At 29.1% G+C, this 57,671-nt stretch carries 46 protein-coding genes, 1 tRNA gene, 1 other RNA gene and 1 pseudogene; 7 read left to right on the forward strand and 42 right to left on the reverse strand.

Annotated elements, in window-relative coordinates:
- Nucleotides 1-270: 270 nt before the first annotated feature.
- From DIC82_03275 to DIC82_03285, 3 genes and pseudogenes are all read right to left on the reverse strand, one after another.
- Nucleotides 271-1,032: a tRNA threonylcarbamoyladenosine dehydratase gene (locus DIC82_03275; protein ID AWK50154.1), complete on the reverse strand. Its 762-nt coding sequence runs from the start codon at nucleotides 1,030-1,032 to the stop codon at nucleotides 271-273.
- Between the two features lie 334 nt (nucleotides 1,033-1,366).
- Nucleotides 1,367-1,879: pseudogene (bioB, locus tag DIC82_03280) on the reverse strand (biotin synthase BioB).
- The gene (locus DIC82_03285) at nucleotides 1,861-2,418 is read right to left on the reverse strand and encodes a biotin transporter BioY (GenBank protein ID AWK50155.1); all 558 of its coding nucleotides are present in this window, start codon (nucleotides 2,416-2,418) and stop codon (nucleotides 1,861-1,863) included. The pseudogene bioB and the gene DIC82_03285 overlap by 19 nt, the downstream one beginning before the upstream one ends.
- A gap of 282 nt (nucleotides 2,419-2,700) precedes the next feature.
- Between DIC82_03285 and DIC82_03290 the strand changes: the two genes are divergently transcribed.
- Entirely contained in the window at nucleotides 2,701-3,393 is a 693-nt protein-coding gene (locus tag DIC82_03290; protein AWK50156.1) for a 5'-methylthioadenosine/adenosylhomocysteine nucleosidase, read from the forward strand.
- A gap of 427 nt (nucleotides 3,394-3,820) precedes the next feature.
- On the opposite strand, the gene DIC82_03295 is transcribed toward DIC82_03290, so the two are convergent.
- The 17 genes from DIC82_03295 to DIC82_03375 form a co-directional block, all read right to left on the reverse strand.
- On the reverse strand, nucleotides 3,821-5,827 hold the full coding sequence (locus DIC82_03295; protein AWK50157.1) for a methyl-accepting chemotaxis protein: 2,007 nt from the start codon (nucleotides 5,825-5,827) through the stop codon (nucleotides 3,821-3,823).
- Nucleotides 5,828-6,237: 410 nt separating this feature from the next.
- Nucleotides 6,238-7,059 (reverse strand): nitroreductase, encoded by an 822-nt coding sequence (locus DIC82_03300; protein AWK50158.1) that lies wholly within the window; start codon nucleotides 7,057-7,059, stop codon nucleotides 6,238-6,240.
- A gap of 50 nt (nucleotides 7,060-7,109) precedes the next feature.
- On the reverse strand, nucleotides 7,110-7,646 hold the full coding sequence (locus DIC82_03305) for a TetR family transcriptional regulator (protein ID AWK53024.1): 537 nt from the start codon (nucleotides 7,644-7,646) through the stop codon (nucleotides 7,110-7,112).
- 464 nt (nucleotides 7,647-8,110) lie between these two features.
- Complete coding sequence (locus tag DIC82_03310; GenBank protein AWK50159.1) at nucleotides 8,111-9,367, reverse strand: DUF1015 domain-containing protein; 1,257 nt, start codon at nucleotides 9,365-9,367, stop codon at nucleotides 8,111-8,113.
- A 20-nt stretch (nucleotides 9,368-9,387) separates the two neighbouring features.
- Nucleotides 9,388-10,296, reverse strand: a complete 909-nt coding sequence (locus DIC82_03315; GenBank protein AWK50160.1) for a 3-phosphoglycerate dehydrogenase — start codon at nucleotides 10,294-10,296, stop codon at nucleotides 9,388-9,390.
- A gap of 655 nt (nucleotides 10,297-10,951) precedes the next feature.
- On the reverse strand, nucleotides 10,952-12,610 hold the full coding sequence (locus DIC82_03320; protein ID AWK50161.1) for a peptide ABC transporter substrate-binding protein: 1,659 nt from the start codon (nucleotides 12,608-12,610) through the stop codon (nucleotides 10,952-10,954).
- A 164-nt stretch (nucleotides 12,611-12,774) separates the two neighbouring features.
- Complete coding sequence (locus tag DIC82_03325; GenBank protein AWK50162.1) at nucleotides 12,775-13,755, reverse strand: peptide ABC transporter ATP-binding protein; 981 nt, start codon at nucleotides 13,753-13,755, stop codon at nucleotides 12,775-12,777.
- The gene (locus DIC82_03330) at nucleotides 13,755-14,762 is read right to left on the reverse strand and encodes a peptide ABC transporter ATP-binding protein (protein AWK50163.1); all 1,008 of its coding nucleotides are present in this window, start codon (nucleotides 14,760-14,762) and stop codon (nucleotides 13,755-13,757) included. Before DIC82_03330 ends, DIC82_03325 begins: the two co-directional genes overlap by 1 nt.
- Nucleotides 14,763-14,776: 14 nt before the next feature.
- Complete coding sequence (locus DIC82_03335; protein ID AWK50164.1) at nucleotides 14,777-15,721, reverse strand: diguanylate cyclase; 945 nt, start codon at nucleotides 15,719-15,721, stop codon at nucleotides 14,777-14,779.
- A gap of 12 nt (nucleotides 15,722-15,733) precedes the next feature.
- Nucleotides 15,734-16,660 (reverse strand): peptide ABC transporter permease, encoded by a 927-nt coding sequence (locus DIC82_03340; protein AWK50165.1) that lies wholly within the window; start codon nucleotides 16,658-16,660, stop codon nucleotides 15,734-15,736.
- Nucleotides 16,661-17,449: 789 nt separating this feature from the next.
- Nucleotides 17,450-19,492 (reverse strand): M13 family peptidase, encoded by a 2,043-nt coding sequence (locus tag DIC82_03345; GenBank protein ID AWK50166.1) that lies wholly within the window; start codon nucleotides 19,490-19,492, stop codon nucleotides 17,450-17,452.
- Nucleotides 19,493-19,698: 206 nt separating this feature from the next.
- Nucleotides 19,699-20,982 carry a ligand-binding protein SH3 gene (locus DIC82_03350; GenBank protein AWK50167.1) on the reverse strand — a complete coding sequence of 428 codons (1,284 nt, stop codon included), beginning with the start codon at nucleotides 20,980-20,982 and terminating at the stop codon, nucleotides 19,699-19,701.
- Between the two features lie 553 nt (nucleotides 20,983-21,535).
- Nucleotides 21,536-21,805, reverse strand: coding sequence for a pro-sigmaK processing inhibitor BofA (locus DIC82_03355; GenBank protein AWK50168.1), 270 nt, complete (start codon nucleotides 21,803-21,805; stop codon nucleotides 21,536-21,538).
- A gap of 21 nt (nucleotides 21,806-21,826) precedes the next feature.
- Nucleotides 21,827-22,105 (reverse strand): DUF2508 domain-containing protein, encoded by a 279-nt coding sequence (locus DIC82_03360; GenBank protein AWK50169.1) that lies wholly within the window; start codon nucleotides 22,103-22,105, stop codon nucleotides 21,827-21,829.
- Nucleotides 22,106-22,195: 90 nt separating this feature from the next.
- Complete coding sequence (locus DIC82_03365) at nucleotides 22,196-22,792, reverse strand: recombination protein RecR (protein AWK53025.1); 597 nt, start codon at nucleotides 22,790-22,792, stop codon at nucleotides 22,196-22,198.
- A gap of 169 nt (nucleotides 22,793-22,961) precedes the next feature.
- The gene (locus DIC82_03370) at nucleotides 22,962-23,303 is read right to left on the reverse strand and encodes a YbaB/EbfC family nucleoid-associated protein (protein AWK50170.1); all 342 of its coding nucleotides are present in this window, start codon (nucleotides 23,301-23,303) and stop codon (nucleotides 22,962-22,964) included.
- 220 nt (nucleotides 23,304-23,523) lie between these two features.
- Nucleotides 23,524-25,176: a DNA polymerase III subunit gamma/tau gene (locus DIC82_03375; GenBank protein ID AWK50171.1), complete on the reverse strand. Its 1,653-nt coding sequence runs from the start codon at nucleotides 25,174-25,176 to the stop codon at nucleotides 23,524-23,526.
- A 339-nt stretch (nucleotides 25,177-25,515) separates the two neighbouring features.
- On the opposite strand from DIC82_03375, the gene DIC82_03380 reads away from it, so the two are divergent.
- The 3 genes from DIC82_03380 to DIC82_03390 are packed head-to-tail and all read left to right on the forward strand — an operon-like array spanning nucleotide 25,516 to nucleotide 27,724.
- Nucleotides 25,516-26,307 (forward strand): thymidylate synthase, encoded by a 792-nt coding sequence (locus DIC82_03380; protein AWK50172.1) that lies wholly within the window; start codon nucleotides 25,516-25,518, stop codon nucleotides 26,305-26,307.
- A 24-nt stretch (nucleotides 26,308-26,331) separates the two neighbouring features.
- Nucleotides 26,332-26,823, forward strand: coding sequence for a dihydrofolate reductase (locus DIC82_03385; protein AWK50173.1), 492 nt, complete (start codon nucleotides 26,332-26,334; stop codon nucleotides 26,821-26,823).
- Nucleotides 26,824-26,839: 16 nt separating this feature from the next.
- Nucleotides 26,840-27,724 carry a fumarylacetoacetase gene (locus DIC82_03390; protein ID AWK50174.1) on the forward strand — a complete coding sequence of 295 codons (885 nt, stop codon included), beginning with the start codon at nucleotides 26,840-26,842 and terminating at the stop codon, nucleotides 27,722-27,724.
- Nucleotides 27,725-27,851: 127 nt separating this feature from the next.
- On the opposite strand, the gene ffs is transcribed toward DIC82_03390, so the two are convergent.
- Both ffs and DIC82_03400 read right to left on the reverse strand, forming a co-directional pair.
- An RNA gene (gene ffs, locus DIC82_03395) (signal recognition particle sRNA large type) lies at nucleotides 27,852-28,118 on the reverse strand.
- Nucleotides 28,119-28,307: 189 nt separating this feature from the next.
- Nucleotides 28,308-28,859: a metal-iron-binding protein gene (locus DIC82_03400; GenBank protein AWK50175.1), complete on the reverse strand. Its 552-nt coding sequence runs from the start codon at nucleotides 28,857-28,859 to the stop codon at nucleotides 28,308-28,310.
- A gap of 358 nt (nucleotides 28,860-29,217) precedes the next feature.
- Between DIC82_03400 and DIC82_03405 the strand changes: the two genes are divergently transcribed.
- Nucleotides 29,218-30,519, forward strand: coding sequence for a voltage-gated chloride channel protein (locus DIC82_03405; protein AWK50176.1), 1,302 nt, complete (start codon nucleotides 29,218-29,220; stop codon nucleotides 30,517-30,519).
- A gap of 95 nt (nucleotides 30,520-30,614) precedes the next feature.
- Here DIC82_03405 and DIC82_03410 read toward each other — a convergent pair whose 3' ends face one another.
- From DIC82_03410 to DIC82_03490, 17 genes are all read right to left on the reverse strand, one after another.
- On the reverse strand, nucleotides 30,615-31,253 hold the full coding sequence (locus tag DIC82_03410) for a TIGR01906 family membrane protein (protein ID AWK50177.1): 639 nt from the start codon (nucleotides 31,251-31,253) through the stop codon (nucleotides 30,615-30,617).
- Nucleotides 31,254-31,346: 93 nt separating this feature from the next.
- Complete coding sequence (locus DIC82_03415) at nucleotides 31,347-31,946, reverse strand: nitroreductase (GenBank protein AWK50178.1); 600 nt, start codon at nucleotides 31,944-31,946, stop codon at nucleotides 31,347-31,349.
- Nucleotides 31,947-32,064: 118 nt separating this feature from the next.
- On the reverse strand, nucleotides 32,065-32,532 hold the full coding sequence (locus DIC82_03420; protein AWK50179.1) for a chemotaxis protein CheX: 468 nt from the start codon (nucleotides 32,530-32,532) through the stop codon (nucleotides 32,065-32,067).
- Entirely contained in the window at nucleotides 32,514-33,389 is an 876-nt protein-coding gene (locus DIC82_03425; GenBank protein AWK50180.1) for a two-component system response regulator, read from the reverse strand. The genes DIC82_03420 and DIC82_03425 overlap by 19 nt, the downstream gene beginning before the upstream one ends.
- 198 nt (nucleotides 33,390-33,587) lie before the next feature.
- On the reverse strand, nucleotides 33,588-34,610 hold the full coding sequence (locus DIC82_03430) for an AI-2E family transporter (protein AWK50181.1): 1,023 nt from the start codon (nucleotides 34,608-34,610) through the stop codon (nucleotides 33,588-33,590).
- Nucleotides 34,611-34,827: 217 nt separating this feature from the next.
- A complete protein-coding gene (locus DIC82_03435) occupies nucleotides 34,828-35,181 on the reverse strand; it encodes a hypothetical protein (protein ID AWK50182.1) in 354 nt (117 codons plus the stop codon).
- Nucleotides 35,182-35,378: 197 nt separating this feature from the next.
- Nucleotides 35,379-38,819, reverse strand: a complete 3,441-nt coding sequence (locus DIC82_03440; GenBank protein ID AWK50183.1) for a pyruvate carboxylase — start codon at nucleotides 38,817-38,819, stop codon at nucleotides 35,379-35,381.
- A 315-nt stretch (nucleotides 38,820-39,134) separates the two neighbouring features.
- Nucleotides 39,135-39,569 carry a large conductance mechanosensitive channel protein MscL gene (locus DIC82_03445; protein ID AWK50184.1) on the reverse strand — a complete coding sequence of 145 codons (435 nt, stop codon included), beginning with the start codon at nucleotides 39,567-39,569 and terminating at the stop codon, nucleotides 39,135-39,137.
- A 596-nt stretch (nucleotides 39,570-40,165) separates the two neighbouring features.
- On the reverse strand, nucleotides 40,166-41,227 hold the full coding sequence (locus tag DIC82_03450) for a galactose ABC transporter substrate-binding protein (GenBank protein ID AWK50185.1): 1,062 nt from the start codon (nucleotides 41,225-41,227) through the stop codon (nucleotides 40,166-40,168).
- A 325-nt stretch (nucleotides 41,228-41,552) separates the two neighbouring features.
- On the reverse strand, nucleotides 41,553-42,356 hold the full coding sequence (locus DIC82_03455; GenBank protein ID AWK50186.1) for a DNA-binding response regulator: 804 nt from the start codon (nucleotides 42,354-42,356) through the stop codon (nucleotides 41,553-41,555).
- A 135-nt stretch (nucleotides 42,357-42,491) separates the two neighbouring features.
- On the reverse strand, nucleotides 42,492-44,246 hold the full coding sequence (locus tag DIC82_03460; GenBank protein ID AWK50187.1) for a sensor histidine kinase: 1,755 nt from the start codon (nucleotides 44,244-44,246) through the stop codon (nucleotides 42,492-42,494).
- A 16-nt stretch (nucleotides 44,247-44,262) separates the two neighbouring features.
- Nucleotides 44,263-45,528, reverse strand: a complete 1,266-nt coding sequence (locus tag DIC82_03465) for an ABC transporter substrate-binding protein (GenBank protein AWK50188.1) — start codon at nucleotides 45,526-45,528, stop codon at nucleotides 44,263-44,265.
- Between the two features lie 102 nt (nucleotides 45,529-45,630).
- Complete coding sequence (locus DIC82_03470) at nucleotides 45,631-47,379, reverse strand: methyl-accepting chemotaxis protein (GenBank protein ID AWK50189.1); 1,749 nt, start codon at nucleotides 47,377-47,379, stop codon at nucleotides 45,631-45,633.
- Between the two features lie 414 nt (nucleotides 47,380-47,793).
- The gene (locus DIC82_03475) at nucleotides 47,794-48,819 is read right to left on the reverse strand and encodes a sugar ABC transporter substrate-binding protein (GenBank protein AWK50190.1); all 1,026 of its coding nucleotides are present in this window, start codon (nucleotides 48,817-48,819) and stop codon (nucleotides 47,794-47,796) included.
- Between the two features lie 130 nt (nucleotides 48,820-48,949).
- Nucleotides 48,950-49,966 carry an ABC transporter permease gene (locus DIC82_03480; protein ID AWK50191.1) on the reverse strand — a complete coding sequence of 339 codons (1,017 nt, stop codon included), beginning with the start codon at nucleotides 49,964-49,966 and terminating at the stop codon, nucleotides 48,950-48,952.
- A complete protein-coding gene (locus DIC82_03485) occupies nucleotides 49,950-51,461 on the reverse strand; it encodes a D-xylose ABC transporter ATP-binding protein (protein AWK50192.1) in 1,512 nt (503 codons plus the stop codon). The genes DIC82_03480 and DIC82_03485 overlap by 17 nt, the downstream gene beginning before the upstream one ends.
- A gap of 558 nt (nucleotides 51,462-52,019) precedes the next feature.
- A complete protein-coding gene (locus DIC82_03490) occupies nucleotides 52,020-53,000 on the reverse strand; it encodes an alpha-N-arabinofuranosidase (GenBank protein AWK50193.1) in 981 nt (326 codons plus the stop codon).
- A 148-nt stretch (nucleotides 53,001-53,148) separates the two neighbouring features.
- Here DIC82_03490 and DIC82_03495 point away from each other — a divergent pair, with 148 nt between their 5' ends.
- Nucleotides 53,149-53,919 (forward strand): AraC family transcriptional regulator, encoded by a 771-nt coding sequence (locus DIC82_03495; protein ID AWK50194.1) that lies wholly within the window; start codon nucleotides 53,149-53,151, stop codon nucleotides 53,917-53,919.
- 59 nt (nucleotides 53,920-53,978) lie between these two features.
- Here the strand turns inward: DIC82_03495 and DIC82_03500 are convergent, their stop codons facing one another.
- Complete coding sequence (locus tag DIC82_03500; GenBank protein ID AWK50195.1) at nucleotides 53,979-55,580, reverse strand: glycoside hydrolase 43 family protein; 1,602 nt, start codon at nucleotides 55,578-55,580, stop codon at nucleotides 53,979-53,981.
- Between the two features lie 201 nt (nucleotides 55,581-55,781).
- Here DIC82_03500 and DIC82_03505 point away from each other — a divergent pair, with 201 nt between their 5' ends.
- The gene (locus tag DIC82_03505) at nucleotides 55,782-56,651 is read left to right on the forward strand and encodes a hypothetical protein (GenBank protein ID AWK50196.1); all 870 of its coding nucleotides are present in this window, start codon (nucleotides 55,782-55,784) and stop codon (nucleotides 56,649-56,651) included.
- 164 nt (nucleotides 56,652-56,815) lie between these two features.
- Here the strand turns inward: DIC82_03505 and DIC82_03510 are convergent.
- A tRNA-Ser gene (locus DIC82_03510) sits at nucleotides 56,816-56,907 on the reverse strand.
- Nucleotides 56,908-57,017: 110 nt separating this feature from the next.
- On the reverse strand, nucleotides 57,018-57,461 hold the full coding sequence (locus DIC82_03515; protein ID AWK50197.1) for a tRNA-specific adenosine deaminase: 444 nt from the start codon (nucleotides 57,459-57,461) through the stop codon (nucleotides 57,018-57,020).
- Nucleotides 57,462-57,671: the final 210 nt, after the last annotated feature.

Raw genomic sequence — 57,671 nt, forward strand, 5'->3', positions numbered from 1 at the left:
TTTATAATTAGTATATCATTTATTATTACTAACTTTTCAAGCAACAACTTAATAACAATATCTTTCTACATATATTTCTCTTTAATTATAAAGATTTCATTCGTTAGCACACAATTATACTCTTCCAATAATTATTCTTATCCTCATTTTTTAAGTTATCAACAAAATCCACAATATATTGTTGATAACTTTTTTATCTACTCAACATATTGTGGATTTTTGTTTTTTTATTTAGAATATTAATATAAAATTCTCTATTTTTAATAAATTTTATTTAATTGCCAAAATATCTTTTATTACTTCTCCACCAATTATCATTCCTGCTACTGGAGGAACAAACGATATACTTCCTGGTATTTGCCTCTTAATTGCACATTTTTTAGTACCACCTGTACAAACGCATCCAGTTTTACAAGTAACAACATCATCATAATTAGGTTTTATAGGTATTTCTTCCGAATATACAACTTTTAGTTTTTCTACACCTCTTTTACGAAGTTCGTGTCTCATAACTTTAGCTAAGGGACATACCTTTGTCTTAAATACATCTGTAACCTTAAATTGTGTTGGATCTAATTTATTACCTGTACCCATAGAACTCATTATCTTTATACCCTTTTTATAGCAATATTCCGCTAAACCAAGTTTTGCTGTAACTGTGTCTATTGCATCAACAACATAATCAACATCATCCGAAATTATTTCTGATATATTTTCTTCTGTAACAAAAACTTGATACGTTATAACATTGCAGTCTTTGTTTATAGATGCTATTCTTTCTTTCATTACCTCAACCTTAGACCTACTTATAGTCTTATATGTAGCGTGTACCTGCCTATTTAAATTAGTTAAACAAACTGTATCATCATCAATAATAATTAATTCTCCGACTCCAGCCCTTGCAAGTGCTTCAATGGTGTAGCTTCCTACTCCACCTACTCCAAAAACAACTACTTTGCTATTTCTTAATTTATCTAATCCATCTTTACCTATTAAAAGTTCTGTTCTTGATAAAGAATGTTGTGCTGTCATAATTTTCTCTCCTTATTTATATCTTTCTCAGGAATACTCATTTATCATTTTTTGAATATACCCTTTATTCTTAATAATTAATTATTATTAGTTATTATAACATAAAACAAATCAATATTAGATATATAATTCGTACGTATATAAATTTAATTAAGTTAATCTATAGGTATTGTGCAATTTTATTTATATAATGACTATTATGTTCCCCATTTTTATATAAAGAATAAGTTTAATATTTTATCCACACTATTTGTTAAATCTAAAAAATTATGCACAAAATCCACAATATATTGTTGATAACTTTTGTAGTATTTCAATATATTGTGGATTACTTCTATTTCAAATCTAATCCTAATGTTTTAATCATCTTTTTGTCATCGCATATATTATTTCCGCAGGTTGTTAATAAATTACCTGTTATAATTGAATTTGCACCTACTTTAAATGCTTTTTCTCCATTGTTTTTTATCAATCCCCTGCCTGCCGCCAATCTTATATTAGCAGCAGGATTTATAAATCTAAAAATTGCTATTGTTCTAAGAATCTTATTTTCACTTAAAGCTACTTATTTCTCAAGTGGAGTCCCCTTTATAGGCATTAATATATTTATAGGTATTGAACGTACATTCAAGTTTCTAAGTTCCATTGCCATATCAACTCTATCTTCTCTGTTTTCTCCACAAGTCCTATAATTCCACCAGAACAAATTTCTAATCCAGCTTTTTATCGTCTTTACTCTATCATCATAAGTGTGCGTTGTACAAACTTTACTATAGTAGTTTCTTGAAGTTTTAACATTATGATGATATCTTTTAACACCTACTTCCTTTAAACTGCATATCCTAATTTTCTAAGTAACGGAACAACTCTAACTGCAACTATTGAAATCATTAACGTTGCCAATAAGTCACTTCCTATAAATGCTAAAATTCCAATCTTAACTATGCTCCATGCATTCATTGCCTTGCCTATATAAAAATTAAAAAGAACATACATATGGGCACAGCCAAATATATAAACAATTAGAAGACCTAATAAACATGATGTGAATACATTTTTAACAGTTAATATCTTAATATTTTCTGAGCATTTTCCAATTACATATGCACCAGCTATAAAGCCTATTAAATATCCAAAACTAGGTTCTAATACATATTGCGGTCCACCGCCCTTTGTAAACACAGGTATACCTATCATTCCAACTGCTACATATAGAACTTGTGCTAAAGCTCCCTTCTTTGCTCCTAATAATAAAGCTCCTAGTGCACAAAAAAAGTATTGAAGCGTAATCGGAACTATTGGAAGTGGTATTTTGATAAATGCTCCTATTGCCGTAAGTGCTGCAAACATTGCTATAAGTGTTAAATCTCTTGTTTTTAAATTCAAATTTATCCCCCCAAGTTTCTTTTAATAATCAAATATTATACTCATTTCTCTGTATTGTCAACCAAAGTTTTATTCAAAGTTAACAATATGAGCTAAGAATTAAATTATTTTTGTATTCATTTTAAATTACTAACCTTATGCATTTTATATTAAAAATTAAGCTTCTACTATTAAATTTATAATTTAATGTTTATAATATACATTAAAGCTATGTATATTTAAACAGTATCTTGATATTGTTGTATTTAGTTAAACAAATAAATACTTAGGAGGATTATTCATATGATTATAGGAATAATTGCTGCCATGGCAGAGGAATTAGAAATTTTATTAAAAGACTTAACGCTTGAAGAAAAAAAAGAAAAAGCTAATATGACTTTTCACAAAGGAAAATTATATGGAAAAGATGTTGTAGCTGTAGTTTGTGGAATTGGCAAAGTTAATTCAGCTATATGTACGCAAATATTAGCGTCTGAATATAATGTTGATAAAGTTATAAATGTTGGAGTTGCAGGTGGAATCGGAAAAGAAATTTATCCTGGTGATATAGTTGTCGCTGAAAATTTAGTTCAACATGATATGGATACTACAGCCTTTGGAGATAAGATGGGTCAAGTTCCAAGACTTGATACTTTTGATTTTAAATGTGATGAGAAAATGGTTGCTTTAGCTAAAAAAGCGTGTGAAGAAATTTCTGAATTAAATAGCTTTACAGGTAGAATTGCTTCTGGAGATCAATTTATTGCAAATATTGAAAAAATTCAATGGCTTGATAAAGAGTTTGGAGCAATCTCTTGTGAAATGGAGGGTGCTAGCATAGCTCAAGTTTGTTACTTAAATTCAATTCCATTCGTAGTTATTAGATCAATTTCTGATAATGCTAATAATGGAGCACATATGGATTATCAAAATTTTATTCCAATTGCTGTTAAAAACTCAACTAAAATATTAAAACAAATGCTTGAAATAATGTAATATACTTTTAAGTAAAAAGTAAAGAGCAAATATACATTTCTGTATATTTGCTCTTTCTTAGCAACTGATTTTTACGTTGTCCGCCAACTGGGTACGCCCACATGTCGTACATTGCTTTAGGGATTTTTACGTTGCCCCTCAACAACTGTATATCTTAAAGATATACTCTTCTGCCGGATTGAAGTGTCAGTCCACTTAGATAACTTTATTGTTTATCTTGTTTATATTATACAACAGCTTGTAAATGTTTGCAAGACGTATTTTAATTTTCTCTATAATTATTTTCAGTACAATATATGCACCTAATCATACTATTCATAGCAAGCCTAAAAAGTCACCTAAAAATAATCTTACAATTATTTTTAGGTGACTTTTAAATGTATTTTATATTTTTAAATTTATATAAGCATTTTCTAGTAATTAAATCCTATTCCAAAGTGAATTTTTTTAATTCACTTTGAAGTTTACGCGATATTTCTTGTAAATTATTTGCATGCTCATTAAGCTCATTCATTGTTGCATTTACCTCTTCTGTGGATGCTGTAACTTCCTCTGATATTGATGCAGACTCTTCTGACACTGCTGCTATATTTTCAACTTGTGCTTTTACTTCTTCTTTATTTGAATTCATCTTCTTATTTAAACTATTAATCTCTTCAATTGCACCTGCTAAAGGTATTATTGAATCAACTATTTTATTAAATATATCTTCAGTTTCTTTTATTGCCTGGCCTTGTTCTTGTAACATGTTTGTACTTTCTACCATAGCACCTTGGGCATTATTTGCTTTAGTATTTATTTCTGTAACAATAGCCTTGATTTCATCTGTAGATGTTTTAGATTCCTCAGCTAATTTTCTAATTTCTTCTGCAACTACCGCAAATCCCTTTCCTGCATCTCCAGCTCTTGCAGCTTCAATACTTGCATTTAAAGCTAGCAAATTAGTTTGTTCAGTGATTTCTGCTATTGCATTTGATATATAGTTTATTTTATCTATGCTTTTTGTCATATCATCTACTAGACTTGTAGATTCCATGGAATTCTTCCTAGTTTTTATGGCTTTATTTATTAAATCTTTAAGTATAACTAATCCTTGAGTGCTTAATTTTTCAGTTTCATTTGATAATTTATTAATATTATTTGTATGTCTATCTACTTCATCTATTCTATCTGACAATTCTTCAACACTTGTTGCAACCTCAGTAGCAGATTGTGCTTGATTTGTAGCTCCAGTCGCAACTTCTTGTATTGCATTTGATACTTCCGATACTGACGCTGTAGTTTCTTCTGACATACTTGATATGTTAATTGATGCTTCAAGTAAATCAGCAGATGTACTTTCAACATTCTTCATTAACTTAGATACATTATCAACCATGAAATTAAAGTTATCACCAATTTGTCCAAGTTCATCTTTTGCTGTAACATTTATTCTTTCTGAAAAATCACCTTCTGCAACTTTATTAAGTGATGCTTTTAACTTATTTAATTCTTTCATAATATACGCTGCAGCTATTATTGAAATACCTATTCCAATAATTATACATATTATTGCTGTAATAAATATTGTTCTTTTCATAGTTGCTACATCATCATTAACTTCTCTGCTCTCTATAACTCCAATTAACTTCCACCCTGTCTCTGGGTTGGTTTCTTGGCATGCATAAAAAGATTCACCATTGTTATTCCAAGTATATACCCCTTTATTTTCACCTTTAGCATTTTTCCAAAAATCTAACTCATCAATATTATCTTCTTCAGATTTGTTATTATCATTATTTACTACAATATCACCATCTTTGTCTACGAGTAAAACAAATCCTGTATCTAATAATTGTATTTTTTTAATGTATTCTTTCATTGAATCTAATGACATATCTATTACTATGACACCTATAAATTGTCCCTTATCGTCTTTAACTGCTTGAGCAACTGTCATTACTTGTTTTCCAGTCACACTATCTTTATATGGTTTAATATATATAACTTTTCCGTCGGCTTCTTTAGCTTTCTTATACCATTCTCTATCTTTATAGTTTAAATCACTTGTAGTCATTACAGCACTATCTAATACTAATTCACCATATTCTCCAGCATAGCCTGCATTAATAATGCCATCTATTGAATCTTTAGTATCTTTAAATAAACCTTGAACATATTTAGATATAAGTACATGATCAGCTTGTGGATTAGATAAATCTTTAATATCAAAATTCCTTGATATTATTGCCATTTGTGTACTTAATGTTCCTAAGTACTGTGAAAATCCTTTGTCTACCTCCTTTATTGTTTGTATACTTGTTGTCTTTAAGTTCTCTTCTAACAGAGCCTTTGATTTAAGTCCAATAATCTGCCCTATTACTAATATAGGTAACATAATCATTATAACAATTCCAATTATAATTTTTCTAAATAACTTACTGTTTTTTTTCATTCATTGCTCCTCCTAATATAATTTTTATTTAATGATTTCACATTCTTTATTTAATATGTAAATTCCCTAAACTATATCTACATGTCCCTCTTTTAATGATTTGATTCATTAAAATGTATATTATAGGATTTCTTCCAATAACTATATAAATAATAATTATATATTATAATAGCATTGTATTTTTTTATGTTCAAGCACTCAAAATAGCAACTTGTAAACATTTTATACTCCCTAAATCTCTTTATATCACCATATATCACCCCTAAGTTAATCTTAATTATTGATTTACTTATTTTGTTTCAAATTATTATATTGACACTAACGTAGAAAATAATAGAATATAAATTCAATAGCCACCTACAAATGGTATTTAAATCATTTGCAGATGGCTAAAAATTTAGTGTGTATTTTTATTTCCATGATATATTTGCATCTTTTCTAGGAACAGTTCTAGCATATTTTATATTTGGATACCCAATTACCATGCAAGTTACAATTTCTTTATTTCCTTCGAGATCAAGTAACTCTCTAATCTTTTCATTTCCTTGTGCTGCCATTGCAAAAAATCCACTAAAAAATGTTCCAAGTCCTTGAGCATTAGTCATGAGTTCCATATTTGAAGATGCTAATGCTGCATTTACTGGTGAATCAGATACTACAAGAATTAAAGCAGGTGCATTAAAAAATAGCTTATCATTCATCTTAGGATCTTCTTTATATCCATCATACATTTTTATCCACATTTTAGCATATCTTTTAAAAGGTATAGTTTGTGGATTTAAATTTTTAAGTATTTCTTCACCTTTGTTCTTAAGGTTTTCCAACACCATTTCCTTTAGTTGTTCAACATTGTCTTTCACTATTATATATGAAACATTTTGACTATTACTTCCGGTTTGAGTAAATCTTCCTGCTTCTATAATTTTTAAAAGTTTTTCTGTTTCTACATCTTTATCTTTAAATTGTCTTACAGTTCTTCTAAATTTTATAAAGTTTAGAAGCTTATCTGATTCTATTTTGAATTCAGCCTCATCATAATCTTTTACATCTTCCATATTATATTCATCAGTAGATACTGCACCTTTAGGACAAATAGCAATACAATGTCCACATTTCATACATGTAATATTGTTAATCTTAGCTTTTCCATCAACTATTTGTATATCATTTGGGAAACAATCCTTGGCACAAAGTCCACATCCCACACACTTTTCGTTATTTACTTTCATCATAATATAATTAACTCCTTTTACCTTTATACTTTTAATAGGTTGTACAATAATTAAAATTTTTTACATTTTACCAATTCATCAACTAAGTTTTCAATTGCTTGTTCTCTGTCTTCTTTATTATAAAAGTCAAAGCCCATTTCGTTTTTTATTTTTTCTGCCTTTAAAAATATGTAATTTATATATCCAGCAATTAAATGATTTTTAATCCAGAGCTTATGCATATTGTCTCCATACAGTTCTTTAAGGCATTTATTATATGATTCTTCTGAACTCAACAAGTGTACTGTCTCTTGATTATTTTCCAAGTCATCTAAAATTGCAATTTTGGAAATTTCAGAATTATCAGCAATAAAATTTACTGCTGCTTTTAAAATAATTGTAAGTCTTTCAATTGGAGATTGTTGCTCTTTAGCCTTCATTTTTTCACTCAAAGTTTTGGTTGCACAAGTCATAACCTTTTTTACTGCCAAGCGAATTAAATTATCTTTGCTTTGAAAATGATAATTTACCATACCATTTCCAAGTTCTGCTTTTTCAGTAATATCCTTAACGGTAATTTCACTTGGTTTTTTACCTTGACATATCATCTTAATAGTTACATCTATCAATCTTTCCTTAGCATCATGTTCTCCCACGCTCTCACCTCTATTCTAAATCATCTCTCCATTTTTGAATGGCATACTGTATATCATACAGTTTATCATTCAGTTTTTTATTTGTCAAATTACTAAAATTAAGTTATCCAAATAAAAAGTATACCTTTAAAGGTAAAGTCTTATTTAAATTTTAACTTTATTTGTATATATTTCTTTTAATTTTCTTTTTACTTTAAACTTATTCTAATGATAATTTGAAATTCAAATAAGAATATATTTCAAAATTCTTATTTACAATTGAATAAAAAAAGAGCATAAACATGAATTTCTGACCTATTGAAAGGTTCTTCATTACAATGTTTTATGCTCTCTTTATTTCTTTTTTTATATCTATTTTTATTAAAATCCGTCTATTCAATCTTTTTATTTCTAAATTGAACTTTTTACGTGAAGAATTATTTTAACTTATGAACAAATAATCCACTTCTTAATTTAGGTTCAAACCATGTTGATTTTGGTGGCATTACTTCTCCGATATCTGCAACACTCATTATATCACTAACTTCTGTTGGATACATCGAGAATGCTATCTTCATATCTTTATTTGCTCTTCTTTCAAGCTCTTTAAGGCCTCTAATTCCACCAATGAAATCTATTCTTTCTGATGTTCTTACATCTTCAATTCCTAATATAGGTGTCAAAACGTTGTTCTGAAGTATTGCAACATCAAGACTATCTATTGGATCTTCAGGATTGTAAATACCATCTTTAGCTTCTAATATATACCATTTACTTTCTACATACATTCCAAACGTATGCTTTTTAGCTGGTTTTACTGGTCCTTCAGTAATTGATTCTGTTACATTAAACTTTTCTTCAAGTTTTTCTATTAATTCAGTTTTAGTTAACCCATTTAAATCTTTTACTACTCTGTTGTAATCCATAACCATCAAATCATTATCCGGGAATGCAACTGCTAAGAAATAATTAAATTCTTCTTCACCAGTATAATCTGGATTTTCGGCTCTTCTCTTAAGCCCAACCTTTACGGCAGATGCTGATCTATGATGCCCATCTGCAATATATAAATAATCAATTTCCTTAAATAAATCAATTAATTCGCTTATGATAATATCATTATCAATTATCCAAACAATATGACTTATTCCATCTTCAGACACAAAATTATATATAGGCGTTCTCTTGCTTTCATTTTCAATCCAAGCGTCTATTATTTCCGATGCAATTTGATCTTCCTTATACGTTAAGAAAATGGGACCTGTATTTGCATCACAATAATCAACATGATTAATTCTATCTTCTTCTTTATCTGCTCTGGTGAATTCATGTTTTTTTATTACATTATTTATATAATCATCAATGGAAGCACAGAATACTATTCCTGTTTGAGCTCTTCCATTCATTATTTGTCTATATATGTACAAGCACGGCTCATAATCTTGAATATATTCTCCATCTGTTATCATTCTATCAAGATTTTCTCTAGCCTTTTCATACACCTTTGGATCATGTATGTTTATTGATGGATCCAAATCTATTTCAGGTCTATCAACATGAAGAAATGAGTGTGGATTTCCAGCTACCATTTCTCTTGCTTCATCGCTATTCATTACATCATAAGGTAAAGCTGCTATTTTTGAAGCTAATTCCGCAACTGGTCTTATTCCATTAAAAGCTTTAACTATCGCCATTGAAAATTCCTCCCAAATAATTATATATTAAAGAATTCCTTAATTACTGAAACTACTTCTTCACCAATTCTTGTTTGAGCTTCTTCAGTTGCAGCTCCAATATGTGGTGTAACGCTAACTTTTGCGTGGTTAATTAATGTTTCATTCTTAGTTGGTTCTTGTTCAAATACATCAATACCTGCTCCAGCAATTTCTCCATTATCAAGTGCTTCAATTAATGCTGCTTCATCAACAACTTTACCTCTAGCGCAGTTAATAAGGTATGCTGTATTCTTCATTAATTCTAATTCTTTCTTTCCAATTAATGAACCTGCTACTTTGTCATATGGTACATGAAGTGAAATAAAGTCCGAAGTCTTTAATACTTCTTCTAATGATACAAAGTCATAATCTAAATCATCATGTTTTCCTTCTATTGTATAATATATAACAGTCATACCTAAAGCAGTAGCTTTCTTAGCTAAAGATTGACCTATTCTTCCCATTCCAATGATTCCAAGTGTTTTACCTGCAATTTCAGTTCCTTGGTATTTCTTTTTATTCCATTCACCATTTCTCATAGTGTAGTTAGATATAGCAATAAATCTTGCTAATGCAAACATATGACCAAGTGCAAGCTCTGCGACTGAATCTGAACTAGCTGAAGGTGTATTTCTTACAGTTACCCCAATACTTTCCCCAGCAGGTATATCTATATTATCTATTCCAACCCCAGCTCTAATAGCTAATTTTAATTTTCCACCTTCTTCTGCTTTAAATACATCAGAAGTAAGCGTTGTAGCTGATCTAATAACTATTGCATCGAAATCTTTTAATTTCTCTCCTAATACGTCTTGTTCAAAATGTTCATTAATAACCTCTGCACCTAATGCCTTTAAGGCTTCAATTGATGCACTTTCTAATCCATCGTTTGTTAATACTCTAATCATTGAAAAAATCCCCCCTAATTTAAATACGCTTATTGCTTTAATATTTTCCTATATAACTTTATAAGAGTTAAAGGCACCTTAAAAATAACCAGTAATATGCTAGTCTATTTTTAGATGTCAAAATATTGCGAAATTTCAAAATATACAAGCCAACATTCCCCATCAAAACTATCTGAATTGTAATTACAAAGATACATTCTAGCCCTAAAATCTCTTCTATACACTCAAATAATTCTTTATGTTCTTAAAATATGGAATCTGTAATTAATTAATCATGAATATTTTAGTTTTTAATTTGTTATATTCATCATCTGCTTAAAACTTGTTTGTTATATTCTACTACGTATTTAATTTTAATTCAATACTTTCTTCTATTGAATCATGATTTTAGTTGATAGTTATATATTTTTTTATTAATATATAGCTATCATTATTAAAAATATATTAAAATCCTTATCTAATTGATATTCAGATTAATCTTAATTAAAAATAGTTTAATATCAGATTCAAATTTAATCCCATGGATGCTACCTTTTAATATATTTATCATTTAACATCATCATTTTCCTAAGTAACACAAAAAAGCTGTTCCAAATACATTTTTTTTGTATTTGGAACAGCTTCATATTTTTATTTTATATTTAACTACTGTAAATTATTTTTTGCCTTCTACATAAGCATTTTTAAAGTAAATGCTATTCATTACAGATACTCTTGCATCCTTAACATAATCTTTTATTCCTATTGTTCTTGTATAGTAGTATAAAGGAATAACTGGCATATCTGCCATTAACATGTCTTCTGCTTGATGTAATAAATCCATTCTCTTTGTAGTATCTAGTTCTTTCTTTGCAGCATTAATAACTGTATCAAACTTTGGATTGTTATATCCAGAGTTATTTTGTGCAGAAGTTGATATAAACATATCTAAGAAAGTCATTGGATCTACATAGTCAGCATTCCATCCATCTCTTGCAATTTCATAGTTCTTTGCAACTCTTGTTGATAAGAATACTTTCCATTCTTGACTTTGAAGTTCAACATTTACACCTATCTTTTTCCACATATCTTGAATAGCTTGCATTGTGTCTCCATGACCACTTTCTGGGTTATAAAGTAATACAAGTTGTGGTAATCCTTGACCATCTGGGAAGCCTGCTTCAGCTAATAATTTTTTAGCTTCTTCTACATTTCCCTTTGGATCAAAGTAAGTAGTTTTGTCTGTAAAATCTTTTCCATCAGCTTCTATAATTCCCTTTCCTACCATACCATGAGCAGGAATTTGTCCACCTTTAGTTACATTGTCAACAATTGATTGTCTGTCTATCGCAAGATTTAAAGCCTTTCTTACCTTTGCATCACTTAAAACTTTAGCAGCATTTGGATCTACTGCTTTTGCTTGTTCTGAAACATTTATTGATAAGTAGTAAGTTGCTAAATTAGGATATGACTTAGCACTACCGTCCTTTATTGCTGTTTGTATGTCTGATTTTGGAACTGTATCAACTATATCAAATTGGCCTGATTTATAACTTGCCCATGCTGAAGTTTCTTCTGCAACTAGTTTCATTGTTAATTTATCTAGTTTTACAGAATCTTTATCATAATAATTTTCATTTTTTTCTAATACTACTTGATCTTTCATTTTATAATCTGTAATTTTAAAAGGTCCATTTGAAACTAAAGTTTTTGCATCAGTTGCCCAATCTTTATTGCTTTCAACGACCTTTTGATTTACTGGATAATAGAATGGTTGTGATGTTAATTCTAAGAAATATGGTGTTGGTGCTTCTAAAGTAACTACTAATGTAGTATCATCAGTTGCCTTAACTCCAACAGCATCTGCACTTCCTTTTCCTGTATTATATGCTTCTGCTCCCTTAAGGTACAATAATTGATATGAATATTCAGATGCTGTTTCAGGATTTAGTAATCTCTTCCATTCATATTCATAATCGCTTGCCTTAAGTGGATCTCCATTTGACCATTTAAGATCTTTTCTTAGCTTAAAAGTATATGTTAATCCATCTGCTGATACTTCCCAGCTTTCAGCATCACCCTTAGTTGCTTTTTCATTTTCGTCTAATTCACATAGACCTGTAAAAGCATTTACTAATACAGTAGTTCCTGTAGTATCTGTATTTAATGCTGGATCTAAAGTTCTTGGATCTGCTCCTAAGTTATACGTTATTTCTTGCTTACTTGCACTTCCTGCTTTATCATCACTTTTAGAACCACAACCAGTTAAGATTGACATTCCAAGAGTTGCTGCTAAAGCTATTGCACATATTTTTTTTGCTTTACTTGTCTTCATTATATATTTCCCCCTTAAAGTTAATTATTTATTATAATACCTACTAACGTTATTATTGCAAAAAAACTTTAGCAGTATACTATTACTTATTGATAAATTTTATTTGTATAATCTACTACATTTTTAATAGATTTATATATTAAATTAATTTTCTATAAAATCAATTAATCATATAAGTGACATGCCACAAAATGCCCCGGTTTAACTTCTTTCAATTCAGGATCTACTTCTGAACAAATTGGTTTCGCATATTTACATCTTCCTTTAAATCTGCAACCTGGTGGTGGATCTATTGGAGAAGGAATATCTCCTTCTAAAACTATTCTTTGACTATTTTTAGCAGCATCTGGATCTGGTATTGGCACTGCTGAAAGTAACGCTTGTGTATATGGATGTAATCCTTCTGAATATACTTTATTACTTTCTCCCTTTTCAACCATTCTTCCAAGATACATAACTCCAATATGAGTTGATATATGTTTAACCATTGAAAGATCATGAGCTATAAAAAGATAAGTTAATCCTAATTCTTCTTGAAGTTCTTCAAGCATGTTTATAACTTGCGCTTGAATTGAAACATCAAGAGCTGATATTGGTTCATCGCATATTATTAAAGAAGGCTCTACAGCCAATGCTCTTGCAATACCTATTCTTTGTCTTTGTCCTCCTGAAAACTCATGAGGGTATCTATTTATATGGTCACTTGCAAGACCAACCTTTGATAAAAGGCTTCTTATTCTTTCTGTTCTTGCCTCTCCTGTTAATAGTTTATGAACATCAAGAGCTTCACCAATTATATCGCCAACAGTCATTCTTGGATTTAATGATGCATATGGATCTTGGAAAATCATTTGCATTTCTTTTCTAAGGGGCACCATATCCTTAACTGAATTTTTTGTTATATCTTTTCCATTAAATATTATTTGGCCTGATGTTGGTTCATAAAGCTTTAATATAGTTCTTCCTGTAGTTGTCTTACCACAACCAGATTCACCTACTAGTCCTAAAGTCTCTCCTCTATTAATTGAAAATGAAACTCTATCTACTGCTTTAACATAACTTTTGCCTTTAAATAAGCCCTTCTTTGCAGGGAAGTATTTGCATAAATCTTTTACTTCTAAAATTACATCTTTATTATCTTCCACTACTTTTTCCTCCTTATAGGTGATTCAACTTTTGGTGCATCTTCATGACATAACCAACATGCCACTTCATGTTTTTCTCCTACTTTAAACTGTGGAGGTTGTTTTTGAAGACAAATCTTCATTGCATAATCGCATCTAGCTGCAAATGGACATCCAACTGGTGGATTTAATAAATCTGGTGGTTGTCCTTCAATCGGAACAAGTTTTTCTTTAACATCTTCCTTAGGATTTGGAATACTTCTTAAAAGCCCCCAAGTATAAGGATGTTTTCCTCTGTAAAATATATCTTCTGTAGTTCCAGTTTCTACTATTATTCCACCATACATTACATTGATTTTAGTACATACGTCTGCAACAACTCCTAAATCATGAGTTATTAAAATTATTGACGTATTAAGCTTTTCTTTTATATCTTTCAACAAGTCTAAAATTTGAGCTTGAATTGTAACATCTAATGCTGTTGTTGGTTCATCTGCTATAATAAGCTTTGGTTCACAAATCAAACTCATTGCTATCATAGCTCTTTGTCTCATACCACCTGAAAATTCATGAGGATATTGCTTCATTCTTTTTTCAGGACTTGGTATTCCAACTAATCCAAGCATTTTTATTGCTTGTATTCTCGCTTCTTTTCTACTAATTTTTCTATGTTTTAATAGAGGCTCCATTAATTGATCCCCTATTGTATATACTGGGTTTAATGATGTCATAGGGTCTTGAAATATCATTCCTATATCATTTCCTCTTATAGCTTCCATTTGAGATTCTTTAATATTTGAAATGTCTCTACCATCAAAATGTATTTCTCCACCTGCAAGTCTTCCATTATCAGCAAGTAGTCTCATAATTGACATCATAGTAACACTTTTACCGCAACCTGATTCTCCAACTATACCTAATGCTTCTCCCTTTTCTAAATAAAAAGATACCCCTCTTACTGCATGAACTTCACCAGCACTAGTTTTAAAGGAAGTTTGTAAGTCTTTTATATCTAATAAATTTTCCATTGTTTATCTTCCTCCTATCTCTTGTTCTTAGGATCTAATGCTTGACTTAATCCATCACCAAAAAGGTTAAACGCTAGTATGATTATACAAATCATTGCTGATGGAAACATTAATTGATATGGATATGAATAAATGCCTTGCATTGCTTCATTTGCTAATGTTCCAAGTGATGCTCTTGGTGCTGCAATTCCTAGTCCTAAAAAGCTTAAAAACGCTTCAGTAAATACAGCTTCTGGAATTAATAATGTTAATGTAACCATTATTGATCCCATGCAGTTTGGTATTAAATGTCTTATTAATATTCTAAAATTTGATGCACCTAATGACTTTGCAGCAAGAACAAATTCTTGTTGTTTTAATTGAAGTACATCTCCTCTTACTATTCTAGCCATCCCAATCCAATATGATATTGAAAGAGCTAATACAATTGTTAAAAGACCACTTCCTGCTGCTCCTGGCTTATTTAAAATAGCCATAAAGATTATTACATATATAGTTAATGGGATTGAAGATATAACATCCACGATTCTCATTAATATAGTATCTACGAATCCACCAAAGAAACCTGCTATTCCACCATATATTACTCCAATGACTAAATTTATAAATGCTGCTAAAACTGCAATAGCTAATGAATATCTTGCTCCATAAAAAATTCTAACGAATATATCTCTTCCAAGATTATCTGTTCCAAACCAATGTTCTGCTGAAGGTTTTAAATAAGTTGCCGATAACTCATTTGCAGCATAATCATATTGAGAGAAAACTGGAATAAAAATAGCTGCAAGAACAACTACTATTATTACAATTAACGATCCTAATGCTAATTTATCTTTTTTCAATCTCGTCCAAGCATCTTTCCAGTATCCAACACTAGGTCTAATTGACACCTCTATTTTCTTTTCTTCTTCGCTTAGAGGAGTAAATAAGTCCTTGTTGATTTTTAATTGGTTTTCCATTCTTTCTCCTCCCTAAACTTCTGTATTTTGTAATTTTATCCTTGGATCAATTACTACATATAATATATCTACAATGAAAGTAAAAAATATTAACATTGTGCAATAAAACACAGTTACTCCAAGTAACATAGAATAATCTCTATTTGTAACTGACTGTACGAATTCATTTCCAAGACCTGGAATAGCAAAAATCTTTTCTGTTACAAAACTTCCTGTTAATATACTTGCTACCAATGGTCCAACATATGTAATTATCGGAATTAATGAATTTCTTAATGCATGTTTAAATATAATTGTACCTTTGCTTAACCCTTTAGCTTTTGCAGTTCTCATGTAATCAGCTTTCAATACATCTATTAACTTACTTCTTGTAAGTCTTGTAATAAATGATAAAGATGCTGCTGATAATGCTATACAAGGCATTATATAATTCTTCCAACCGCTAAATCCAGTTGCTGGCAATATTGAAAGCTCAACAGCCAGTACATATATTAAAACAGCTCCTATTACGAAACTTGGTATCGTAGTACATAAGGTTGCAATGACTACTATTAATTTATCTGGCCATTTTCCATTTTTAAGTGCTGCAAGTATTCCTAGGATTATACCTCCTACTATAGCTATAGCTACTGCTACCATTCCTATCTTTGCAGATGCTGGGAATGATTGAGTTATAGTATCCGATACTTGTCTACCTTTAAAAATCATTGATTCACCAAGATCTCCTTGAACTAAGTTTTTCATATACATTCCATATTGTTCAATTAAAGGCTTATCAAGTCCATATTTCATTTCCATATTAGCTTTAACTTGAGGTGTTAGTTTTTCACCATCGAATGGGCCTCCTGGCATAAGTCGCATTAGAAAAAATGTTACTGTTATTACAACCCATATTGTTAGTAGACTTGTAAAAAATCTTTTTCCAATATATTTTAACATGTGTCCCTCTCCTTCTTTTTCTATTTCTGTTTGTCTATATATTAATTTGTTTAACAATTGAAAAAATATATAATTACGTAAAAGCTGCCATTTATATACATACAGTTCTGTTTTTGACACAAGAGCTTCTATATATACTTAGCGCATTTAATATATTAATAGAGTCATTAAACGCATTTTTGTCATTTAACAACTCCTTCGCCATTTTATTTATCAATATTTAATTTTTTACCAATAAAATTTAACTTATCATCAATACAACATTATAATAATAATATTTTTATCTATAGGTGTCAATATTTTATTTGAATTAGATAATGCAAAATCATATAAACTTTGCTCTTTTTCTTTGTCTTCATTCATTGTCTAATTCCCAACATATTCCATTTACTTTTTTGTATGAAAATATATAAAAAAAATTATAAAAGATATTTATCCAATTTTTAAGACAAATACCTCTTATATTTTATTTATATTTCACTATATTCTAAAACAGTACACTTTAATTATGATTAATCCTCATCATCAAAATATAATACTGATTCTGTTTCCCTACAATACTTGACACACATACATTGAGCTAATTTTCTTGGACATCTATAACATAAACAAGTTAAATCCCCGCCGTTACATTTTCCTTGTTTTAGTTCTGTGCAATCTCCACAGTTCACTCCATTTCCTGCTGGCATAATAATCTCACCACTCCTTTAATTTTAATATACTATTTCAATAGTAGGCCACATGAAAGAAAATAACAAGTCAAATATGCCATGTTAATATCAAAGTTCTTCACCAAATTCCTAATCTATCTTCAGGTTTAACATACATGCTATCTTTTTCTGTAATTCCATATATGTCATAGAATTTTTGAAATTGCGGTAAAACTCCATTTACCCTAAATTTATTAGGTGAATGAACATCTAAATTTAGTACATACTCTGTATATTCCTTTGTTGTTATTTGGCGCCAAGTAATAGCATAACTTTCAAAAAATGCTTTATAATTTGGCATGTCCATCTTATCTAATATATCTAATAGACAAGATACACCTCCAATATCAGCAATATTTTCTCCAACTGTAAGATAGCCATTAATTTTTGATCCCGGCAATACCTCTATCTGACTATAAAAATTTGCTATTTTTTCAGCCTTGGCTGTAAATTGTTCGTAATCTTTTTTATTCCACCAATTATTAAGGTTACCATCCGAATCATATTGTGCCCCAATATTATCAAAGGCATGACTAATTTCATGACCAATAATAGCACCAATCCCACCTAAATTTTCTTCTCTAGTTTTATTAGAATCATAAAAATGCCCTTGAATAATTCCACCGGGAATAATAATTGAATTCTCATTTGCACTATAAAATGCATTAACTGTTTGAGGTGTAAATACATCTTTCTTCTTATCTGCTCGTTGATTTATTCTGCTATATATCTCATCATTTGCAGAAATTCTCAATGTCACTATATTTTCAAAAAGTGAGCCACCTTCTTCATAAGCTTTAATACTTATTTTTGAATAATCAATCCAATCTTCCGGATAACCTATTTTTACATTTAATTTATCCAGTTTATCAATAGCATTTTTCTTAGTTGATGCACTCATCCACTCAAGATTTTCAATTTGTTTCTTATATGTTTCTATGATTTCTTTAGTTATGCTTTCTACATCTTCTTTTGTCTCTTTAGGCACATATCTTTCTGCATAAATCTTTCCAACAGCCATTCCCATCATATAACTTACTGTATCTATTGCATCATCTTCTTTTGATACAGATCCTGTTATTCCAAGTAAACTATTTTCATATTCTTTATTAGCATTCTCAAAATTTTCATTTAAATAATATGATGCAAAAGTCAAATTAATTATCTCTATATAATTCTTTATAAGATACAAGTTTTTTTGTATATATAATTTATTAAATGCTTTTAACCATTTAGGATCTTGCAAAATGATTTTATTTGCTTTATCTACCCCCAAAGAGTTCATAATAGCTGGCAAATTTAAATTGGGTGCTAAATCATTAAGTTCATCTAACGTATATACATTATACACAGCATCAATCAAATTTGAAGTTGTAGATTGCTCTTGCGCTCCCATAATAGATGGTGCTATCAGTCCTTCAAATTTAAACATATTATCTACTTTAGTTTTTGCTTCTTCTTTTGTATATCCACTTAATACTAGAATTTTATTATAATAACTTTCTGTTAATTTTTTATTTCTGACAGTATTTTCTGTAGGATTGGTATATTCATCTGGATTTCCTAAGCTTAATCCTGTAGCGCTTATATACAATATGTTATTTGTAACATCTTTTATATCTCTGTTCACAGAAAACTTTACTGTAGAATTTAATATTTCTTTATTATTCCATAACTTTGTAATATCATCTATTGTTTCTGCTGCCCTAATTTCATCTAAAATTTTTTGAACTGGTTTTAATCCCTCATTATTTCTTGCGGCTACATTTAGTGTATTGTTGTATATATTGATAATTTTCTTTTCATCACTGTTTTGCTTATATTTATCTTTATCAATTAATAACTGATTAATTATATCCTTAGTTTGACTTGTTACTTTTTCTTCAACATCATCAAAAGTAGAGGCAGTTGATTTTCCTTCTTTAATTTTTGTAGTATTCAGCCACTCACTATTTATTACGTCATAAAAATCATCTTGTAATCTTACGCCTTGGCTATTGTCGGTAGTTTGAATCTTTGATTCCACTTCAACTGCTTTAACGACAGTATATGACTCAGGACTCATCATTAACATAAAGATTAATATGCTTACTATAGCACCTAGTCTTTTTATTTTATTCATTTTTCAGCCTCTCTTTCCGCATGGTTTTTGATGGTTGTTATTCTATATGTGCTTTAATAAATACTTTTGTTTAGATTAACAACTGAATATAATCCCAAATTTACCAAAACATTAAGTTTATTAAGTTAAAACTTACCTATATACAAAAACTTTATACTTTAAAAGAAACAACGATAATATTATTTACCGTTTACACAGTATTTTAATTAATAATTAGGCTTGTCCAAATAAATATAACCATATAAGTAGCTTGTTTCATATATTTCTCTATATTTAAATGTTACTCCATGCCACATTGATTCAGATATATAAACTTTTCCGTTTTCAATTTTTTCAACAATTGCAACATGTCCGCTTCCTCCAGAATTTGGCAATTCAGATTTCCATACTGCAATAGATCCCACCCTAGGTTTAGATCCATATTCATATTTCCCACTTTTTTTATTAGCTTCCCACCACTCGTAACCATTACCTATAAATCCTGCATCATTCGGTTCACTTCCAGTAATCTCCCATGCACGCCCCCAAGCATACCATGTACAATTTCCTTTTATCAACTTTCCTCCACTAGAAAATGGTGGTGAAAGCCTTACTTTATAAAAAACATTACTATCTGAATAATAGTGTTCATTATCCAAACTTGGTTCCGTATTCCTTATTTCACCTTTATCCAAATCATTTTCTAAATCTATTTCCTCATTCTTAATAGGATTCTTATCTTCATTTGAACCACTATTTAAATTTGTGCTAGATTCTTGAGTTATAGGCTTTTCAAAGCTAATCCAATTTGAACTTACCCAACCCTTTTTTCCATTAGTACTTATATGATAAAACCCATTTTTTTCATCATCAATAATTTTAACTTCAGCTCCTTTTGCCAAGGATCCTATTTTAGCTGAAGAAATTGATGCTTCTAATCTAATATTTAATGAATCACTATTAGTGGAAACATATGCTATCTTTACTTTGCCATCATTTTTATCACTTTTTATATTACCTACAACCTCTGACTCTGTTTGCATCTGTTGAATTATTCCCTTATCATTTAACATTCTTCCACTATCTGAAAAAGTATAGACTTTTCCATCTATTCCAAGGGTTCCTGTTTCCATTTCTCCACTAGAATTTGTAAAGTACCAATTCCCATTATCATTAATCCAACCAATGCTCATTATTCCATCTTCTTTAAAATGATACCATTTTTCATTAATTTCTTTCCATCCTGTATTTAGCATTCCACCACTAGATAGATTGTACCAATTCTCATTATATTTAATCCAACCCGTACTCATTGCTCCATCTTCTTTAAAGTAATACCACTTTTTATCAATCTCTTTCCATCCAGTAGTCTTAACTGTACCTTCTATCCAGTTCCAATCATTTTTTGAATTATTAATCCATTTAGCTGAAGCTGGTATATAATACATGTTTGTTATTATTAAACTCGTCATTCCTGCTATTATTATCTTTTTAAGAAATTCTTTCTTCACTTATTGTTTTCCCCTTTTTTCTAAATTAAATTATTTTTTATAATTCATTTATCACATGTAATTTTATCTGATAGCTAGCATCCGTGACATTCTCACTTATCTGCTTAACTGGGAGATAACGGTTGCACGCTCCTAGACGAGGTGCCCCTTGGGGTTACATTGTGACCCTTGAGGTTACATTGTGACCCTTGAGGTTACATTGTGACCCTTGAGGTTATAAGTTTAACTAAGATTCTGATGGGGATCAAACCCCACCTGAATCAAGTTTCACTTGATTATCAATTAAATCAGGGTATTTTTTTAAGTCTAGACCAGCAAAATTTAGTTTATTGCATATTCATCCAAAATTATTCTTCATACTTTAAATATTAACTCAAAATTAATAAATTAACAAATATAATTATATTAGTTTAAGTGGTTAAAAATAATAAAAGTGCCTGTCCATTAAATATAACAATTCCTCTTTATATTTAATGGACAGGTACTTCTTTACCTACTATTATTAATTTTTGCAATATCTTAAATTCCTTTAAACTTAAATTTCTAAATTTGATTATAAAAACAGTGCTATTATAATTAATACAATAACTCCTGGAACTCCAAAAAATCCTGCTACCAAAGCTGTAATTGGATTAATTGCTAATGAGAAGCTAACATTTATACCTATCAAGCTAAGATTTGCAATTATAAAGTTTACTACATATAATATAATAACTCCTATTATTCCATTTATAACTATTTTTATTGGCCACTTTAATAATTTTATTGCTAGAAATAATATCACTATTCCTAGCAATCCGTATAATAGATATTGTCCACCCATGTTTAACTTCCCCCACTTTATTTATTCAGCAATTTGCACACTTTTTTCGACTATATAATCGTATCCAACAGTTATGCCCACTTCTCTTGCTATCCCTAGTAAATAATCATACCTTTTTCTTGCAACATTTTCTGAGTAAATCGCTACTTCTATCAAATTTTCATCATTAACATTATTAAACATACTACGTGCTACATTTATTTCCATTTTCGCAATTTCCATATCTTCTATTAATTTTACATACATATTTGGATTATTAGTCTTTTCCATCAGGTGCTCTACAATATTCTTTTTATCCATGTAAATCCCTCCAAAAACTTCTTGTTACTATTTTATCCACACGTTGGAAGGAATATACATATTTTTAGCTTTATAATTTTTCAAATATTTCTAAAGTTCTTTTCTTCCCTCTAGAGCTTTAGATAATGTAACTTCATCAGCATAGTCCAAATCACCACCAACGGGTATTCCAGATGCAATCCTAGTTACCTTAATATCAAGAGGTTTAAGTACCTTAGATATATACATTGCAGTTGCTTCTCCCTCTATATTAGGATTAGTTGCCAATATTACTTCCTTTACTTCTTCACTCATTCTTGAAACAAGCTCCCTAATTTTAATATCTTGAGGACCTCTTCCTTGCATTGGAGATATGTTACCATGTAATACATGGTATACACCATTATATTCTTTAACTTTTTCCATTGTCATAATATCCTTTGGTTGCTCTACTACACATATAGTTCCCTTATCCCTATTAGGATTATCACATAATGGACATGGATCTCTATCTGTAAAATTTCCACATACAGAGCAATATTTAATAGTTCCTCTTGCCTGAACTAATGCATTAGCAAATTCTCTTACTTCATCATCTGGAAGATTTAAAATATGTAATGTTAACCTTTGAGCAGTCTTTTGCCCTATACTTGGTAATTTAGCAAATTCCTCTATTAATTTTTCTATGGCTATTGGATAAAAGTCCATCATAATTTCAGCTTCTCCTTTTATTAATTTTTCATTTAATTATCTAAAAACAATAATTGCATATACAATGTATTTTGATTAATTATTTTCTTAATATAACTTATTACAAAAAAGCATACAGACTGAAGGATAAACCAACATCTCTGCATGCTAATTGTTATCATTATTCTTAGAATAATCCGCCTGACATTCCGCCTGTTAACTTACCCATTTTGCTTGCAGATTCTTCTTCTGCTTTTTTTAATACTTCGTTAACTGCACTCATTATTAAGTCTTCAAGCATTTCTACATCATCTGCATCTACAACTTCTGGCTTTATATTAATTGCTATTACCTCTTTTTTACCATTTATCTTTACTACTACAGCACCGCCGCCTACTGATGCTTCAAACTCTTTTGTTTCAAGTTCCTTTTGCATATCTTCCATTTGCTTTTGCATCTTTTGTGCTTGCTTCATAAGATTATTCATATTACCGCCACCAAAGCCTCCTGGAAATCCACCTTTTGCCATAAAAAAATCCTCCTCTTTCTTAAATATCATTTTTTAATTATAAAACAACTTCTTGCAATTGACAATGTATAATTGACAGCTGACAATTATGTCTGAAAGCCCCAGAAGGAAAGTTCGAAGAACCAAATTTAAGATTCGGGCTCTTACTTTTCCTTTAAAATTTCTAAGAAAATACTTTTTCAAAAGTTATAAGAATTTGTTCCTTAATTGTTAATTGTTATTATTCATCGTATATTTCAAATGGTATTCCCTCTATTGTTTCCTTTAATAATTCTTCTTTATTTTTATTTTCTTTATCTTTTTTTACCACATAGTCTACTATTATTTTTTCTTTTAATGCCTCAGAAAATACAGCATTTACAATATCTTTATATTCTGATTTTTGCAATCTATCTTTATTAAATGCGTACATTGCCTCATACTCTAAAGTAACTACTCCAGCCTTAAAACTATAAGGTTTAGCTGTAACAATTGATGCATAAACAATCATTGCTCTTTTTGCTTTAAATTTTTCTAATATTTCAGTCCATGCCCTACCAACATCGTCAAGAGTTAACGCTGAATTACCATTAACTTGGGAATTTCCTTTATTGCTATCATTAGCATTATCTTTAGCTATAGTTTTTTTGATTTGATTTCCCTGAATTGCAGTAGAATTCATTTTAGTATTTACAGAATTTGAATTTTCATGTGCTGCTTCACCTTGAATAATTTGTATTTTTCCACTTTTTAATGATTCCTCAAGCTTATTTATTCTTGATAATATAACTTCATTTGAAGTATCATATTCAATTTTACACATCTTTATAATAGCAAGTTCTAGATATAATCTACTTTGTTTACTTGCTTTTGAATTCATTTCAGCATCTTGAAGTATTCTAATATCCCTCATTATTTCTTCAACTCTAATTTTCTGACCTTGTTCCTTAATCATGGAAATATTCTCAAGGGACATATCTAAAACTTCTTCTGGATTATTTGTAACCTTAACCATGAGCAGGTTTCTAAAATGGGATATTAAATCCTTTATAAATAGTTGCATATCCTTACCTGAATAAACTAACTTATCAATTATAACCATACATTTTTCAATACTTCTATCTACAATTGCATAAGTTATATCAAATAAATATTCATTAGTTACAAGCCCTAATATACTAACTAAATCTTCATAATTAATTTGTTTTTCTCCCATAGCAATTGCTTGATCCAATATACTTACTGCATCCCTCAATGCACCATCACATACTCTTGCAATTAAATCTAAACTTTTTTGTTCATAATTTATATTCTGAGCATCAGTAATCCTTCTAAGTAGAGTAGAAATCACATTTTGATTTATTCTCTTAAAATCAAATCTTTGACATCTAGATAAAATTGTTATAGGCAATTTTTGAGGATCTGTAGTTGCCAATATAAATATTACATTTTTAGGCGGTTCTTCTAAAGTTTTTAGAAATGCATTAACTGCTCCCACGGATAACATATGAACTTCATCTAATATATATATTTTATATTTAGCTTCTTGTGGTGGGTATTTAGTATCATCTATAATATCTCTAATTTTATCAATACCATTATTAGAAGCTGCATCTAGCTCTGTTACATCAATCGCTAATGCTTCATTTATCTTTATGCACATTTTGCACTTATTACATGGCTCTCCATTATGTAAATCAAGGCAATTTACTGCTTTTGCCATTATTTTTGCAGTGGATGTCTTTCCCGTTCCTCTTGTTCCACAAAAAAGATATGCATGTGCAATTCTATCATTTAAAATTTCGTTTTTTAATGTTGTGGTTATGTGTTCTTGCCCAACAACATCTTCAAAAATCCTTGGTCTCCATTCTCTGTATAGTGCTGTATAACCCACAGGCTCTCACCTCGCTATTTTCTTAAGCCCATGAAGAAAATAACACGCCTACAATGAAACCCATATTTCAGGCTGTTATTTCTTGAATGTGCTTAAATATAAACTTATTATACACCACTAAATGAATAATTAGTATAAGGACTCATTAAATATTTGTTCTCTACTACTTTAATCTAATGACTAAGATTTATTAATGTTATAAATTATATCTCATATGTATCACATCTTGAACTTGTTATTTTTTATATCCCTAAGTCATTATTATGTGCTAAAATAATGAAAGAATATATTTGAAAAATTATTCAAAAAGCACAGGATAATTAGGAGGAATACATAAAAATGAGCTTATATGATGATAAATACTTATCTATTGCTAATGATATATTAGAAAATGGATACCTTGATAACAATAGAACTGGAATGCCAACTTATAAATTACCTCATCAAATCATGCAATTCAATTTAGAAAAAGAATTTCCTATACTAACAACTAAATTTGTCGCTTTTAAAACTGCCGTTAAAGAACTTTTATGGATATTTAAAGATCAATCGAATAATGTAAAAGATCTTCAAGCACAAAACGTTAAAATTTGGGATGAATGGATGATGGAAGACGGAACTATTGGAACCTCTTATGGCTTTATAGTTAAAAAGTTTAATCAAATGGATAATTTAATCGAGGCTTTAAAAAATAATCCTCAAGACAGAAGAATGATGCTTAATTTATGGCAAATACCATATTTAGATGGTGGTGCATTGTATCCTTGTTGTTTCCTTACAATGTGGGATGTAACAGATGGAAAACTAAACTGCATGCTTGTACAAAGAAGCGGTGATTGGCCTCTTGGAGTTCCATTTAATACAAGTCAATATGCAGTACTCGTTCATTTACTAGCTCAAGTTACAGGACTTAAGCCTGGATTGTTTACTCATGTTATAAACAATGCTCATATATATAAAAATCAAATTGAAGGTGTGAAAATTCAATTAACAAGAAAAAATGATGCATATAATGCTCCTAAGCTTTGGATTAATCCTGAAATTAAAAACTTCTATGACTTTACACCAGAGGATATAAAGCTTGAGGGTTATGAACATCATGACGCAATCAAAATGGAAGTATCAGTATAATAAAGTTTTAAGGAGGACTAATAAATGATATCAATAAGTGTTGCTGTTGCAAAAAATAATGTTATTGGAAAAGATAATAAATTACTATGGCACATCTCAGAAGATTTAAAGAGATTCAAACAAATTACTTCTAACAAAAAAATGATTATGGGAAGAAAGACTTTTGAATCATTGCCTGGAATTTTACCAAATAGAGAACACATAATTGTAACTAGAGATGAGAACTTTAGCGTTGATTCAGATAAAGTTACAATAGTTCATGATTTAAATTCACTGCTTGAAAAATATTCAAATTGCGAGGATGAAATCTTTGTAATTGGTGGATCAGAAATTTATAAGCAACTCCTTCCTTATACGCAAAAAATATATCTAACCAAAATAGATGAGACTTTTGAAGGTGATACATATTTTCCTGAAATTAATTATGATGAATTTAAAGCAGAGTATGTTTCTGAACAACTTATTGATGAAAAAAATGGTCTTAAGTATACATTTATAGATTTAGTAAGAAACTAAAACTGGAGGATTTTGTATGAAATTTATAACTTTTAAGTATGATTATATAGAGCAAGTTGGAATTTTAACTAAAGATGAACAAGGCGTTTATCCATTAAAAAGCCTTGGTTCAAATTATAATAATATGAATGAGTTAATAGAAAATATAACTGATGAAGAAATGAAAAATTTGAAATCAATACTTGAAAAAGGTTCTATAGAGATTCTTTCTATTAATGATATTTGCAAGATGGCTCCAATTCCTAATCCTAAACAAGATATAATTTGTTTAGGCATTAATTACATGGCTCATGCGGTGGAATCTGCAAGATATAAAAAAGAAGCTTTCGGTGGTGATAGACCATATGCAGTTTATTTTTCAAAAAGAGTAAATATTGCAACTGGAGATCAAGATTATATTCCAAGCTATCCAGAAATTGTCGATAGTTTAGACTATGAAGCCGAACTAGTAGTAATAATTAAAAAAGATGCCAAAAATGTTGCTAAAAAGGATGCTTATGACTATGTGTTTGGATATACTGTTATGAATGATGTTAGTGCAAGAAATCTACAGACAAGACATAAACAATGGTACTTTGGCAAAAGCTTAGATGGTTTTACACCAATGGGACCTTCCATTGTTACTAAAGATGAATTTGTAAATCCACCTGTACTCCAAATATGTTCTAGAGTTAATGGAGAGTTAAGGCAAAATAGTACAACTGATCTTATGATAACTTCAATTGAAGATGTAATTCATGAGTTATCTCAAGGAGTTACTTTAAAAGCTGGAACTATTATTGCAATGGGAACTCCTGCAGGTGTAGGCATGGGTTTTGAACCACCAAGGTTTTTAAAATCTGGAGATATAGTAGAATGTGAAATTGAAGGCATCGGTTGTCTTAAAAATATTATAAAATAGAAAAGAAAATGAGGGTATTTCATAAATGAAATGCCCTCATTTTCTTATCCTATTGTATGTCCTATGTTAATCCTATTGAAGAATAACCTGATTAAAGTTCTTAATTGTAATTAAATATTAAAATAGACCATGCACCTCGCTTTGTTATTAGTTCTCTATACGTTACTTCTGCAGTTAGCTCAGACCAGATTGATCCACGGCACATGAAAGGAACCACTTATCGCTGCTTCCTTCCAGATCTGACGAGGTTCATGGGCTTCCATTGCGTGGGACCCAGTCATCAACACCACTTACAAAAGTCAGACTATAGATTGCTAATATCTAAGCGAGGAATTAAATCCTGCTATAGCGGATTGCAGGTTACAGGGCACCGCTGACTCCCCATCTAGCATGGCAATGGTGGAATGTTGAGGGCTTGAACCTCAAAATTTTCTTTATCAAGAAAAATTTCCGTCCCCAATGTGGACGCCAAACCATATTTACCAAATACTATTTTTAATACTTGTTAATGATAACATATAAGAATAGCAAATTCAAGGATATTCTTTTTGGCTTTATATTAAATTTCTTCCATCCCCCATAATTACTTTTTAACAAGGATAATATGTTCCTTTTCCACTTCTGCTAAAGCCTCAAAAATTTTAAATAAATTATTATCATTAACTTCATTTTTGTACTTTTCATAATAAGCTACAGCATGCTCTTCCTTTTGCTTTGCTAATTTTAAAAGAGAATTATCATTATCATATTTATCATAATTTATTTTATTTAAATTCGGAGTTCTCGTGAATCCACCTAGTCTCTGATGTATCTTAGAATGAAATATTTCTATCTTTGCTAATGCTTTAAATATTTTTTTAACTTCATCATCCTTTGACATCATTGCTGCTGTATTGTAAAAATCACCATTAAAAAGTTCAAGTTTAACAGCATGATCTAGAATCTTTAAAGTATTTTCATTGAGTAAATTACTTTCCACTGTAATGATTTCATTTTCTACATCTAAATATTTCTTGCTTACACCACAAAATGGACAATATATAATATTATTTATAGAATTCTTATCATTAAAAGCTAATTCATTAAAATTATAATTTTTTTCGTTTATTTCCATACCACATATTTTACACTTCAAATAATTCACCACTTTCCAATTTCATATATATTTTAACATATTTTTTGTATAAGTGGCTACTCTGATTTTAATCAGGTAATCATGACCTATTTGAATGTAGATTATTTCTTACAACATATATATTAACATTGCTAATTATCTATAATAATGTTAATATATAAAATATATTTTAGGCGATGGAGTTCGCCTTAATTTCGTAACGCTAAAGGCTCCTACAAAACAACGAATGACGTTATTTTGTAGGAGTTTTTTATTTAGACACATTCAAAAAATAACAAATCAATATGCTAGTCCTTTTGACTCGCATTTTCTTTCACAGGACTCAAACACCTTATGAAAATGACTGAGAGGAGAAAAAATGATTAAAAAAAATCAACAAAATAAATTTACATTTCTTAAAAACTCTACTATCAGTACAATTATTGGAATATCATTTTTAAAATGGGTATTTATAGGATCAATTGTTGGTACTTTAACCGGAATAGCGGCAACTTTATTTTTGAAAAGTTTAGAGATTGCAACAGATTTAAGAAACAGTAATCCATGGTTATTGTTTCTTCTGCCAATAGGCGGTGCTTTTGTTAGTTTTATATATTCCAAGTATGGAAAAAGTTCTTCAAAGGGTAATAATTTAATCATAGATAAAATTAATGAAAATGCAGATAATATCCCTCTGCGCATGGCTCCTTTGGTTTTTTTAGGGACTTTTATAACACACTTATTCGGAGGTTCTGCCGGAAGAGAAGGTACTGGTGTACAAATAGGTGCAAGTATATCAGAAGGCATTGGACGCTTATTTAGATTGGATAAAATCGACACTAAAATTATTCTAATGTGTGGAATTAGCAGTGGATTTGGTTCTGTCTTTGGTACTCCACTTGCTGGAACTATATTCGGGTTAGAAGTTGCAGCACTTGGATCCATGAATTATAGTGGATTAATACCTTGTTTTACAGCTGCTTTTGTAGGAAATTGGGTGACAGAAATTCTTGGTATTCATCATTCACACTATAATATATTAGGAATTCCTGATATTACATATACTGTAGTCTTGAAAGTTATAATTGCCTCAATCTTATTTGGACTTATTAGTAAATTATTTAGTGAATTAACACATAAATTAAAAGCTTTATTTTCTTATAGCTTTGAAAGTGCAACTTTTAAAAGTGTGGTGGGTGGGTTTATCATAATCATTTTAACATATATAGTTGGAACAAGAGATTACCTTGGACTTAGCATTCCATTAATTTCAGATTCATTTACTGAACAGGTTAATCCTTTTGCATTTTTAAATAAACTTATATTTACATCTCTTACTTTAGGCACTGGATTTCAAGGTGGTGAGGTTACACCTCTATTTGTAATAGGTTCAACCTTTGGAAATACTTTATCAAGTATTCTTCATATTTCACCTTCATTTTTAGCGTGCTTAGGTCTTATTGGAGTATTTGCAGGCGCAACTAATGCACCAATTACCTCTTTCATTTTAGGCATTGAAATGTTTGGTTCTCAAGGTAGTGAATATATGTTTATGACTTGTGCAATAAGTTATTTATTTTCAGGTCATTCAGGGATTTATATTTCTCAGAAAATTAGCACAAGCAAAAGTAAATTAGTCGAGGTACCTAAAGACGCTACTCTTTCCCATTATATAAAATAAAGGGGTAAGAATTCATTTCAGTCACTTATGATTTGTTAATACTACTAGCAAATCATAAGTAATTTAATAAAAACTTATCCCTTTATTTCTTTTTATTAATCTTTATTTTTTAAATGAATAACCTTAATAACTAAAGTAAATATTACTAACAAACTTAATACTAAGATTAATTCAATCATAAAAAGTTCTTCAGGCAATGCATTTATTATCGGATCAGTTACCGAATCAAAAATCCAATAGTCATTTCTAAAAAATATTTTATGAAAAAAATAAAATGTCTTAGAAAAATCCATTACTACCATTATAGAAACAGAAATGAATATTACTGTTATTATATTTACACTATTATTAAAGCTTTTTATAAGCATTTTACCCAAATTATTATTTTTATTATTAATTATTTTAAAAATCATTATAACAATGAAAATAATACTAATTGTATATAAAAATATAAATATTTGTTTCACTTCATAAAAATGAATTTTCCCAAAACTACTCATAGGTAACTTATTAAGTACTAATTCATTATTCAATGGATTTTGAACATAGTAAATTATTCTTTTATAATTATCCATTAATATGTCTGTTGATAATCCAGTATAATTATTTAATTCATATTTGTGGATTACATATCTATATACAACTGTCACATTTAGAACACCTAAAACTGCAATAGCGATAATAGAAATTGCATAAAATATATCTCTCAAAAGATTAAAAACTAACTTTTGTATTGTTGCACAACTATTATTATATATAATAAATTCACTTCCTTAATAAGAGTTTTAAATACTTTTTAATACTCTATATTCATAGTGTTTCTGTTATTATTTAAATACTTTTATCCGTTCTTCTAATCCATTATATTTCTTTTCATTAGGTGTTGCAGTGGGTTTTCCAAATGGCATCTGAGCAATTAATTTCCAGTTATTAGGTATCTTCCATTCATTCTTTACATCTTCTTCAATAAGTTCATTATAATGTTGTAATGAAACACCGAAGCCTTCAATTTCTAATGAAGTCCAAATAACATATTGATGCATTCCATTCGTTTGTTGAGACCAAATCGGAAAGTTTCCTTCGTATAATGGAAACTGCTCTTGAAGAGATTTAATTGTACTATTGTCTTCAAAAAATAAAATTGTTGCATATCCATTACTAAATGAATTTATTTTTTCTTCAGTTGAGCTGAATTTATCAACAGGAATAATCTTTCTTAAAGCTTCCTTCGTAATATCCCATAACTTGTCGTGTTGTTTATCTAGCAATAGAATTACTCTTGTACTTTGTGAATTAAATGCTGATGGAGTATGCTTTACTGCATGATTAATTACTTCTTTAATTCTTTCATCTGAAACAACTGTTTCTTTGCTAATCCCATAAAATGAACGTCTCTCTGCTACTGCATCATAAAAATCCTTTTTCATATCAATCATATCTCCCATCTTTGATTTGTTATTTTCTTTTATGTCTCATAATAATTTTATAATAAAGCCATTTATAATTTAAAAATTATAAATGGCTTTATTGGCAACTTTTAATATATTAAAGTGTATTTTTTTCCATTGATATATTAACCTCAATCACCATCTCATTTACTCCCATTTCAATGCAAACCACTTTATCAGAGCTTGCATTTGCAGTAAATTCTCCATGAATAAGAGTTGGTGTGGATATATTTATATTTATATTATCATTTGAAAAGTTGGTTGCCACATTGGCTGTTAACATATTTGTAAGTTCTGAAATTGCACTTTGTGCTAATTCATCAAAGTTATCTACGGGCATTCCCATCATCATTGTAGATGCAATTTTTTTTGCATCATTTAAACTAAGTCCATAAATAACATTTCCTCTAATGTCACCAATAATACCCACAATAATCATAACTCCTGGACTTTCTATAAATCTACCTTTCAATCTCATTCCTTTTTTCTCCACATTAGTTAAACCCAATTGGGGCATAACACTTGCAAAAGAATTCAAAATAGGATTTATATAATTGACATCCATTCACCTTCACCTCTTCCAAAACCTATACTTATTGACAAATCCCCAAATTGAGTTTTTGCATTTGCAGCATAAATAGCCTCTAATTCTGCTTTTGATATACTAATTGATTCTCCATGAAATGTAGTTGGTGGTGCAACCCTTAGTCCTAATACTTTGTTCTTTTTATTTATCATTGAGCATGCATTTCCTGCAATCATATTTGATATTTCAGCCATAACATTAAGAATTTCTTCATTATCTTTAGGCTCTCTTTTAATTAAATTTTTTGCTATATTATGTGCAGATTCAAATGACATATCAACAATCATTCTTCCTGAGTATTTTCCTATAATACCCATAATTATTGAAATACCTGCACTATGTTTTTCTACATTAACATTACTTTCATCTGTGATTTGCGGAATTGTTTTAGTAAGTTTATTAAAAACATTTAATAGAGATTCTTTGAATATTGCAGAATAGAATCCTTCTAGCTCTAAAAATAATTCCTCATCTACCATCACTCTATTTATTAATAAAGTTAGTTCTTCTGCCTCAACTGGTTTTTGTGCATATCCAGATACATGAGTTTTTTTAGCTTTTCTTACAATTTCATCATCCATCATCGAACTAACAATTATTACTTTAATATTAGAATTAATTTTATGTATTTCTCTTGTACATTCAAATCCATCAGTTCCTGGAATAGTCATATCCATTGTTACTAAATCTGGTTTTGTATTCATAACTACTTCAATTGTTTCTGCTAAAGAACTTGCTTCTCCTACAACATTAAACCCATTCTCTGTTAACACATCTCGTAACAAAGCAATTTGGAAAGGAGAATCATCAACTATAACAATATTTACATTTTTCATAATCCCATACACCCCTTTATCCCTAAAAATTATATTTAATTCTTATAACTTAAATATTCAATATGTCTATTTACTGACAATTAACCCTATTATTATTATATTTTAAAATTCAACAATACTCAATAAATTTCAGAATATTATAATATTTCTCTCTTCTTTTAGACTAATAATATATTAAAACTTTTACATTTATCATTATTAGTTGTTCTTATTAATGTACGGTACTTCAATTATATCTAATATAAACATAAACACAGGAATTCCAACAATTAATCCTAATATTCCAGCAATATGTTCTGATACTATAAGTATACTTAACGTATAAAATATAGGTAACTTAGTTTTTGCCGACATTAACTTTGGATTTAATATGTACGCTTCAATTGCATGAAGTAATGCAATCATAATAAGCACATATACAACTTGAACTAATCCTCCATTATTAAAAGCAACTATGCTTAATGGTACTAATGATATTATTACGCCTGCTACAGGAATAAGGCCAAGCAACATTACCATCATTCCAAATCCTAATAGATGAGGGAATCCAATTATCCATAATCCAATAGTAGATAGTACACCATTAATTGTAGCTATAACTATTTGTACTTCTATAACTTTACCAAATGAAGAAATAAATTTTCTCCCTAAAAATTGAAGTTCACTATAAATTCCAGATATTTTACTTTGTCTAAATTTAGATGTAAATTGAATTATCTTGTCTTTTTCTAAAAGGAAAAAAATACTTAAAATTAAAGCAATTACAATATTAATTCCTATTTTACTTATATTAGAAATAGACTGTACAATGTAATTTATGCCTTCTGTTGAAAAGATACTTCCATAAATTTGGTCTAATTTTTCTTGTATCAAATTAATAAATTGATTATTTTGTGGAGAACTATAAATTTCATTTATTTGTCTAACAACCTGTTTAAATTCTTGAATAACTAGTGGTAAAAAATCTATTATTATTATGAATAGCATAGCTGTTACAACTAAAGAAACTGTCAATATCATTACTTTATAGTTTATCCTTATTTTATTATCAAGTTTAATTATTAAAAATTGAGAGACATTATCAATTAAATATGTAAATACAAAAGTTAAAAGCATCAAACTAAGCATGTCTTTCATTGCATATAAAAATATAAATACTATTAATAATGTTATAAACCTTTTAAAAACTTGGCTTTTTATAACTTGCATCATATTTGGCATCAATACTACTCCTTGCATATCTTATGATTTTAAATTTGAATAATTTATATAAATATTGTAACTCTTATATATAAATATCCCTATATTAATACTAGCAGTTTTACTTTTCTATGTAAATGATTTTAAACTATAATATATATAAATACTAAAATACAGGATAAGATGTCAGATTTTCTTATCCTGTATTTTAGTATGCATTTTTTAATTATATTATCTTTTACCCTATAAAATCTTTTAAACACCCTATAAATTGCCCTTCATAATAAGTTCCGAGTTTATGATCCTTTATTTTCACTTTAATATTGGAATCAACTCCACTTTCTACACAATACGTTGCAAAAAAACTGATTTGTTTCTTTCCTGTTGTTCTTGGATCAAGCGCTGGTTCGCCTTCTAGTGTATAAAATTCCTCACCGTCCAGTTTTACAAATCTTAATGCACTATCATAATCAATTTCTTTTTTATCTTGTGAAGACATAATGAAAGTATGATGAAAATTATGTCTTTCTGCTGTTTTATGATCATAACTTTCTATATAACCATTCTTAAGTACAATCCCAATAATCGGCATGAAGTTTTCTATATTAAAGTCCTCCTTTAAAAATAAGAGACTGTTTCAAAATTAGACTTTTGAGACAGCCCTCCTATTTAACTATATTGTTTTATCTTATTCCTAGTGAATGTAGCTATTTGTACATTGCTGAAGTATCTCTTCAGGGCATTAGTTAAACTAATTTGAACTGAAGTACAAAACTTACTTTGAAAATTTTACTTTATTTTTATTAATAATTCACCGGTTTTAACTTGTTGACCTTCTTCTTTAAGAACAGATTCAATTATTCCTGCACTAGAAGCTACTATATTTGTTTCCATCTTCATTGCTTCTATTACAAGTAAGCTTTCACCTTCTTTAACTTCATCGCCTTCTTTAACAAGCACCTTAATTATAGTTCCAGGAATACTTGCTCCAATTTCTAATTTATCTTCAGGGTCAGCCATTTTGGTACTACTATTTTCGTTTGAATTACCTAGGATTCTTTCAGTTTTATCTTTTATTTTTATTTCTCTTCTGTTTCCATTGATTTCAAAGTCTAAAGTTCTATTTCCTTCTGCATCTAATTTTCCAATTTCGATTAATTGGATAATCATTGTCTTACCTTCTGCTACTTCGATTTCACTAGTTTCACCTTCTGCAAGTCCATGGAAGAATACATCACTACCCATGCGGCTTACATCTCCATATTCTAATACTGATTTTATAAATGCCTCAAATACATCTGGATACAGTGCATAACTTAGCACATCTTTTTTACACGGATTGAACTTATATTCTTCTTTTAAATATGCTTCAATCTTGTCAAAATCCTCTGGTGGTAATAATTCTCCTGGTCTAACAGTTATAGCTTCCTCACCCTTTAAAACAATCTTTTGCAATTCCTTAGGGAATCCACCTTCTGGTTGACCCATCATTCCTTTAAAATATGAAACTATGGAATCTGGGAATGCCATATTCTTTGCTTTTTCATTTATGTTCTCAGGAGTTAAATCATTTTGAACCATAAAGATAGCCATATCTCCAACCATTTTTGATGAAGGAGTAACTTTTATTATATCTCCAAGCATATCATTTACTTTTTTATACATATGTTTTACATCATTAAATCTATGTCCAAGACCAAAACTTTCAACTTGTGGTTTTAAATTTGAATATTGACCACCAGGTATCTCAAATTTATAAATTTCAGCACTTCCTGATTTTAAGTCTGATTCAAATTGACTGTAAACAGGTCTTACAGTATCCCAGTAATCAGATATCTTTTGAATTCCAGTTAAATCAATACCTGTATCTCTATCTGTATTTTCAAGAGCTGCTACAATTGAATTTAATGCAGGTTGACTTGTAAGTCCTGACATACTATTAAAAGTTGTATCAATAATATCAACCCCTGCATCCGCTGCCATTAATACTGTAGCAACTCCATTACCAGTAGTATCATGAGTATGAAGTTGAATAGGAATTGAAATTTCATCTTTTAATGCAGTTATAAGTTTTTTAGCTGCATAAGGTTTAAGTAAAGCTGACATATCCTTTATAGCAAGTATATGAGCACCCATTTTTTCTATTTCTTTAGCTTTATCTACATAATACTTAAGGCTATATTTATCTCTATTTTCATCTAAAATATCACCAGTATAGCATAGAGCAACTTCTGCAACTTTTCCACATTTTAATACTTCATCTAATGATGTTTCTATACCTTTTAACCAATTAAGTGAATCAAATATTCTAAATATATCTATTCCACTTGTTGCAGATTCTTTTATAAATTCCCTTATAACATTATCAGGATAATTTTTATAGCCTACACCATTTGCTCCTCTAAGAAGCATTTGGAACATAACATTTGGAATTCTTTTTCTTAAAGATTCAAGTCTCTTCCATGGAGATTCCTTTAAGAATCTGTATGCAGTATCAAATGTAGCTCCACCCCACATTTCAAGAGAGAATAAGTCATTTCCATAAACAGCTGTTGCTTTTGCAATATTTTTCATATCTTGAGTTCTAACACGAGTAGCCATTAATGATTGTTGCGCATCTCTCATTGTTGTATCTGTAAGAAGTAGTTTCTTTTGATTCTTTATCCATTTAACTACACCTTCTGGTCCTTCTGCATCTAATATTTGTTTTGTACCACTCAAACCATCTAAAGTAAGTATATTAGGAATATCAGGTACATCATATTCCTTTTTTATTCCCTTAGTTTCATTTACTATTTTTTGACCAATGAAATTTAAAATTCTATGTTCTTCATCAGTTCTTGGTTTTATATCAAATAATTGTGGATTGTCTGATATAAAGTTAGTATCACATTCACCCTTTTGGAATTGATCATTATTTAATACATTTATTAAGAAATCTACATTAGTTTTAACACCTGTAATAGTTAATTCTTTAATTGCACGTATAGATTTTCTAACTGTATCTTCAAAGGTTCTTGAGTATGCAGTACTCTTTACAAGTAAACTATCATAATAAGGGCTGATTACCGCACCACTATATCCATTTCCTCCATCAAGTCTTATCCCAAAACCTGATCCACTTCTATAAACGTCAATCCTTCCTGTATCTGGAGAGAAATTATTTGAAGGATCTTCTGTAGTTACCCTACATTGAATTGCAAATCCTCTTGGTCTTATATCGTCTTGAGAATATATTCCTACTTCTTCAGAATCTAAACTAAATCCTTCTGCAATTAAAATTTGACTTTGAACTATATCTATTCCTGTAACCATTTCAGTAATTGTATGTTCAACTTGAACTCTTGGATTCATTTCTATGAAGTAATGATTACCATTCTTATCAACTAAAAACTCTAATGTTCCTGCACTTCTATAGCCTACAGATGTAGCTATTTTTAATGCATCCTCACATATTTGTGCTCTTTTTTCTTCTGTCAAAGATAATGCTGGTGCAATTTCAATAACTTTTTGATGCCTTCTTTGAATAGAACAATCTCTTTCATAAAGATGTACTATATTACCATACTTATCACCTAAAACTTGAATTTCAATATGCTTTGGTGCTTCTATATATTTTTCAATGAACATATCATCTATACCAAAAGCTTTTTTAGATTCATTTTTAGCGCTTCTGAATGATTCTATAAGTTCATTTTCACTTCTTACTATTCTCATTCCTCTACCGCCACCACCAGCAGCAGCTTTTATCATTACAGGATATCCACACATTTTAGCTATTTCAGTAGCTTCTTCTTCTGAAGATATTGCTCTTTCCACACCTGGTATTACTGGAACCCCAGCATTTTGAGCAACTATTTTTGATTGAATCTTATCACCTAATTGTTCCATCATTTCTGCTTTTGGACCTATGAATTCTATTCCAGCTTCTTCACATCTTCTAGCAAATTCAGAATTTTCAGATAAGAATCCATATCCTGGATGTATAGCATCTACGTGCTTTTTTAATGCAAGACTTATTATTTCATCAATGTTTAAATAAGCTTCAACTGGACCTTTATTTTTTCCAATTAAATATGCTTCATTAGCCTTAGTTCTAAAAAGAGATAATTTATCTTCCTCTGTATATATAGCCACTGTTCTTATGCCAAGTTCATGACATGCTCTAAATATTCTTATTGCTATCTCGCCTCTATTGGCAACTAGTACTCTTTTAAATTTTTTCCCCAATTAAAATACACTCCTTTAATATGTCTTGATTTTTTATTTATAAAGCATGAATTATTTTTTTTGCACAGTAGCTTATCAAAAGCTAATTATGCAATTTTCACAACTCATATGTAGTCATTATATAATTTTTTCATTCAGAATTAATATATTAGATTATAACATATTTCATGCTATTTTACACATATTTTTTATCTTTTCTATTAATTTTTACATGATTTTTATTGTAATATTAATTTATTTTTTTTAAGAATATGAATTATTTTTTTTTTGTTCTTTCATTTTTCTGCAATTCAATTATAATTTATTAAATTAATTTTAAGCCAATTCTGATGTACAATTTGGACATCTTGTTGCATCAATGTGAATTTCACTGTAGCAATGTGGGCATTTTTTCTTGTTTTCAATAGGTTTTTCTTCTTTCTTTTTTGAAAATCTATTAATTTGCTTTATAACTATAAAAATTGAAAAAGCTACTATTAAAAAATCTATTATATTATTTATAAATAAACCATAGTTTATTGTAGAAACACCTGCATTTTTAGCTTCTTGTATAGTTGTATAACTTCCACTTCCTAATGCAAAAAACAAATTAGAAAAATCAACTTTACCCATTAACATACCTACTAAAGGCATTACGATATCATTAACTAAAGATGTAACAATTTTACCAAAAGCCCCACCAATAATAACACCGACTGCTAAATCTACTATATTTCCTTTCATTGCAAATTCCTTAAATTCTTTTAACATATTAATATCGCTCCTCTTAATTGCTTTTATTATCTGTTACTTTAACTCTTTTATTCTTACTATATAATTTCAAATTACATTTTACCATCTTTCTTTATGTTTCGATTATATTTTATCCTTTATTATTTATTTAAGATTAACATAGATTCCAATTTTTTAACTCACTATCAAGCGTAACAAAAACAACTATCGCAAGAATTACAGCCCTTAGTATTGCAACTTGCAAAATAATTTTAAATGAAATAGTGCTACTGAAGTAATTTTAGATCAGTATGAGAATATAGACGCTATATGGGTTTGCATGCTAGGTGTAGTAAATAAAAAGTGAAAGCTTGATTTATTTTAAAATATTAAAATGCTGCAAATTATTCAAATATGGAAATAATTTGCAGCATAGTTTAAAAGTTATTGTACGGCAGAATCTACCGCTGGACTATGAGGCGTAGTTATTTAGTAGATTATAAACGTTTCTCTGAAGATGATATTGCAAGAGGCATTTCTATATTTTATGTTATAATCATAAAAATCACTCTTTACTTATTATTATTAATTTTTATTAAACTTAATAATAATACTTGTAATTCCAATTTTAATATTTATTTACGATATTCATAGTAAGGTAATTCTATTGACACTCCTGTTTTATCAAATTTATAGTTTGTATTTTCTAGAGGATTTATATTTAAGACTAGATTCATTCCAACAGTATAAAGTGCTTGTGCTAATTCGTTAGGATCTTGAATAACAGTACCAGCCATAATATCTTTGCTGATTAAATCTTTTGCTTCTGGTATTCCATCAATTCCAAAAACCGGTATACTTTTAGTATTATCGCCTTTGTTATAACCATATTTTTGTAAAGCTTCAATAGCTCCTATTGCCATAGCATCATTGTTAGAAATTATTACCTCTATTTTATTGCCATATCTTAAAAATAAAGAATCTACATTAAGTTTAGCTAATTCTCTATCCCAATTATATACATTTGACGATACTTCTTCAGTTTCTATTCCTGCATTATTAATTGTCAATATAGAATAGTTAGTTCGGTAATTTGTTGCTTTACTCTCTGGGTCTCCTTTTAACATAATATATTGAAGCTTATTGTCTCTATTCTTATCTATAATATCTTTTTTGGCACGCCATTTATCTACAATAATGTTTCCTTGTAAAATTCCAGATTTCTTAGAATCTGTTGCTATAAAAATAACCTTATCATAATATGTAACACCTTCTGGTATAGTAGATAATTCAAAATTAAATAAAATCAAAGGAATATTTCTTTGTTTGGCTCTAGTAACAATATCTAATACTTCATTTTCATCTTCATTAACCAAATCAATTAATAAAAGATCAAAGTTATCCTTAAACATAGAATCTAAAGCCACATCTTTTATAGCTTCATTATCCATACCATCAAAATAAGTAAACTTTACAGTGCTTTCATTCTCCTTTTGTATATTATCTAGACCTTGTTTAACAAGCGACATATACGGATCATCAAGCTTAAAGAATATTACTCCAACGTTATTTACTTTTCTTGCACTATTAGTCGATAAACATATACTATTATCTACATTATTTGATATTTTATTTATTAATGCAGAAATCATTATAACTAGAATAGTAAACACTAGTATTTTTCTTGCGATCTTCATTTTAACCTCCGTGCTCATATCTTAATATTTACTATTATGTTGCATTAAAAGTATTAAATTTATACTATTATTAAAATATGAAGAGGCTTACAAACATTATCCATCTAGAAATTTATAATGTAATACTACTATAAAATAAAATTAATCTAATTAGTACAATTATTATGTTTCGTAGATAACCCTTAGCAAACTTAATTATTTGAATAAATCAAACAAATACTAAACTCCTTTATTAGTAGGCGTATTCCTTCGACAGCTTAAACATGTCTCAATATAAATTCTGATTATTTAATACTTAAATTAAAATTCAGAACTCTTAAAATTCTTATTGACTTTGCTTTTTATAATCCTTTATTGATACCCCAGTATATTTTTTAAACCAATTACTGAAGTAATTTGGGTCATCAATTCCAATTTTTTTTGAAATTTCATAAGCCTTCGCATTAGGATTCTTTAGCATTTCAATAGCTATTTTCATTTTTGTATTCATAATATACTCCGAAAAATTTTCATTAGTTTTTTCCTTAAATATTCTACTTAAATAACTTGGATTAACATAAAAATATTCGGCCACTAATTTCAAAGATAAATCATGATTAGATATATTTTGAACTATAAACTTTTTTATTTGTTCTATGCTTAAAGCTTTATCTTCATTTTGGGGACTATCACTAAAATTTATTATATTATTAAATGTAACCATTTTTTCTTTAATATTTTTATACTCTTCCTTCTTTAAATGTTCAGCTAAAATTTCCTTTTTCAATTTTAAAACTGAATTTTCCAATTCCTCTTCATCTATCGGTTTAAGTAGAAAATCACTTACGCCTATCTTTATACTCCTTTTTGCATATTCAAATTCATCATAACCTGTAATTACAATTACTTTAATATCCGGATATTTTTCTAGAATACTTTTACTCATATCCAATCCATCTGTTATAGGCATATTAATATCTGTTAAAATAATATCTGGCTTATTTTTATTTATTAAATTTAAGCCTTCTACTGCATTAGAGGCTTCTGCAATTATATCCATTCCAATTTGATTCCAATCAATACAATTCTTTATTAAATTTCTAATTAAATACTCATCGTCAATTATCATAACTTTTATAATGTCATCCATAAATTAATTCACTTCCCCTTTAGAATATTCATTAGGATAATCACATTCCATAAATCAAAAAAATTATTGTGTTATTTTAAGTGAAAATTATATATTTTCACTACATTTATTTCTCATATATATATCGTTTTTTATCTAATTCTTAAATCTAGGCATTTTAATTATTATTTTAGTACCAATATTTTTTTTACTTTTAACAATAAACTCATATTCTTCACCATAAAATATTCTTAATCGTTCTTTTGTAGTTCTTACTCCAATTCCTGTTGTTTTATTCTCAATTATATTTTTTATTTGTAAATCATCCATACCGGATCCATTATCCTCTAATGTTAATACAACTTTTTCTTTTTCGATATGTGTAGAAATTCTTATTTTCCCTTTTTCTTTTTTATCTCTAATACTATAAATGGAATTTTCAACTAATGGCTGTAATACTAGCTTTATTATTTTAAAATTATTACACTTAGAATCTAAATCATACTCAACCTCAAACATATCTTGATATCTTATATTCTGAATTATCAAATAACTTTTTACAGTTTTTATTTCTTCTTCTACAGTTATTATATCTTTTCCGTTATTTAAACTCGTCCTATAAAACTTTCCTAAGGCTTTTATCATTTCATATATTGTTTTATTTTTTCCTAATAAAGCTAAAGAATTAATAGTATCAAAAGTATTATATAAAAAATGAGGTTTTATTTGTGACATTAATAAATTTAATTCTGTTTGTCTTTTTAATTTTTCATCTTGTCTTATTTTATCTAAAAGCAAATTAATTTGAGAAATCATAATATTATAGCCTTTTTTCAGATCTCCCACTTCATCATTATAAGTTTTTATATCAACAATATTAAATTCACCACTTTCAATACCTTTCATTGACTCACAAAGCTTTTTTAGAGGTCTTGTAATGAATTTAGATATTATTATTGACCCAATAACAATTAATATGAAATTTATAACACTAAAATATATAAAGAAATATTTATTATACTTTGTTTGTTCAAGTATTTCATTATATTGCATTACAGTTATTAATTTCCATTTATAATTTGGAGTTTCAAGACTTGATATGAAATAATCTTTTTTATCCACTCTTTCCTCTAAAAATCCTACTTTAGAATCCGAGTAGTTATACCTCTCTATTCTATTTAATATTTCAATACTAACATCTGGTTTTGTTATTAATTCACCCATTTCATTTTTTATAATTAACTTGGTCTCATATTTGTTACTTAACTTTAAACTTAAATTATAAAATGCATTTTCATCTATATTTATAATTAGCATACCAATCTTCTGACCAGTATTTATATCGTTTATTACTCTTATAAGGGATACATAGTTATTTCCATTGCCTTCAAAAAATCCTCCACCATTTAACTTTAAAATATAGCCGCCTTTATTATTTAGCAACTCGTCATACCATTCACAGTTTTTAATTTTTTCAAGTTCAAAATTCTTATAGAAAACATTCTCAGAATAATACTCATTTCCATTATTATCTAATATATATATAGATGATATATTAGAATTAAAGTTCGTGAATTGTATTAGGTAATTACTAATGTCATCATATTCAGATTTTTCATTATAATTCTTTTTCAATGTATTCTGAACGTTATCGCTTGATATAATCATCTTTGATGTATCATTTACATTATCAATTATCATACTAGTGTTAACTTCTGCACTCTCCAAAACCTCAAATGAACTTTGTTTCATCTTTTCTAAACTATATCTAGAATTAATTCTATTATATGTAAAACTAAGTATAACTGTTGAAAGTATGAAAATTATTGAGAAATATATAATAATTTTTATGCTTATTTTTGAATTTAAGTATTTACTTTTCCAATTGCTTAGTCTAAATTTATTATACATATCAATCATATCCTCATTATTCTATATTCTCCATTTGTTTTGCAAAGTCTTCTGGGCTTATTTCCCCTTTAAATAATTGATGTCCCAATTTTTTGTATATACTTCCTTTTTCTTCACCTAAGTAAATATCCTGATATAAACTATATGATGCATCACCTGCTATACTTTCTAATTTCTCGGAAAGATTATTTATGCTACTTTCATCACCATTATACTTCCAAGCTGGTAATCCTGAACCAAATTCAAAATACTTGTTTGATAAAGTTTCAGATATGAATTTTGCTGCATCAACAGCCTCTTTTTTATATTTTGAATTATTACTTATCATCAAATAGTCTACTGCTCCACCCACGAATTCTTTTTTATTTCCATGAGCTCCATTTATTATTGGAAATTCCTTAATAATAATGTTATCATTTACATGAGATTCCGTATCTTTTAATTCTCCTATAAACCAATTTCCTGTATAATACATAGGTATTTCTCCTTGTTTGAATAGAATCTCAGATTCGTCTCTTGTAAGTTCTAAATTCGACTCATTGAAGGCTTTCAGATCTATTAATTCCTTTAATTTATAAGCAGCTTTTAATATTGTGTTTCTTTTATTTGTACCTGTATGAGCATCATTAGGTCCTCCTAGTCCACCCTCTCTCAATGCTAATATATCGTAATAAAACATTCCAGTCCAAGTGTCTTTTTCCCCTACCAATAAAGGTGTTATACCTTTATTTTTAAAAGCCTTAACAGCATCTAAAAATTCATCATAGTTATCTGGTATTTTAATATTAGCTTCATTGAAAAGTTTTGTATTACAATAAAATGTTCCAACTGATAAATCAACTGGTAATCCATATATATTATCTTTATAAGTTACATTATTGAGCATTCCATCATTAATTTTATTTTTTGTACCATCATCAAGATATTCATTAAGGCTTAATACCTTCCCAGATTCTATAAATGGCTTACTAAAACCACCTCCCCAAGAATAAAATATATCCGGTAACTCATTTGTAGCGAAAGCAGTCTTTATTTTCGTTTTATATCTTTCATTTTCTACAGTTTCAATCTTAATTTGGACATTAGGATTATTCTTGTTCCATTCCGCTACTGTTTCTTCAACAATTTTTCCATTAGCCTCTTTTGATGTTTGTGACCATATATGCCACATTGTTAATGTTATCTTTTCTTTATTACCTATATTATTTTTAGAATTTGAAGAGCAACTATTTAAATTAATTAATAGTATTAACATTATAAAAATTGTAAATATTCTTCTCATAATCATCCCTCCTAGAAAATACTAGTACTTAATTATTTAAAGAGTTAATCAAGTATTCAATATACTTATTATCTTTTAAATTAAATCATTGATATTCCTTAACTAAATATTAAACTTGTTAATTATTTCATTCAAGTTTAAAGCTAATTCACTCTGATTTTCTGCATTAATGGCAATCTGTTCTACTTCACAAGTCACTTCATTTATACTACTTAATATATTTCCAGAATTATTTTGAGATTGCTCTATATTAACTACAAAGTTTTTCGTTGTATCGCTTACTTTATTCACATTCACATTTATTTCTTCAACCATAATAGCAATTTTCTCAGACATTGTATTAATAAATTTAGCATCATTTTCATAACTTTTACTAGATTCTATCATAAATTCATAATCCCCATTTACATCCTTTTCTATGTACTGTAAAATACCTTTTGAATTTTCTGACAGATAATCAAATACATTTTTTATTTCCTCTACAATTTTATGAATACCATTTACAGTAGATATAGATTCTTCCGCTAGCTTTCCAACTTCATCTGCAACAACAGAAAAACCTTTTCCAGCTTGTCCTGCTCTGGCAGCTTCTATACTTGCATTTAATGCCAAAAGATTTGTTTGTGACGCAATCTTAACTATAGATTCTGTCAAGTTCTGTATTTCCTTAACTACTTTTCCCCTTTCTATAGCTTCTTTAATTTTTCCATTCTTTTCTTCATATATTTTTTTTGATGCTCGTCTAGATTCTTCACCTTTTCCCATAATATAACTAGACTTAGCTTTTATATCTATGGACTTTTCAACTTCTTGACTCACTATTTCAGATAAATTGTTCATATTACTATCAATTTTTTTAATCGATGAAACAAATTCTTCAGTTGAAGCATTTGATTGCTGTGCTGCTATAGCTATTTCATTTGTTGATTCATTTATATAAAAAAGTTTAGAACTTATTTCTTGAACAGATGCAGCTAACTCTTCAGATGAAGCAGATAATTCATTTGAATTATCTAAAATTGCCTTTATAAGTTTTTTTACATTTTTTAAAGCAATATTAAGGGCAACCCCAGTCTGTGCAAATTCGTCTCTACCAAAAATTTCTATCTTTCCCGAAAAGTTATATTGTGCAAGATTGTTAGCATAATCTTTTATTTTATTTAATGGTATTAATATATTTCTTGTCATAAAGAAACCTAATGCTAACGTAAAAATTAGTCCGATTATTATACAAGTTGCTATTTCTATCTGAGCATTTTTATATAAATTTATGTTATTATTATTTTCCTCTTTAGCATTAAATGAACTGTAATCTATTAATTTAGTTAATGATGCCACTACCTTGCTTCGTGATACCTCTAAATCTTTATACTCTGTCAAATCTGTATCATATTTATTTATATTAATAAATTGTAACATATTATTACTTTTTTCTTTATATTTTTTATAATTTTCATTGAAGTTAGAAAGTTCTTTTTTTTGATAATCATCTAAATTTAATTGAGAATACTTTTCTATGAGTAAATCTCCTTGTTCAAAGCTATTTGAAACATCATCATTCAATTTTTTTATCATTAACTCATCTTTTTCATAACTTAAACTTAATATACTATTATTTATTGTTAGTGAATTTTCATTTATTTTATGTAAAATATCTATTGATGCAAATTCAGTACTATACATAATATTTGATGCAATATTAACTTTTTCTAAGCTTCTTAACCCTATACTTCCTACTAATGCAATAATTACAAATAATAATGCATACGAAAATGTTAGTCTCTTTCCCACCTTGAAATTATTCCAAAATGTTAATCTTTTTCTTGCTTTAAAATTACTCCAAAATCCCATACTTTAAAACCTCCTATAAAAATCTACTTCCTAAACTATGCACTTCCTATAATTCTCAAATTCATTAAGAAATTGGGTTTTATTATAATTATGCAATAAAGTTTATGGACTTGACCTTATCTACCCTTTAAACACTTGCTCACTCTTACCTCTGGAAATACTTATTTAAACAAAATTCAAATTATTCACATCGTAGTATTACATATAAATGCTTAATTGCCTAATAGCAAAAAGGCCAATTCAGTAAAAACATACTACAGTAGACGATCTTAGACTTGAATATGTAAAACAAAGTAACTTTCTTTATATTACATACTAAATAAATGTTTCCATTTACTATTCTAAATACTCCTATCTACCAGCGGCATATTAAATATCTGAATTAACCCTTTAAATTTTATTTGTATTTAATTATTATTTTGTTTCAGTTGTAAATTGCTTTTGTTTCTCTTTTCCATATTCAACAATTTTATCTCCAGTTATCCATTGAACTGATACTGGGTAAACATCATCAACTTTTTCACCTTTTATTTTCTTATCTATAGTATCTATTATTGTTTTTCCAATTGCATAAGAATCTTGGTCAACAATACCTGATATTAAATTATTACTTATACCATTTTCCCAAGTTGGAGTATAGTCAAAACCAAAGTGATATATGCTTCCAGCTTTACCTTGAGATTTTATAGCTTCCATTACACCTGTATCTGGGCCTTCTGATCCTAATGAGAATACAGCTACCATATCTGGATTTGAAGTTATTTGACCTTCTAATTGTCTCTTTGATTCTGCTGATTGATCATTATCTTGAATTGGTTCTAACCACTCAAAGTTTTTAGCATCTGCTCCCATTACTTTTTCAAAACCAGCTTTTATTCCTTCTTGTCTATATATCATAGTTGTTTGAGTTAGGTTTACTGCTGCCATTGCAACTTTACCTTTTGTGATACCTTTTTCTTTTAGAGATTTAGCACCATTTTCTCCAAGCTGCTCTCCAGCAAGCTTATTATCTGTTCCTATATAAGATGTTCTATTTTCTTTTGTCTTTACATCTGCGTCAAAAGTTACTACTGGAATTCCTTTATCGTTTGCTTCTTTAACTTTCTTATCAAACATATCTGGATCCATTGGAGCAATTGCTATTCCTGCCGCTTTATTTTTTATAGCTTCATCTAAAAAACCTATATGTTTTTCGTTCTTTTGTGTTTCATTTGGTGGTGATGTTTTAACTATTAATTCATATCCTAATGCCTTAGCCTCGTCTTCAGCCGCCTTCTTCATAGGAGACCAATAAGCTCCTGTATCAACTATTGGGATAAAGTAAATAACCTTTTTTCCACTTGTACTTGCTGTTCCCTCTGTTTGTGTCTTTGTTCCACATCCTACTAAGCTACCAACAATAACTACTGTTGATAATAAAGCAATAATTTTCTTCTTCATAAAATTTTCCCCTTTCGTAATTTCAATATTTCATATGTGTTGTTATATTTTTATAAAGCTCTATTTAGTAAATTCTTAAATTATTAACTACCTAAAATCCACTTAATTAAGCTTAAATAACACTTTTAAATTAACCCTTTTTATTGAATAAACTTCCTTTTCTATAGAAATCTACAATTATAGCAAGTACAATAACAGCTCCAGTAACAGCTTGTTGTAAGAATGAGTTGATTCCTAAGATAGCTAATCCACTTTGGAACACTTGTATAGTAAATATTCCAACCATAGCTCCTCCGATAGTTCCTACTCCTCCACCAAATTGGACTCCACCCATAATAGCACCAGCCATTGCAAATAAGTCTGGACCACTTACTTCACTTGGAGCACCAACATTTATACTTGACATTAATAGGACACCAGCTATTGCAGCTAAAACACCTTCAATGGCATAAACTTTTATAACATGCTTGTTTACATTTATTCCTGATAATCTTCCTGCTTCTTTGTTTGATCCGACTACATAACAATATCTACCGAATCTTGTGTTTTTCATTAAATAAGCCATAATTATAACTATTAAGATAAATACTACAGTGTTAGTATGTATTATTGATATACCAACTTCTATATTAGAAATATTGTAAAACCAATCTGGAACTCCTTTAATATAAATTCCATTTGTGAAAAATAGTATTAACCCTCTTATTAGATAGCTTGTACCCATCGTAAGTATAAAAGATTCTAATTTAAATTTTGTAATTAACACTCCGTTGAATACTCCCCAAAGTCCACCTACCAACAATCCAGCAAGTAAACAAATTGGTGCACTTACACCCTGTACGGCTAAATAAGCTACTGTACATCCTGAAAATGCAGCTATTGCCCCCATTGAAAGGTCAACCCCTCCAGTTATTATTACCATAGTAATGGCAACAGTCATAATTCCTACAGTAGGAATTTGCCTAAAGAAATTCGAAGCATTTGCTACTCCTAAAAAGTCAGGACTTGCTATTGAAAATGTTAAAATAAGTACTACAAGCACTAGGTAAATTGAGTATTTTAAAAATAAACTTTTTATATCAAACCTTTCTACTTTTGTTTCTGCATTCTTATCTTGTGTGATTTTATTATCAATTTTTGCATTCATCTTTATCAATCCCTCCAAGTGTAGCTAATTTCATGATTTCTTCTTGTGTTGCTTCTTCTCTGCTAAGCTCTCCTGTTAATCTTCCTTCACACATAACATATATTCTATCGGACATACCTAATAATTCTGGTAGTTCAGAAGAAACCATAATAACAACTTTGCCTTTTCTAACTAAATCATTCATTATATGATATATTTCAGCTTTAGTACCAACATCTATTCCTTTAGTTGGTTCGTCAAAAATAAATATATCTGAATCTGTATTTAACCATTTAGCTAGTATTAGCTTTTGTTGATTTCCTCCAGATAATGTTCCTGCCATAACATCAAGATTTGCTGTTTTAATCTCAAGTGCATCTTTGAACTTTTCTCCAGTTTCTCTTAACTTTTTATGATTTAAAACAAAATCCTTTAAGCTAGTTAGTGTTATATTATCAAGAACACTCAACACTAGTGACAGACCCTGGTTTTTTCTATCCTCTGTTAGAAGACAAATTCCATTATTAATTGCATCTATAGGTGAGTTAATCTTTACTTCTTTTCCATTTATAATTGTCTTACCCTTGTTAATTTTATCAGCGCCAAAAATAAGTCTCATAAGTTCCGTTCTTCCTGAACCAACTAAACCAGCTATACCTAAAATTTCACCTTTTCTTGCTTTTAAACTAACATTTTTGACTCTACCCTCATAATCGCTAAGACCTTCAACTTCTAAAACATATTCCTTAGGTTCAAAAATTTCTTTAGGAAATAATTCAGTTAAATCTCGTCCTACCATCATATTTATAAGCTTTTCTTGACTTATTCCTTCTAGATCACAACTTTCTATATAAGTACCATCTCTTAAAACGGTAGCTCTATCACAAATATCAAAAACTTCTTTTAATCTATGTGATATATATACTACTGATACGTCTTCTTTTTTTAACGTTTTTATAACTTTAAAAAGGTTTTCAACATCATTCTGAGATAACGACGTAGTTGGTTCATCAAAAATAATAATCTTTGCATTTAGACTTATTGCTTTTGCTATTTCTACCATTTGTTTTTTTGCAGTTGGCAGTTGCATAACTAAGTCAGTAGATTTTATATCGATTCCTAATTTTTTGATTATAGAATCTGTATCTTCATATAATTTCTTATAATCAACAATACCTAATGATTTATTTTTATATGGAAGCCTTCCCATATAAACGTTTTCCGAAACTGTCAACGTCTCTGCTAGATTTAGTTCTTGATGAACAAATCCAATCCCTAATTTTGCAGCTTTAGTTGGATCAATAACTCCACAATCAATTCCTTCAACAAATATTTGACCTTCATCCTGTGTATGAACTCCTCCAAGTATTTTCATTAAAGTTGATTTCCCAGCACCATTTTCTCCCAACAAAGCATGTACTTCACCTTTTTTAATTTCCAGTTGTACTCCTTTAAGTGCATAAACTCCAGGAAATCTTTTGTGTATATTTTTCATTTCTAAAAATACATTACTCAATTTCTAACCACCTCAACTTTCCACTAATTGTTTTTTATGAATTGCTTTACAAATTTACTAACTAATTATATGTAATATCCTTACCTCTACATTTAAAATCTTTACTTCCTAAACAAACTTTAAAAAGTGTTTATATGTCAAGATATTGAACTATAATTTTAATATGTATTTCTCATTTTTTAAAATACATTGCCCTACTTCTAACCACCTCAGCTTTTACTAATCGTTTTCATGAACTTATTTTACAATAATGTATTAACTAATCATATGTAATATCTTTACGTTTACATTTGAAATCTTTACTTTTCAAACTAAATTTTAAAAGTCCTTATTTATGAAAAATATTAAGAAACTTAATGATCCATTCAGTTTCTACTATTATGTGAATTATAAGAAACTGTTAAGCAAAATTAATAATTTCTAATAAATTTGTTCATCTTTTCTTTAATTAAAATTTGCATGACAAATATATAAATTAATTATAGATAAAATAAAAGGCAGAGATCCTTTGGTTTTATCTCTGCCCTTTAGAATATATTTTTTTAATTATGACTTAAATTATTTAGGTAATTCCACTGTTTGAATAGTGCCATCATCATTGTATTTTAGTTCAGTGTATTTCACGCAACGTTTGTTGTCAGCTCCACCTGATAAAGAACTATCATGATAGAATAGGTACCATTTGTCTTGGAATTGAACAATTGAATGATGAGTAGTCCAACCTATTACTGGATTAAGTATTTTACCTTTAAAAGTATAAGGACCTTTTGGATTTTTACTCATAGCATATACAATATAATGAGTACTACCAGTAGAATATGAAAGATAATAATATTCATTGTACTTATGAACCCATGGACCTTCAAAATATCTTCTATCTTCATCACCAGCAAGTATAGGATTTCCATCCTCATCAACAATTAATATTTCTTCAGGATTCTCCTTAAAAGTAAGCATATCATCATTTAATTCAGCTACTCTTGGTCCTATAGCAGGTTCAGTTAGCGCTGGACCTTCAGCATCAGGAATAAAAGTACCAGTTTGCCATTTTTCTAATTGTCCTCCCCAAAGACCACCAAAATAAACATATGATCTATTATCATCATCCACTAATACAGCTGGATCAATGCTATAGCTGCCAGGGATATAATTTTCTTGAGCTTTGAATGGTCCAGCAGGATTTGAACTAGTAGCTACTCCAAGTCTAAAGATATCATCTTTATCTCTTGCTGGAAAAAATAAATAGTACTTATTATTTTTATAAGCAGCATCTGGAGCCCATAATTGCTTACTTGCCCATGGGATATCTCTTAAGTGAAGTGCTTCACCATTATCAACACAAGGTGAATTCATATCATCAAGAGATAAAATGTGATAATCCTCCATGTTATATTGGTCACCATTATCGTTTGAAACCTGAACTTGATCAAGATCATGAGAAGGGTAAACATAAATTTTACCTTCGAATACGTGAGCAGAAGGATCTGCAGTATAAATATTAGTTACTAAAGGTTCGTTTGGTTTTGCAATGTTTTTCATATCATTCTCTCCTATCTATTTAAGTTATTATTAAAATTCATATTCCTATATATTCACTTATTGATTTAATCATACACAATTTATAGTTGACTTAACAAGAAACTATTTATATAATTGTAGACAAAATTTGTTCTTTTGGAGGTATTATATGTTAAAATATGAGTCATACCACTTTGGTGAAAATACTCTTTTTTCTCACTATCATCCCACTAGTCTTAATTATCCTATTCATCTGCATCGTAGTTTTGAATTTATATACATTATAGATGGTAGCATTGAAATTTCTATTAACAGTAGGAGTTTTAATCTCCAAAAGAATGATTGTATATTAATCTTACCTTATGAAGTCCACTCTCTTTCAACTAAAGAATACTCCGATGCAAGCATTTGCATATTTTCACCAGAATATATAAAAACATTTGAAAATATGATTTATGGTAAGTTTCTAGAAAATCCTGTATTTAATTTATCATATAATGCTCAGTCTATAATTCTAGACAAAATTTTCAAAGATAATATAAATATACTTCAGATGAAATCATGCCTGTATCTATTATGTTCTGAACTTATGGAACATACAAATTTAAATGTAAGTGTAAAAAATGATTATGAATTATTACATAAAGTTCTCAACTATGTTCAAGAAAATTTCACTAAGGATATATCATTAAAAAGTATTGCTAATGAATTTTGTTATAACTATAATTATCTTTCTAAGTATTTAAATAGAGTACTCGGAATCTCATTTGTAGATTTTATTAATCAACATAGAATTAACTATGCTTCATATTTATTAAAAAATACAGAACATTCAATTACAGATATAACTTATAAATGTGGATATTCAAGTATACGTTCATTTAATAGAAATTTTTTGAAATTCACTAATAAAACTCCGAAGGACTATAGGAATTCTTAAAATTTCATTTTTAAACAATAACACACATTTACTAGAGTCAGAAGCACTAAATCTTTGATTTAGGCTTCCTCAACATATGAAAAATAATCAAAATCTGCATGCTTATTCATACCAGATAAATCTTGACACGCAATTCCCACAAAAGCACCTGTGAAAGCCCATGAACCTTTGATTGCATCATCTGACAATATACTAGCGTCATAAACTTTGCCTATAGGCCTCCACTCGTCCTTATTAGTTGCAAAGAAAAACCTAAGTGAACCAAAATCAACTTCTACTTTTAGATATACACGTTCTGAATCAGCTATCAAAATGTTATCATCTTGAGCCATGGATTCAGATAAATCATTATTTATGCTAGCCAGAATGCCTATACATTTGCCTCCTAATTCTTCATCATTGCTTACCCTCAAATAATAATAGTTTTCTGTATTATAATAACAAATTAATCCTGCAAGCTGTTGTGTTGTTTCTGGTTTAAATTCAAGACAAGTTTCAGCACAATAAACAAAGTTCTGCTGACGTCTTGCAATCATGCTTTGCGTAAATTTCGAAAACATCGATTCTTTTCCATATAACCTCAAGAAGCCTGGCCTTTCAGTAAGTGACATGAAGGTTTCTGCCGGAACTCTTAAGGACTGGAAGTTTATATCTAAAGAGGTATTGTTAAAATCATCATATTGTGAAATTAAGATATCTTCTTCACTATTTGAGTCACCTTCACTGTAAACTTCTATTTCCCAAGAAGGCAAATTATCTGTGCTAGAAGATAAATCCAGCCAATCATCTTCACGCCATTCTACCTTTTGTATAGCCGTTTCTCTTCCAAGAATGCAGCGATTTGTTTCGGGAAGAGGCCTTCCACAAAGATGAACCATAAACCATTCATTATTTGGACCTTCCACGATGCTTGCATGTCCTGCCTTTTGGAGAACTTTATGCATATCACTGCCTATAGACGTGAGAATTGGATTTTGTGGATGAACCTCATAGGGACCTGTAATGTTTGTTGAACGAGCAAGAGTTACTGCATGGCTATAGCTAGTACCACCTTCAGCAACCATCAGGTAATAGTAACCATTACGTTTGTATATATGAGGACCCTCAGAACAGCCTAAATCCGTCCCTTTAAAAATATTTAGTACAGGTCCAACAAGGCATTTATTTTTTTCATCGTATTCCTGTAGAAGATGGCCTGCAAAACTATTCTTTCCTATACGATTATCCCATTTCATATTTATAAACCATTTTCTACCGTCATCATCGTGGAATAAAGATGGATCAAAGCCACTGGAATTAAGATAAACAGGCTCTGACCACTCACCACAAACATCACTGGAAGTTACCAAATAATTATGAGTATCTTTAATGTGGCCGCTGTTACGTACTATTGTATATATTAAGTAAAATATACCGTTATCATAAGAAAGGCATGGAGCCCAAATTCCACCTGAATCAGGAACTCCTAACATATTTAGCTGGGATACTCTGGTCAAAGGATGTGCAACAAGCTCCCAATGTACTAAATCCTTGGAATGATGAATCTGAACACCTGGAAACCATTCAAAAGTAGAGGTTGCAATATAGTAGTTATCCCCAGCCTTGCATATAGAGGGATCTGGATTAAAGCCTTTTAAGATTGGATTTTTAACTTTTAACATACTTCTCCTCCTTGAGTTAAGAATTTTTTATTAATATCATATTATTTCAAAATTTATTTGAAAACAATGTCATATGTTATTAGTTAGTGTACAATATTACTGTAATTATCTATATTTATATAGGCAATATCAAAAAATAATGTATGATATTAATATTTAAGTATATTAATATATAAACTTAAGAAGAGGTGTTAAAGACTTATGAACATGGTTGAAGTAGAATTAAATCCATACCTGGTCTATTGTCTATATGACGAATCAATAACCACTCAAGTTCCTGGTAAAGAGTATAAATCGAGAATTACTAGATATCATGAATTAGAATTGATTACTGATGGTTATGGTACCATGAAAGTTAACGATACTATCTATAAATTAAAACAGGGAGACTTATTTTATTATCCACCAGATACAAAAATTACTGGAACAATGCCCTACGGGTATATACTAATAATATTTGACCCATATTTTAGTCAGGAAAACATTCTTCAATATCAGGAAGGGAGGAAAGCTTTAGGCGATGATTTGACTTGTGAAAGTAAGGTGCGTAAGGAAACTCTACCTATACCTTCACATATTAATGTAGGCAACTTTAATATCTATAAGTCTATGTTTAGAGAAATTTTTACGAGGTTTGTAAGAGATGGCAGTATTTTAGAGAATAAAATTGCTTTACTGCAACTTTTATCCGAATTAAAGACTAAGTTCCTCAAAACTTCCAATATTGATTCCTTTAGCACAAGATCCTATTATAAAAAAGTAATGAAATGTGCAAAAAGCATAGACAGTGCACCTGAAATAAATTATTCCCTCGGAGAATTGGCTGAGGAAGTTGGATTGAGTAAAAACTTCTTATGCGCTGCCTTTAAAGAAATTATAGGGTATACCGTCTTTTCCTTTATACATGAGAAAAGAATAGAAAAAGCAAAAGCTATGCTTATAGAAACTCAATCAAGTATAGAAGAAGTTGCTCATTCTTGCGGCTTCGAAAACATATCCTATTTCTACAGAATGTTTAAAAAATACACAGAAGTATCACCTTCTAACTATAGGCAACATTACAGACTATAAATACAACATGGTGTTATGATAATCTCACCACCTTAAATTTAATCCAAACACGTTTTTTTATAAAACAAAAACACGTCTGCAAATATTTAAATTTACAAACGTGTTATAAAAAAATCATGTTTAAATTTTCTCTTAAAGCGTTGATATATCTTTGTTTGAGTGTTTGGCGGAGAGAAGGGGATTTGAACCCCTGACAGAGCTTTCACCCTATACACGCTTTCCAGGCGTGCTCCTTCGGCCACTCGGACATCTCTCCACATTTACTACAACGTACTTGATTATAGCAATTTAGCTAGATAACGTCAATATGTTTAACATCAATGTCAAAGATCAAATGTATTTATCTCTTCCAAATTCAGTTAATAATTAATTTTTCCTTCTATTGTCAAAAAATCTTGTTAATAACGCTGAGCATTCCTCATCGTAAATCCATTTAATATCTACAAATGAATTTAGTCCCCTATTATCTAAAAGATTTATTACCGAACCACAAGCGCCCATATCCGTATTAAAAGTTCCTATATAAACTTTAGATAGTCTGCTTTGCACAATTGCACTCGCACACATGGAACAAGGTTCTAATGTTACATACATTTCGGCTCCATTTAATCTCCAATTTCCAATATGTTTTGAAGCCTCTTTAATCGCTAAGATTTCTGCATGAGCTGTGCTATCATTTAAGGTTTCTTTTAAATTATGAGCTTTCCCAATAATAACGCCATTTTTTACAATCACTGCACCTACTGGAATTTCTCCTTTACTCATTGCTAAAATAGCTTCTTCTTTTGCAAATTCCATAAAATCAACCATTATTATAATGCTCCTATTATCAATTTTCTTATTTAAACATATTGAATTTGTTACTTTTCCTGATTCCTTAACATATATTATAATTATAATTTATATGTTTTTACTCATTTCATTTACTGACTTAGACTTTATGAGAGAAAATAACACGTCAAACTTTGCAAGAAATCATTAAAGAAATAGAAGGGATGTTCCTAGTTTAGTAGAGCAACA

The sequence above is a fragment of the Clostridium beijerinckii genome, assembly GCA_003129525.1.
Lineage (GTDB): Bacteria > Bacillota > Clostridia > Clostridiales > Clostridiaceae > Clostridium > Clostridium beijerinckii_D.

Excerpts from the sequence above, each read along its gene's own strand:
- DIC82_03465 (AWK50188.1), bottom strand. The coding sequence starts at position 45,528 with ATGAGAAGAATATTTACAATTTTTATAATGTTAATACTATTAATTAAT.
- DIC82_03340 (AWK50165.1), bottom strand. The coding sequence starts at position 16,660 with ATGTTAAAATATATTGGAAAAAGATTTTTTACAAGTCTACTAACAATA.
- DIC82_03475 (AWK50190.1), bottom strand. The coding sequence starts at position 48,819 with ATGAAGAAGAAAATTATTGCTTTATTATCAACAGTAGTTATTGTTGGT.
- DIC82_03385 (AWK50173.1), top strand. The coding sequence starts at position 26,332 with ATGATATCAATAAGTGTTGCTGTTGCAAAAAATAATGTTATTGGAAAA.
- DIC82_03470 (AWK50189.1), bottom strand. The coding sequence starts at position 47,379 with ATGGGATTTTGGAGTAATTTTAAAGCAAGAAAAAGATTAACATTTTGG.
- DIC82_03345 (AWK50166.1), bottom strand. The coding sequence starts at position 19,492 with ATGAATAAAATAAAAAGACTAGGTGCTATAGTAAGCATATTAATCTTT.
- DIC82_03365 (AWK53025.1), bottom strand. The coding sequence starts at position 22,792 with ATGGACTTTTATCCAATAGCCATAGAAAAATTAATAGAGGAATTTGCT.
- DIC82_03310 (AWK50159.1), bottom strand. The coding sequence starts at position 9,367 with ATGGCGATAGTTAAAGCTTTTAATGGAATAAGACCAGTTGCGGAATTA.
- DIC82_03320 (AWK50161.1), bottom strand. The coding sequence starts at position 12,610 with ATGAAGACAAGTAAAGCAAAAAAAATATGTGCAATAGCTTTAGCAGCA.
- DIC82_03445 (AWK50184.1), bottom strand. The coding sequence starts at position 39,569 with ATGTTAAAAGAATTTAAGGAATTTGCAATGAAAGGAAATATAGTAGAT.
- DIC82_03360 (AWK50169.1), bottom strand. The coding sequence starts at position 22,105 with ATGGATAAAAAGAATATTGTAGAGCACCTGATGGAAAAGACTAATAAT.
- DIC82_03275 (AWK50154.1), bottom strand. The coding sequence starts at position 1,032 with ATGACAGCACAACATTCTTTATCAAGAACAGAACTTTTAATAGGTAAA.
- DIC82_03450 (AWK50185.1), bottom strand. The coding sequence starts at position 41,227 with ATGAAGATCGCAAGAAAAATACTAGTGTTTACTATTCTAGTTATAATG.
- DIC82_03425 (AWK50180.1), bottom strand. The coding sequence starts at position 33,389 with ATGAAAAATGTAAATATTGTTATAGTTGATGATTCTCCTTTCCAAATT.
- DIC82_03435 (AWK50182.1), bottom strand. The coding sequence starts at position 35,181 with ATGCCGATTATTGGGATTGTACTTAAGAATGGTTATATAGAAAGTTAT.
- DIC82_03405 (AWK50176.1), top strand. The coding sequence starts at position 29,218 with ATGATTAAAAAAAATCAACAAAATAAATTTACATTTCTTAAAAACTCT.
- DIC82_03295 (AWK50157.1), bottom strand. The coding sequence starts at position 5,827 with ATGAAAAAAAACAGTAAGTTATTTAGAAAAATTATAATTGGAATTGTT.
- DIC82_03460 (AWK50187.1), bottom strand. The coding sequence starts at position 44,246 with ATGTATAATAAATTTAGACTAAGCAATTGGAAAAGTAAATACTTAAAT.
- DIC82_03290 (AWK50156.1), top strand. The coding sequence starts at position 2,701 with ATGATTATAGGAATAATTGCTGCCATGGCAGAGGAATTAGAAATTTTA.
- DIC82_03380 (AWK50172.1), top strand. The coding sequence starts at position 25,516 with ATGAGCTTATATGATGATAAATACTTATCTATTGCTAATGATATATTA.
- DIC82_03420 (AWK50179.1), bottom strand. The coding sequence starts at position 32,532 with ATGGATGTCAATTATATAAATCCTATTTTGAATTCTTTTGCAAGTGTT.
- DIC82_03300 (AWK50158.1), bottom strand. The coding sequence starts at position 7,059 with ATGATGAAAGTAAATAACGAAAAGTGTGTGGGATGTGGACTTTGTGCC.
- DIC82_03430 (AWK50181.1), bottom strand. The coding sequence starts at position 34,610 with ATGCCAAATATGATGCAAGTTATAAAAAGCCAAGTTTTTAAAAGGTTT.
- DIC82_03330 (AWK50163.1), bottom strand. The coding sequence starts at position 14,762 with ATGGAAAATTTATTAGATATAAAAGACTTACAAACTTCCTTTAAAACT.
- DIC82_03455 (AWK50186.1), bottom strand. The coding sequence starts at position 42,356 with ATGGATGACATTATAAAAGTTATGATAATTGACGATGAGTATTTAATT.
- DIC82_03315 (AWK50160.1), bottom strand. The coding sequence starts at position 10,296 with ATGATTAGAGTATTAACAAACGATGGATTAGAAAGTGCATCAATTGAA.
- DIC82_03415 (AWK50178.1), bottom strand. The coding sequence starts at position 31,946 with ATGAAAAAGGATTTTTATGATGCAGTAGCAGAGAGACGTTCATTTTAT.
- DIC82_03490 (AWK50193.1), bottom strand. The coding sequence starts at position 53,000 with ATGAAAAACATTGCAAAACCAAACGAACCTTTAGTAACTAATATTTAT.
- DIC82_03515 (AWK50197.1), bottom strand. The coding sequence starts at position 57,461 with ATGGTTGATTTTATGGAATTTGCAAAAGAAGAAGCTATTTTAGCAATG.
- DIC82_03500 (AWK50195.1), bottom strand. The coding sequence starts at position 55,580 with ATGTTAAAAGTTAAAAATCCAATCTTAAAAGGCTTTAATCCAGATCCC.
- DIC82_03390 (AWK50174.1), top strand. The coding sequence starts at position 26,840 with ATGAAATTTATAACTTTTAAGTATGATTATATAGAGCAAGTTGGAATT.
- DIC82_03480 (AWK50191.1), bottom strand. The coding sequence starts at position 49,966 with ATGAATGCAAAAATTGATAATAAAATCACACAAGATAAGAATGCAGAA.
- DIC82_03495 (AWK50194.1), top strand. The coding sequence starts at position 53,149 with ATGTTAAAATATGAGTCATACCACTTTGGTGAAAATACTCTTTTTTCT.
- DIC82_03355 (AWK50168.1), bottom strand. The coding sequence starts at position 21,805 with ATGGGTGGACAATATCTATTATACGGATTGCTAGGAATAGTGATATTA.
- DIC82_03505 (AWK50196.1), top strand. The coding sequence starts at position 55,782 with ATGAACATGGTTGAAGTAGAATTAAATCCATACCTGGTCTATTGTCTA.
- DIC82_03305 (AWK53024.1), bottom strand. The coding sequence starts at position 7,646 with ATGATATGTCAAGGTAAAAAACCAAGTGAAATTACCGTTAAGGATATT.
- DIC82_03370 (AWK50170.1), bottom strand. The coding sequence starts at position 23,303 with ATGGCAAAAGGTGGATTTCCAGGAGGCTTTGGTGGCGGTAATATGAAT.
- DIC82_03335 (AWK50164.1), bottom strand. The coding sequence starts at position 15,721 with ATGGAAAACCAATTAAAAATCAACAAGGACTTATTTACTCCTCTAAGC.